Origin of the sequence: Enterococcus sp. DIV1094, assembly GCF_017316305.2 — a bacterium.
GTDB classification, from domain to species: domain Bacteria; phylum Bacillota; class Bacilli; order Lactobacillales; family Enterococcaceae; genus Enterococcus_B; species Enterococcus_B mangumiae.
This window is the reverse complement of sequence record NZ_CP147250.1, coordinates 2,506,374-2,564,044: the sequence shown is the minus strand read 5'-3', so window position 1 is coordinate 2,564,044 and position 57,671 is coordinate 2,506,374. Positions and strand designations below refer to the sequence as shown.

General features: G+C 40.2%; 50 protein-coding genes and 1 riboswitch (1 of these 51 only partly in view). Of the genes, 5 read left to right on the top strand and 45 right to left on the bottom strand.

Annotation, left to right across the window (positions count from 1 at the left end; genetic code table 11):
• The first annotated feature begins 395 nt into the window (after positions 1–395).
• The 4 genes from DOK79_RS12210 to rpsT all read left to right on the top strand — a co-directional run bounded on the left by DOK79_RS12210 (position 396) and on the right by rpsT (position 2,170).
• Entirely contained in the window at positions 396–851 is a 456-nt protein-coding gene (locus DOK79_RS12210) for a DUF441 domain-containing protein (RefSeq protein WP_010735644.1), read from the top strand.
• Positions 852–922: 71 nt separating this feature from the next.
• Entirely contained in the window at positions 923–1,048 is a 126-nt protein-coding gene (locus DOK79_RS12205; RefSeq protein ID WP_010735645.1) for a hypothetical protein, read from the top strand.
• A gap of 196 nt (positions 1,049–1,244) precedes the next feature.
• On the top strand, positions 1,245–1,514 hold the full coding sequence (locus DOK79_RS12200; protein ID WP_206857831.1) for a hypothetical protein: 270 nt from the start codon (positions 1,245–1,247) through the stop codon (positions 1,512–1,514).
• A 401-nt stretch (positions 1,515–1,915) separates the two neighbouring features.
• Entirely contained in the window at positions 1,916–2,170 is a 255-nt protein-coding gene (gene rpsT / locus DOK79_RS12195) for a 30S ribosomal protein S20 (RefSeq protein WP_206857832.1), read from the top strand.
• Between the two features lie 116 nt (positions 2,171–2,286).
• On the opposite strand, the gene holA is transcribed toward rpsT, so the two are convergent.
• From holA to purC, 36 genes are all read right to left on the bottom strand, one after another.
• Positions 2,287–3,333: a DNA polymerase III subunit delta gene (holA, locus tag DOK79_RS12190; RefSeq protein ID WP_206857833.1), complete on the bottom strand. Its 1,047-nt coding sequence runs from the start codon at positions 3,331–3,333 to the stop codon at positions 2,287–2,289.
• Positions 3,334–3,369: 36 nt separating this feature from the next.
• Positions 3,370–5,643: a DNA internalization-related competence protein ComEC/Rec2 gene (locus DOK79_RS12185; RefSeq protein ID WP_206857835.1), complete on the bottom strand. Its 2,274-nt coding sequence runs from the start codon at positions 5,641–5,643 to the stop codon at positions 3,370–3,372.
• Positions 5,636–6,118, bottom strand: a complete 483-nt coding sequence (locus DOK79_RS12180) for a ComE operon protein 2 (protein ID WP_206857836.1) — start codon at positions 6,116–6,118, stop codon at positions 5,636–5,638. Before DOK79_RS12180 ends, DOK79_RS12185 begins: the two co-directional genes overlap by 8 nt.
• A 19-nt stretch (positions 6,119–6,137) precedes the next feature.
• The gene (locus tag DOK79_RS12175; RefSeq protein ID WP_339092192.1) at positions 6,138–6,629 is read right to left on the bottom strand and encodes a helix-hairpin-helix domain-containing protein; all 492 of its coding nucleotides are present in this window, start codon (positions 6,627–6,629) and stop codon (positions 6,138–6,140) included.
• A 266-nt stretch (positions 6,630–6,895) separates the two neighbouring features.
• Positions 6,896–8,152, bottom strand: coding sequence for a hypothetical protein (locus DOK79_RS12170; protein WP_206857846.1), 1,257 nt, complete (start codon positions 8,150–8,152; stop codon positions 6,896–6,898).
• A 189-nt stretch (positions 8,153–8,341) separates the two neighbouring features.
• Positions 8,342–9,385: a SepM family pheromone-processing serine protease gene (locus DOK79_RS12165; protein ID WP_206857848.1), complete on the bottom strand. Its 1,044-nt coding sequence runs from the start codon at positions 9,383–9,385 to the stop codon at positions 8,342–8,344.
• Positions 9,375–9,866, bottom strand: coding sequence for a pantetheine-phosphate adenylyltransferase (gene coaD, locus DOK79_RS12160; protein ID WP_206857856.1), 492 nt, complete (start codon positions 9,864–9,866; stop codon positions 9,375–9,377). Before coaD ends, DOK79_RS12165 begins: the two co-directional genes overlap by 11 nt.
• On the bottom strand, positions 9,867–10,424 hold the full coding sequence (rsmD, locus tag DOK79_RS12155; RefSeq protein ID WP_206857863.1) for a 16S rRNA (guanine(966)-N(2))-methyltransferase RsmD: 558 nt from the start codon (positions 10,422–10,424) through the stop codon (positions 9,867–9,869).
• A gap of 183 nt (positions 10,425–10,607) precedes the next feature.
• Complete coding sequence (locus tag DOK79_RS12150) at positions 10,608–10,949, bottom strand: YlbG family protein (protein ID WP_206857871.1); 342 nt, start codon at positions 10,947–10,949, stop codon at positions 10,608–10,610.
• Complete coding sequence (locus DOK79_RS12145; protein ID WP_206858015.1) at positions 10,933–11,364, bottom strand: YlbF family regulator; 432 nt, start codon at positions 11,362–11,364, stop codon at positions 10,933–10,935. Before DOK79_RS12145 ends, DOK79_RS12150 begins: the two co-directional genes overlap by 17 nt.
• Positions 11,351–12,481 (bottom strand): CAP-associated domain-containing protein, encoded by a 1,131-nt coding sequence (locus DOK79_RS12140; protein WP_206857873.1) that lies wholly within the window; start codon positions 12,479–12,481, stop codon positions 11,351–11,353. The genes DOK79_RS12145 and DOK79_RS12140 overlap by 14 nt, the downstream gene beginning before the upstream one ends.
• A 17-nt stretch (positions 12,482–12,498) precedes the next feature.
• A complete protein-coding gene (locus DOK79_RS12135) occupies positions 12,499–15,927 on the bottom strand; it encodes a pyruvate carboxylase (RefSeq protein WP_206857882.1) in 3,429 nt (1,142 codons plus the stop codon).
• A 20-nt stretch (positions 15,928–15,947) separates the two neighbouring features.
• On the bottom strand, positions 15,948–17,114 hold the full coding sequence (locus tag DOK79_RS12130; RefSeq protein ID WP_206857885.1) for an FtsW/RodA/SpoVE family cell cycle protein: 1,167 nt from the start codon (positions 17,112–17,114) through the stop codon (positions 15,948–15,950).
• Between the two features lie 2 nt (positions 17,115–17,116).
• On the bottom strand, positions 17,117–17,419 hold the full coding sequence (locus tag DOK79_RS12125) for a YlaN family protein (protein WP_206857886.1): 303 nt from the start codon (positions 17,417–17,419) through the stop codon (positions 17,117–17,119).
• A gap of 88 nt (positions 17,420–17,507) precedes the next feature.
• The gene (recQ, locus tag DOK79_RS12120; protein WP_206857888.1) at positions 17,508–19,295 is read right to left on the bottom strand and encodes a DNA helicase RecQ; all 1,788 of its coding nucleotides are present in this window, start codon (positions 19,293–19,295) and stop codon (positions 17,508–17,510) included.
• A gap of 451 nt (positions 19,296–19,746) precedes the next feature.
• Positions 19,747–24,891, bottom strand: coding sequence for an LPXTG cell wall anchor domain-containing protein (locus tag DOK79_RS12115; RefSeq protein WP_206857895.1), 5,145 nt, complete (start codon positions 24,889–24,891; stop codon positions 19,747–19,749).
• Positions 24,892–25,276: 385 nt separating this feature from the next.
• On the bottom strand, positions 25,277–27,106 hold the full coding sequence (typA, locus tag DOK79_RS12110) for a translational GTPase TypA (protein ID WP_206857903.1): 1,830 nt from the start codon (positions 27,104–27,106) through the stop codon (positions 25,277–25,279).
• 322 nt (positions 27,107–27,428) lie between these two features.
• Entirely contained in the window at positions 27,429–28,196 is a 768-nt protein-coding gene (locus DOK79_RS12105; RefSeq protein ID WP_206857906.1) for an inositol monophosphatase family protein, read from the bottom strand.
• A 4-nt stretch (positions 28,197–28,200) separates the two neighbouring features.
• Entirely contained in the window at positions 28,201–28,476 is a 276-nt protein-coding gene (locus tag DOK79_RS12100; protein WP_206857908.1) for a UPF0223 family protein, read from the bottom strand.
• 163 nt (positions 28,477–28,639) lie between these two features.
• Positions 28,640–30,046: a dihydrolipoyl dehydrogenase gene (gene lpdA / locus DOK79_RS12095; protein WP_206857913.1), complete on the bottom strand. Its 1,407-nt coding sequence runs from the start codon at positions 30,044–30,046 to the stop codon at positions 28,640–28,642.
• Between the two features lie 7 nt (positions 30,047–30,053).
• Complete coding sequence (locus tag DOK79_RS12090; RefSeq protein ID WP_206857914.1) at positions 30,054–31,661, bottom strand: dihydrolipoyllysine-residue acetyltransferase; 1,608 nt, start codon at positions 31,659–31,661, stop codon at positions 30,054–30,056.
• Between the two features lie 23 nt (positions 31,662–31,684).
• On the bottom strand, positions 31,685–32,662 hold the full coding sequence (locus tag DOK79_RS12085) for an alpha-ketoacid dehydrogenase subunit beta (RefSeq protein WP_206857917.1): 978 nt from the start codon (positions 32,660–32,662) through the stop codon (positions 31,685–31,687).
• A 2-nt stretch (positions 32,663–32,664) separates the two neighbouring features.
• On the bottom strand, positions 32,665–33,774 hold the full coding sequence (pdhA, locus tag DOK79_RS12080; protein WP_010735671.1) for a pyruvate dehydrogenase (acetyl-transferring) E1 component subunit alpha: 1,110 nt from the start codon (positions 33,772–33,774) through the stop codon (positions 32,665–32,667).
• A 530-nt stretch (positions 33,775–34,304) separates the two neighbouring features.
• On the bottom strand, positions 34,305–35,738 hold the full coding sequence (locus tag DOK79_RS12075; protein WP_206857919.1) for a PLP-dependent aminotransferase family protein: 1,434 nt from the start codon (positions 35,736–35,738) through the stop codon (positions 34,305–34,307).
• A gap of 110 nt (positions 35,739–35,848) precedes the next feature.
• Positions 35,849–36,826 carry a GMP reductase gene (gene guaC / locus DOK79_RS12070; RefSeq protein ID WP_206857920.1) on the bottom strand — a complete coding sequence of 326 codons (978 nt, stop codon included), beginning with the start codon at positions 36,824–36,826 and terminating at the stop codon, positions 35,849–35,851.
• Positions 36,827–37,063: 237 nt separating this feature from the next.
• Positions 37,064–38,218, bottom strand: coding sequence for a hypothetical protein (locus DOK79_RS12065; RefSeq protein ID WP_206857922.1), 1,155 nt, complete (start codon positions 38,216–38,218; stop codon positions 37,064–37,066).
• A 105-nt stretch (positions 38,219–38,323) separates the two neighbouring features.
• Positions 38,324–39,238 (bottom strand): aldo/keto reductase, encoded by a 915-nt coding sequence (locus DOK79_RS12060; RefSeq protein ID WP_206857923.1) that lies wholly within the window; start codon positions 39,236–39,238, stop codon positions 38,324–38,326.
• A 118-nt stretch (positions 39,239–39,356) separates the two neighbouring features.
• Positions 39,357–40,622, bottom strand: a complete 1,266-nt coding sequence (purD, locus tag DOK79_RS12055; protein WP_206857924.1) for a phosphoribosylamine--glycine ligase — start codon at positions 40,620–40,622, stop codon at positions 39,357–39,359.
• A 15-nt stretch (positions 40,623–40,637) separates the two neighbouring features.
• Positions 40,638–42,170 (bottom strand): bifunctional phosphoribosylaminoimidazolecarboxamide formyltransferase/IMP cyclohydrolase, encoded by a 1,533-nt coding sequence (purH, locus tag DOK79_RS12050; protein WP_206857925.1) that lies wholly within the window; start codon positions 42,168–42,170, stop codon positions 40,638–40,640.
• A complete protein-coding gene (purN, locus tag DOK79_RS12045) occupies positions 42,170–42,745 on the bottom strand; it encodes a phosphoribosylglycinamide formyltransferase (protein ID WP_206857927.1) in 576 nt (191 codons plus the stop codon). Before purN ends, purH begins: the two co-directional genes overlap by 1 nt.
• Positions 42,742–43,785, bottom strand: coding sequence for a phosphoribosylformylglycinamidine cyclo-ligase (gene purM / locus DOK79_RS12040; RefSeq protein WP_206858017.1), 1,044 nt, complete (start codon positions 43,783–43,785; stop codon positions 42,742–42,744). The genes purN and purM overlap by 4 nt, the downstream gene beginning before the upstream one ends.
• 30 nt (positions 43,786–43,815) lie before the next feature.
• On the bottom strand, positions 43,816–45,255 hold the full coding sequence (purF, locus tag DOK79_RS12035; RefSeq protein WP_206857929.1) for an amidophosphoribosyltransferase: 1,440 nt from the start codon (positions 45,253–45,255) through the stop codon (positions 43,816–43,818).
• The gene (gene purL / locus DOK79_RS12030; RefSeq protein ID WP_206857931.1) at positions 45,240–47,462 is read right to left on the bottom strand and encodes a phosphoribosylformylglycinamidine synthase subunit PurL; all 2,223 of its coding nucleotides are present in this window, start codon (positions 47,460–47,462) and stop codon (positions 45,240–45,242) included. Before purL ends, purF begins: the two co-directional genes overlap by 16 nt.
• Positions 47,463–48,137, bottom strand: a complete 675-nt coding sequence (purQ, locus tag DOK79_RS12025) for a phosphoribosylformylglycinamidine synthase subunit PurQ (protein ID WP_206857933.1) — start codon at positions 48,135–48,137, stop codon at positions 47,463–47,465.
• A 1-nt stretch (position 48,138) separates the two neighbouring features.
• Positions 48,139–48,393, bottom strand: coding sequence for a phosphoribosylformylglycinamidine synthase subunit PurS (purS, locus tag DOK79_RS12020; RefSeq protein WP_206857942.1), 255 nt, complete (start codon positions 48,391–48,393; stop codon positions 48,139–48,141).
• A 3-nt stretch (positions 48,394–48,396) separates the two neighbouring features.
• Positions 48,397–49,128, bottom strand: coding sequence for a phosphoribosylaminoimidazolesuccinocarboxamide synthase (gene purC, locus DOK79_RS12015; protein WP_206857944.1), 732 nt, complete (start codon positions 49,126–49,128; stop codon positions 48,397–48,399).
• Positions 49,129–49,385: 257 nt separating this feature from the next.
• Between purC and DOK79_RS12010 the strand changes: the two genes are divergently transcribed.
• Positions 49,386–49,763 (top strand): hypothetical protein, encoded by a 378-nt coding sequence (locus DOK79_RS12010; RefSeq protein WP_206857946.1) that lies wholly within the window; start codon positions 49,386–49,388, stop codon positions 49,761–49,763.
• A gap of 128 nt (positions 49,764–49,891) precedes the next feature.
• On the opposite strand, the gene purB is transcribed toward DOK79_RS12010, so the two are convergent.
• From purB to DOK79_RS11965, 9 genes are all read right to left on the bottom strand, one after another.
• On the bottom strand, positions 49,892–51,187 hold the full coding sequence (gene purB, locus DOK79_RS12005; RefSeq protein ID WP_206857947.1) for an adenylosuccinate lyase: 1,296 nt from the start codon (positions 51,185–51,187) through the stop codon (positions 49,892–49,894).
• A 13-nt stretch (positions 51,188–51,200) separates the two neighbouring features.
• On the bottom strand, positions 51,201–52,325 hold the full coding sequence (gene purK, locus DOK79_RS12000; RefSeq protein WP_206857949.1) for a 5-(carboxyamino)imidazole ribonucleotide synthase: 1,125 nt from the start codon (positions 52,323–52,325) through the stop codon (positions 51,201–51,203).
• A complete protein-coding gene (gene purE / locus DOK79_RS11995) occupies positions 52,318–52,806 on the bottom strand; it encodes a 5-(carboxyamino)imidazole ribonucleotide mutase (RefSeq protein ID WP_206857958.1) in 489 nt (162 codons plus the stop codon). The genes purK and purE overlap by 8 nt, the downstream gene beginning before the upstream one ends.
• Before the next feature lie 319 nt (positions 52,807–53,125).
• On the bottom strand, positions 53,126–54,433 hold the full coding sequence (locus DOK79_RS11990; RefSeq protein ID WP_206857960.1) for a solute carrier family 23 protein: 1,308 nt from the start codon (positions 54,431–54,433) through the stop codon (positions 53,126–53,128).
• 2 nt (positions 54,434–54,435) lie between these two features.
• Positions 54,436–55,017 carry a xanthine phosphoribosyltransferase gene (locus tag DOK79_RS11985; protein ID WP_206857962.1) on the bottom strand — a complete coding sequence of 194 codons (582 nt, stop codon included), beginning with the start codon at positions 55,015–55,017 and terminating at the stop codon, positions 54,436–54,438.
• Between the two features lie 86 nt (positions 55,018–55,103).
• Positions 55,104–55,201, bottom strand: a riboswitch (purine riboswitch).
• A 290-nt stretch (positions 55,202–55,491) separates the two neighbouring features.
• Complete coding sequence (locus tag DOK79_RS11980) at positions 55,492–56,169, bottom strand: hydrolase (RefSeq protein WP_206857964.1); 678 nt, start codon at positions 56,167–56,169, stop codon at positions 55,492–55,494.
• 23 nt (positions 56,170–56,192) lie between these two features.
• Complete coding sequence (locus DOK79_RS11975) at positions 56,193–56,807, bottom strand: glycoside hydrolase family 73 protein (protein ID WP_206857966.1); 615 nt, start codon at positions 56,805–56,807, stop codon at positions 56,193–56,195.
• A gap of 9 nt (positions 56,808–56,816) precedes the next feature.
• The gene (locus DOK79_RS11970) at positions 56,817–57,614 is read right to left on the bottom strand and encodes a D-alanyl-D-alanine carboxypeptidase family protein (protein ID WP_206857968.1); all 798 of its coding nucleotides are present in this window, start codon (positions 57,612–57,614) and stop codon (positions 56,817–56,819) included.
• Positions 57,615–57,627: 13 nt separating this feature from the next.
• Positions 57,628–57,671 carry the 3' end of a hypothetical protein gene (locus tag DOK79_RS11965; protein ID WP_206857970.1) on the bottom strand. It continues 493 nt past the right edge of the window, so only the last 44 of its 537 coding nucleotides appear in the window; the start codon falls outside the window, past its right edge — the gene reads right to left on this strand; it ends in the stop codon at positions 57,628–57,630.

Genomic DNA, 57,671 nt, shown 5'->3' with positions numbered 1-57,671 from the left:
CAGCAGTACATCACAGTTTTTATGTATTTTTTTTATTGATCAACCTATGTATAGCATGACATGTCACATAATCTTATTCTCTTTGTTTTATCTCCTCTTATTTAATTACGCTATTTCGATTGACTCACACAAAAATCTAACTTTTTCCTTTTATGTATCGTTTATTTGTTACTTTTTTCACATCAAGTATACACGACAATCCAATCATTCTTTCCTTAACTTCATAAAAACATGTTTTGACATCATCAACGTAGCTATTTATCTCATTTTTGTATTCTGAATTAATTTTCACTACATTCTATTCTTTCCATGATCTATCAAACATTTTACTAATGACTCTTTTGCAACGTCATAAAAAAATGGTATGATGGTTAATTAGAAAGTGAGGTTTTCTTATGGAAAGTTGGTTATTTCTTGGGTTGATCATGCTAGTTGCCGTCCTTGCTAAAAATCAGAGTTTGATGTTAGCGACTGGTTTTATTTTACTTGTTAAGTTTATTCCTGCATCTAAAGATTTTTTGACATGGCTTCAAGGCAAAGGGATCAATATTGGTGTGACGATCATTACTGCCGCCATCTTAGTGCCTATTGCTACTGGTGATATTGGTTTAAAAGATTTACTTGATGCCTTTAAATCACCCATGGGTTGGGTAGCGATCTTTTGTGGTGGATTAGTGGCTGTACTTTCGTCTAAGGGCGTTGGCTTGATTGCTACAGATCCACAGATCACCGTGGCTTTAGTCTTCGGTACGATCTTAGGTGTCGTTTTCTTAAAAGGGATTGCAGCTGGTCCTGTCATTGCCTCAGGGATTGCTTATTGCATTCTACAGTTATTTTCTTTTAATAAATAATCAAGCATTGAGTGGCTGAAGAAAGGATATTTTTGGCGTTCATGGTATACTGATTTTGAGGTGATCACAACATGCAAAAACTAAAATATTTCTTTGGAACTGTTGGTTGGTTTTTATTGGCTGTTCTATTGATTATTGGATTGACCTACTTGCTATTTCCTGATCTGATCCAAAATGTCTTTGATGCCAATTTCTAATAGACGTAACTGTTTTTTCAAATAGTTAGAAAAAAGAGTCGGAAAACTTGAATGCTTATGATATCATTCAAGTTCTTTCGGCTTTTTTTTGGCTTGATGCTTCTTTTTTGTTATACTAGGTGTGAGTACACCTCTTTTATGTTAGAAATTTTAAAAGAAGTGCGCAATGTTTGAATCAGAAGAAAGGAAGACGCTCATGGAAACTTTTGAAGGTCTTTTGATTGATACCTATGTTTTACAAGAACAACCAATGATGTTGACTGGTTTGAATCTCCAACTTGAAGATCGCATGATCAATTGCCTACTTAAAGATCGCTATTTGGCAAAATATGTTTTACGTTTACCATTAAACAAGTATGTATTGGAAGTTAGTGGAAAATGGAATCGCCGAAACCAATTAGTCATCAAGCGAATGATGATCAAGAACATCGATGAATACATCAAAATCATCGGAACACCTGAATAGTTTGTTTTCTTTTATTTTTTCAGTTATAAAATAACTATTCAATGTTAACGTTATGATTCATTGGTTTAAAGCAATCGTATCCCTTTTCAAAAAAAACTTTGCAAACGGTTGACTTTGTTATATACTAGTCCAGTACCAAACATCCCATTCAATTATTTATTTACCAAGATAAATTAAACCACGTTTGGTTAAGCGCTTGTTGTCTCCCACAACAGCGCTTTTTCTCTTTTATTCTTTCATCTTCTCTGCGCCTAAATCCACTGTCCCTGACAATTTCCTACGTGTTAAGGAAAAAAACTTGTCATGTTGATATTGCAATGCGCGCTCGCATTAGGTATAATAATGAATGTTGAATTATGCGGTAACACGCGTAAGAACTTTACTTATCGGAGGTGAAACAAATGCCAAACATTGAATCTGCAATCAAACGTGTTCGCACAAGCGAAAACGCGAATGTAAAAAATTCATCTCAAACTAGTGCTATGCGTACTGCAATCAAAAAATTTGAGGATGCTGTAGCTTCAGGTGCTGACAACGTAGATGCGTTATACAAAGACGCTACTAAAGCGATCGATATGGCTGAAACTAAAGGTCTTATCCACAAAAACAAAGCAAACCGCGACAAATCTCGTTTAAGCAAAAAAATCGCTAAATAAGGAAATCGGCTACGGCCGGTTTTTTTATTTATTTTCTTATAAATAAACACACACCACTTTCGCTGATTCTTTCAATCATCGACGAAAATCGTGTGTGTTTTTGTTTGCTATTAAAACTATCTATTTTTAAGTCTTTCAGCCGCTTGGAACACAAATAGTTGAAAGCTCAATTTTTTTTCGATCTGCCCGGTTTTCACCTGATAATCCATTTCAACGAGTTGGTCGAACAATTGGACTAATGTTTGTTCATCGAACTTCCTGACTTCTTGCATCGCTAGTTTGACGCGATATGGATGAATCTTCAAGGTTTCAGCGATATTCGCTTGTTGATAGCCGATTTTCACTAGTAATTTTGTTTGGAGATATAAGCGCAGTTGAGAAAGCAAAATCGCGTTGATCTTGATGATCTCTTCCCCTTGCGTCACTAAATCTTCGAATAATCGTAACGTATGCTCTGTATTACCAGAAAGCATGTATTGTGTCATGTCAAAAATATTGTGTTCCAATGTCTTGGGTACTAATTGCTCGATCTCCCGTGCAGTGATTTCTGATTGATTTTGACCATATAAGAGCAATTTATCTAATTCTGCCATCATTTTTGATAAATCCAAGTCTGTCAATCGCAAAAAGAGATCGATTGCCTTACGATCTAAAGTGATTGGCGTATTTTCTAAGGTATTCAATAAATACTGTCGCACTTCTTTTTCATTCAACTGTTGTACGTTGATCGTTATAGCTGTTTTCTTTAATTGCTTGGTGACTTTCTTGCGTTCATCCAATTTTTCGTACGATGCAAAAAATACGAGTACTGTTGATTCAAGTGGTTCTTTTAGATAATCTACTAAAAGATCCGTATTTTGTTCAACACTATTATTGCTTTTTTCACCCGTCAAAAAATAGGGATTTTCAACAAAGACCACTCGTTGATCACCAAAAAACGGTAACGTTTCTGCTTCTGCGATCACGTCGTCGATCGTTGCTTGATTCATATCAAATCGTAGAAAATTAAGGTCATCTTCTCCAGATATTTGTATTTTCTTGAGGATTTCTGTGCGCACTTGATCTTGTAAAAATTTCTCTGTTCCTAAAACGAGATAACAAGGTGCGAGTTTTTCTTTACGGATTTTTTGTAGTTCAGCTTGTATACTCACATCTCTCACCACTTTCCAATTTATCCTATCATGAGAAAACAAAAATTACTAGTCTATCATTTTCAATAGACGTCCATTTTGCGCCCAAAGAGGATGCCAATAAAAAGTGATTGCTCCATTTTGATCTGTCCGGTAAACTGCTATCTCTAAACTTTCTAACGTATCCATAACTTCTGGATGCGGATGACCATAGCGATTATTCAATCCATTCAACATGATACCAATACTTGGCTGTAACGCCTCCAGAAATCTCGGATGACTTGAACTGCGGCTCCCATGATGCCCTAGTTTGACTACATCGGCTTTTAGTGTTGGATAAGTCGCCAATAGTTCGAGTTCTCCTTCTTGGTCCAAATCACCTAAGAATAAAAACCGCTGATTCTTATACATAAACCAAAGAACGATTGAATCTTCATTTTTCCCCTGCCCTTTTTTGTTAGGCATCAAAACAGACAATTCAAAGTATGCGGATAGCCGTTCGCCTTGCTTGACCTCTATGATCTTCGTACCTTCCTTACTGAGTTTTAGTAGACGCACGCGAAACTTTTGATCTTGAAGCGCGCCCCAACCAATATAGATTTGTTCAATGGTAAAATGTGACGCGAGTGTTTCCAATTCGCCGATATGGTCGGTGTCATTATGCGTGAGAAATAATTTAGAGATTCTTGTGATACCTTGCCCTTTTAAATAAGGTACAATATTATTTTCTGCATGAGGACGAGTGACTCGTTGTTGCCAAGGCTCATTTTTAAAGGCTAATCTTCCCCCTGTATCAATCAATATCACTTCTTGTTTCCTTGGGCTTTTTAATAGAATACTATCCCCTTGTCCGACATCAATAAACGTAATCGTTGTCGTGCTATCAAACATTGGTAGAAAGAAAAAGCTGGTGATGATCGGTAATGTATACGTGATTTTTTTCCTTAAAGAAAGCGTGGTTCTTTCAAAAATCAGTAAGAGGATTATGATACTTAATAAAACAAATAAGAAGGCTGGCTGACCGAAAGTCAATGTGGAAAAATCAAAGCAAGCGAGGAATGTTTCAAAGTGAAATAAAAAAGATTCGCTGAGGTCGACTACTGTTTGCGGAAGGATACTCCCTATTAAAAACAGTAAAAATACACCTGGAAGAACGATCGATTGGAAGAAAGGAATCGCGATCATGGTAAATAAACCACCTAAAAATGACCATTCGTAGAAATACCATGTACTTAATGGTAACAAGATGATCGTCAATTGAAATACGTTAAACAAACGGTCTTGCCACCCTTTTGATGCGTGAGGGAGCATCATGAAAAGAAAACTCAGCCACAAGCTTAGTTGTCCACCTGTTTGAAGTAGAATCAATGGATCGTACAATAGTAGCACCCATAGACTGATTGAATAGCAATCAAGTGCGGATAATTTGATGGAACATAGTTTTAGTAGAAGTTTTAATACAAATAAGCTCCCTGCTCTGACAACAGAAAACGAACCCCCGGCAAGTAAAACATACGTCCCTGTAAGTAGGATCAGAGGGAAAATACTGATTTGTAAAAGACAGCCGCTTCTTCGAAAAAAGTAATACAACCAACCTAAATAATAATGGACGTGCATGCCAGATACACTAAATAAATGAAGTAACCCTGTTTCTTTAAAAATCGTCTCTGATTCACGGAAGGAATGATCGCGAAAACCGAATAGTAAAACATTGATGTATATTCCTATTTTTTGAGGAAATCTTTCCTTAACATAGCGGATCGCTTTTCCCCGAAGTTCGCCAACTACATGCCTCCAGTCGCTTGTAGCAGAAACGAGTTGAAAATCAGTCGCATGGAAACGACCACTGATACGTCTGCCTCTTAGATAGCTGTTTGTATCAAAAGCATAGCGATTGCGTAACGGTTCTATCATCTGGTAACTTCCATTGACCTGAAGCTGGATCGTTTCACCTCGAAAGTCCTCCCATCGCTCTGCTTCCTCTTTTGTTTTCGCTTGGTAACTTAGTTGGATTCTATGTTCTGTTGGTAGTCTCCGTGCTTCTACAGTCAACCAGTCGCCATTGCGTTGGAGCGTATCAGTTGCTAGTAACAACTGCTCAGTGGTTTTAGTCTGATCGATCGTAGGGATCTCTGCTCGCAGACAAGCGAACCAGACGGTCACGGTACAAAAACAACAAAGAAAGATTACTGTACGGTTTTGTTTCAATAAAATGAGAAGAAAAAGACCAGCAATCACACGAGGCAGATCATGCTCGCTATAATAGACGGAACATAAAATGATCGAAGAGATTGCTGGTAATATCAAGTGGTTACGAACTTGTTCGCCAAATCGTTTAATCAAGTTCTCCTGTTGATTCATGTTGCAGTTTTGCAAAATATTTCATATCTAAGCTTACCTGATGGACGGATGCGCCCAATTGAGTAATCAATGACTGTGCATAGGGGTCATTACGATAATCATGTAAATAATGGATCTTTCTGATCCCTGCTTGAAGCAACGCTTTTGTACATGCCAAACATGGGAAATGGGTGACATAGATTTCGGCACCTTCTGTAGGCACACCTAATTTTGCACATTGCAATAACGCATTCATTTCTGCATGGATCGTTCGCAAGCAATGGCCATTTACGACGTAACAGCCTTCGTCGATACAATGAACATCCCCGCTCACTGCGCCATTATAACCGCCCGCAATGATCCGTTTGTCCCTCACGAGGGTCGCACCTACTTCTAAACGTGTACAAGTACTTCTTAATGATAATAATACAGCCTGTGCCATAAAATACTGATCCCAAGGAATCCGTTCATTGCTCATAATTTGTCACCTCAATGGTTTAGTCTATTGTAATTGTAACGAAGTTTTTGAGTTTTTCAACCGTCTTTTCGCCAAATCCTGAAATTTCTTTTAAACTTTCGATCGTTTGAAAAGAGCCATTGGTTTCGCGATAGTTGATGATCTCTTGTGCTTTCATTACGCCGATACCTGGAAGCTCTTGTAATTCAGTTAAAGAGGCGGTATTGAGGTTTACTTTTTTATCCTCTAGTTCTTCTTCCTCTGTTACGGCGGTAAATTCGGGCAATACTTCCCCAACTTCTGGGATATATAGAACTTGTTGGTCCGAGACTTTTGCTGCGAAATTGATTTGTTTTTCATCCGCTTTAGGCGTCAATCCACCTGCTTTTTGGATAATGTCAAAAACCCGTTCTTCGTCTGTGAAAGCATACATCCCCGGTTGTTGGACGTTTCCTTTCACGTCTACATACATGACTCGTTCGCTTGTTGTTTCGCTGATTGCAGACTCTTGTGTACTTGATGAGTATGTCATGAAAGGTTCTTCCGCAAATTCATTTAAAGGATTAGAGTCATTCGATCGATAGATAAACACTACTGAAACGCTAAGAAGCAATAAACTGACTATGATGAACCCCATTATACGTTTTGGCGAATCCAAGTATTCTTGAACAATTTTCTTCATTGGTTTGGCGATTGCTTTTCCTTTCTAAAAAATAGTGAAAGAACACTTTGTTGTAATGCTCCTTCACTATTAGATACGCCTAAAACGTTTATTTCATTTTATGTATGAAGCACGACTTATGCCCTTTGTTGTGAATTATATTTTGGTTTCAAGCTTCGAGACGGTACTTCAGGCGGTCGGTTATTGCCAGATTTTCGTACCGCTTCTTGCATGGTAAGATTCAAAGGGCGTTTTGAAGTTCCATGATCCTGGTGGGTAAACGTTCCTTTAGGCGCTCCAGAACCATTCTCTATCTCCCATACTCGTTGCATCACCGAACGCTTACTATTACTAGTTTGCTCATTCGCCATGGATGTTGATGTACTTGCTGCTTGTTGCGGTGCGGAGCGTAATTCCTGAAGTATCGAATTGCGCCTTTCAAAGGCTTTTTTCAACGAACCGTTTCCTGCACTGATTTGTGAGACCGCTGAATCATGCGAAACTTCTGATATAGTCGATAAACGTCTAGGCATGATCGGGTTATCATGGTGTCCAGTAAACGGCACCTCTCCATGGACAGAAGGGTTTCTCCTGTGTTTTTTTGGAGGTAATTTTGGTGGATTTTCTTGTTGCTCAATGACAAGTTCTTTCCGTTCATGTATTTGTTGATTATTTTCTCGTGAAACTTTTATATTTACCTCAACTGTATCCTTATTTGATTCTGAAAATGCTTGAGCTACTGTATGTTGAATCACTGCATAAGGAATCTCGTCAGATGTACTTTTCACAGTAACAGTGAACGTGGGATCCCCTTGTGCCAAGTCGAGGTCGGCGTATATCAATTGATGTTCTGAATCCTTTTTTTTCCAGGTACTTATTGGATTTTTTGGCGGTTGTTGATTTCGTTGAACTGGTTCTCTTTCCTGTTGTATATGCTTCATCGGTTTCCTATGTGTCGCTGTCTCCTGAAGACGGCTGATTTCACTAACGACTTTTGCCTCATCGATTGCTACTGGTCGATCGATCGATACTCCTTTATTAATGATTACTTGAAGGTATTCTCGATCAAAATATTTGCTATTCAGTTCTTTCAATGTATTTTCGTATTTTTTTGGCTCTTTCACTTGGTCTCGTCTAAGGACAAAGTTGAAAAATCGATCAGACCTACTTTGTTTTTTCTGTTTAAAATCAGTTAGGATTTGTCTGATCCATAACGCACCGTTGCGATGCTTTGGCAACTGATCTTGTGTTTCTTCCATTTGTTTGTGACACTCGATCAATACTCTTTTGAAATCTGCTGTTTTGTTCAAATGTCCAAAGTGTTTCTTATACCTTTTGATTGAGTAATATTGCCCAAAGTCAAATGATGATTGACGATTACTTGATTGTTCCATATGTTGATTGCTCCTTTCCAACTCTTTTGTTATATGGTAGCAAACTTAGTTAAAATAACCTACAAAATAACAAAACGTTTTTTTGCTATTTTTGAAATAAACGAAAAAGTAGAAGTCCTGAATAAAATCAGACTTCTACTTTTTCGTATTTTTAAAATAAAGTTTCAGATCATTCAAGTCAACAACTATTTATTCCATATTCTCAAGATATTCCAAAGCATCCTGTACTGTTTTGACAGGAACGATCTTCATGGATGTATTGAGTTTTTTAGCTGCAGCTTTAGCTTCTTCATAATTCGTTTTGATGTCTGGATTTTCTTTTTTCACATCATCAGATATCGTATCGTCTGGTGCAAAAAAGATTTCCATCCCTGCTTCATCTGCACTTGCTACTTTTTTATCGATGCCGCCGATCCGTCCAACTTCTCCAGCGCTATTGATCGTACCTGTACCAGCGATCTTTTTCCCTTTACGAATGTTTTGATTCGTCAACTGTTCGTAAATCTCCAAAGTAAACATCAAGCCAGCGGAAGGACCACCGATCGAGCCAGAATTGATAGCAACTTCTGTGTCTGTGGCGATTTCTGTATGATCTGTCAAAGTGATGCCGATTCCTGGCTTTTTATCCGTGGATAACTCGATCAGTTTACCAGAAGCTTCTTCTTCTTTTCCATTATGAGTATAGGTGATCGTGACCACCTGTCCGACTTCTTGCCCTTTAACATACTCCATAAATTCTTCGGCACTCTTAAAGCTTCGACCATCCACTTGTGTGACCGTATCACCAACGGATAATTTTCCATAAAAGCTCGAATTTTTTTCGACGCTCATGACATAAACACCTTTGAATTCCATCGTATAAGGAATGTTCGCCAGTTTCAAGGCTTGCTCGATTGCCGCATTTTGGGAAGATTCCATATAGTATCTTTGCATTTGATTGTACTCTTCGTTGGTTGCTCCGCCGGTCAATTGTTCTTCACTCAGGACGTCTTGAAAATCTGAGAGAAGTGCTGAGACGACCCCAAAGCCTGTCGCTCTGCGAATGCCGACAGAAGTTAGAGAGAACGATCCTGATTCCTTATCCTCTTGATCATCGACGGTGATCATATCTTTTAGATCGATTGTCGCTCCTGGAGCTTCCACATAATACGGCAAAGGCACAATAACGAAGGCTGCTAATAACCCGCCTAAAAGGATCACGGATAATGTTTTCCACCATTTCTTATTTCCCATCTTCATCACGCTTTCTAGCTAGTGCTTCATTGATCACTGTCGGTAAATAGGTACTTACGTCGCCGCCAAAATAAAGAACTTCTTTAAGCATACTTGAACTGATATGACTATATTCTGGTTTTGCCATAAAAAGCACCGTTTCTAATTCTTGACTCAAATGATGATTCATCTGGGCAATATCTCGCTCATATTCAAAATCTTTGATGTTACGAACCCCACGGACTAATGCTTGAACACCTAGTTCCTTTGCTGTGGTCACCGTCAATTGTGTCTCTTGATGGATCACTCGAACATTTTCTATATGTGCAACTGCTTGTGTGATCAAATCCAAGCGTTCTTCTGCCGTGAATAGTGCTTTTTTTGATGTATTGATAAAGATTCCGACGATCACTTCATCAAATAACTTCGCAGCTCGTTCGATCGTATCTAAATGGCCCATGGTCAATGGGTCGAAACTTCCTGGAAATAAGGCCTTTCTCATTTATTGTTCCTCTTTTCTATAAATGGTGACCGCTGATATACCATAGGTCTGCTGCTTGATTTGTTTGAAATCTCCAATCGTATCAGGAAGCGCAACTGCCTTATCTGTCTCACAGACGATCAACGCAGCATCTTGAAAAAGTTCAAGTTCTGCCATACGCTCAATTTGATCGACGATTTTTTGTTTTGCATAAGGTGGGTCTAAAAATAGAATGTCAATCATTTGCTTTTCTGTAGCCAATGACTCGATTGCTTTATCGGCATCTAATTTCATCGTATTGAATTTATGCGGCTCTTTTGTGATCTCGATATTTTCTATGATCACTTTTAATGCTTGATAATTCTTTTCCACGCAAATCGCGTAGCTACATCCTCTAGAAACAGCTTCAATCGCTAACCCACCGCTCCCTGAGTAAAGATCCAATACGACTTCACCATCAAAATAAGGACCGATCATGTTGAAGATCGATTCTTTGACCTTATCAGATGTTGGTCGAGTATTGGGTCCTGCTAAACTTTTTAAACGGCGACCGCCGTAATCTCCTGAAATTACTCGCATCTACTCACTCCTTGAAACATACTGTTATTAGTATACCAAAAAAATAGACTTGATTCCGATTAAAATCGCTAAATCTCAAGTCTATTTTTTCTTAACTTAACTTTTTATAAAAAATCAAAATCATTTGTTCACATTTTCTTCATTTTCGTTGGTATAAGCTACTAAGATATGAGTTTCTTTCATTTAAAAAACATGATCCGCCAAGCGAATCTTGGTATTTAATTCTTCGATCTCAAAACCTTCTTCTTTGACATCCACTTTTTTGCCGATTTTTTCAGCAAAATTCATCTCGATGTCTGGGCGGTAAGAACGTTCGACATTACGCACAAAATGTAGTTTTTTGATTCTTTCTTCCGTTTGTTCATAGTTGTCCTCGTTCAGATACATGATCACGTACTTCATTTTACGAGAGACATAATGGACCAAACCAAATTTACGAAGATTTTTCAGTTGTTTCAGACTGTATACCCACACGACCAACCCTCGTCGTTGTGTTCGTTCAAATTCTTTATTTTCTATGTCCATGGCAGTTTCCTCCGCACCCTTCACTTTTTTCAAAAAATGGACTACCTGCACTGATTTTGATTTCAGTAGAAATCGTATGTGCAAGTTGTTTTCCTATGGAATCAAGTATTTTCTGTAATTCATTTTCACTTATTCGAAAAGCAGCGACTTCTTCATTGAGATCCAATTGCCGTTTGGCTTGTCGTACGGCTCGCTGTTTTTCACGAAACTCTGGTACATACTTCCCATAAGGCTCAATCTTCTCAAATACTTGTCTGCTTGAAATAAACTCATTTTTTAATTGAGCGACTTTGATAGAACGATCCATCTCTTTTTTATTCTTTAGATATTGTTCCATCAAATGACTTGTCAAAATCGTTTGAACAAGCTGATTGCACTGATCCTCCAGTTGAAACAACTCATCATTGATTATCACTACTTTCACTAGTCTCCTCTTTTTCCTGCATTAAGACTAACATGTTTTCTTTTGAAAACGCAACGCCTAACTGCATTGGCTCCTTATCCAAAAATCGATCATGATAATAAGGATCAGTATACAACAATAAAAATGAAAAAGTCGGATCAATGATTGGATGCATGAATATCCCTGTTGTCTGGTCTAATTGCCGCTTTTCTACCAAACGATTGATTTCATCATTTGAAAGCGTAAATCTAACAGTTGTTTGGGCAGTCTGTGATGCCATTTCCCATTCAGCCAAACGATTATCTGCCAGCCATTCTTCTGGTTGATTGAGAAAATCGGTTAACAATACATCCGTTTGGATCATAAACTCAGGAGAATGGTAATAATCAGGCAGTTCAGCTTCATGGCGCAACCGTGTCAATAACCTGGTGACGACACGCTCTCTTGACTGATTGATACTTTCCCAGTCAGCTGACTCATCTACTTGGTATTGTGGCAAGCCTTCACCAAAGACCTGATAGGGGATTAGTTTCAACAAGCTTTTCTTATTTAAATATACCGTTGAGAATAATCCGCCTGTATCCTGATCAAAGAAAAGCATCGCAAATGTGCCGTTATCAAAAGCAATCAAGGGACGATAATTCATGTCTTCTTCTGTTAATTCGATCCCAACTTCCGTGTCTTCATATTCGAATGTGAAGTTCGGAAAAATCGTTGTAATTTCTGTTAGGTCCTGCATAGTCATGCCAACGGAAAAAGGTGCTAAACTCGTCGCGTTCGCATTTAAAACTTTAATAGCCTCAACTTGGTCATTTTGTATATTTGCTTCGAGTACGATTTGATTGATGGGATCTTGATAATATCTGATCTCAAAACCGAATCCGCTCGTCAAGCGGTCTTTAGGTGAGCCGATCGCTGATTCTAATTTGGTGACTGGCTGACCAATATATGTAGAAAAACCAGTCGCACTTAGCTCCTGGTATTTCCAAGACGTTACCTGATTTTGATTTCCCATCAGTTGTTGGTCTTGTGTAGATGTTTCAAGCTTAGGAGGGAACACCACTGGCTCCAAATATAAAGCTGTTGTGACCAATAGTAATGTCGCTATGAATAAACCTAATCGCTTCAAATATTCCCTCCCCTTTCTTATTTTTCTGTGACTTCGATCAATAGATCACCGGAAGAAATTGGCTCTCCAGCAGTAACATACAGATGTGCGACCTCACCATCGAATGGTGATTCGATCGCTGTTTCCATTTTCATTGCCTCAGTGATCATCAACGTATCACCTTTTTTGACCGTATCGCCTTTTTTCACTAAGACATCTAAAACTGAACCAGACATCGTTGCACCGATTTGTTCTCGATTTGTTGGTTCTGCTTTACGTCTTGTTTTTACCGCACTGACGATCGACGTATCTTTGATAGTGATTTCTCTTCGTTGACCGTTCAAATTAAAGAATAACACGCGGTTTCCTTCAATGTCTGGTTCACCGATCTCATCCAAACGAATGATCAAGATCTTGCCTTTCTCGATTTGGACATTGACCGTTTCACCTAAGCGGATTCCTTGGAAGAAAGTAGGTGTATCAAGCAATGTGACATCTCCAAATTGATTATACGCTGTTTGGTAATCCAAGAATACTTGTGGATACATCAAGTAACTTAGTACTTCTTCTTGTTTCGGTTCATAGCCGATCTTAGCAGCCAATTCTGCTTTGACCTGTTCGAAGTCCACAGTTTCAGCAAATAATCCAGGGCGTTCAGTGATTGCCGGACGTCCCTTCAAGATGATTTTTTGGAGTTTTTCTGGGAAGCCGCCAACAGGTTGCCCTAGTTCTCCTTGGAAGAACGTAACGACTGATTCTGGGAAACTCAATGTTTCACCTTTTTCGTAAATATCTTCTTCACTCAACTCATTTTGGACCATGAACAATGCCATATCGCCTACGACTTTGGAAGATGGGGTAACTTTGACAATATCACCAAACATCAAGTTCACTGTATGATACATTTTTTTGATATCATCCCAACGATGACCTAAGCCAACTGCTTTAGCTTGTTGTTGTAAGTTCGAGTATTGGCCCCCTGGCATCTCGTGCATATAGACTTCCGTTTCAGGCGCATTCAAGCCATTTTCAAATGGTTTGTAATACATGCGGACATCTTCCCAATAGTGATTCAGTTGTTGCGCATTTTGAACATTGATCTCCGGTACACGTGGGCCATTGACTAAAGCGTAATACAGACTGCTCATACTTGGCTGACTAGTGTTACCACTCATCGCACTCATCGCTACATCGACGATATCGACGCCAGCTTTAGTTGCAGCAGAGTAAGTAATGATCCCATTGCCACTCGTATCATGTGTGTGTAAATGAATCGGTAGATCAGTCGTCGCCTTCAATTCACTGATCAATCGATAAGCAGCTTGTGGTTTCAACAATCCTGCCATATCTTTGATCGCGATCATATGAGCACCTAATTGCTCCAACTCTTTAGCCATGTCCTTATAGTATTGTACGTTGTATTTTGCACGACTTGGATCATTGATATCTCCTGTGTAGCAGATCGTCGCTTCTGCGATTTTACCTGTGTCACGAACCGCTTGGATACTCTTTTCCATTTGCGGCACCCAGTTCAAGCTATCAAAAATTCGGAAAACATCGATTCCTTGCGCAGCTGCCTCTTTGATAAATTCAGCGATCACATTATCTGGATAGTTCGAATAACCGACAGCATTCGAACCTCTAAAGAGCATTTGCAATAACGTATTCGGCATCAACGAGCGAATCTTGCGCAGACGTTTCCATGGGTCTTCATTCAAGAAACGATAGGCAACATCAAAGGTTGCGCCACCCCACATTTCACTTGAAAACAGCTCAGGAAGTCCTTCGCCAGTCAAACGGGCGATTTCTTTGAAGTCTTTTGTACGTACACGTGTTGCCAACAAACTTTGATGCGCATCTCTGAACGTTGTATCCGTCAATAACACATTTTCTTGTTGCTTGACCCAATCCACTAAAGCAGAGGCACCATCTTGGTCTAAGACGTTTTTAGCTGTGACGTAATCTGGACGAGTAATCAATTCTTTAGGCATCCGTGGCGCATCGTAGTAAGGCTTTTCACCACGTTCGATTCCAGGAAAACCATTCACAGTGATTTCTCCGATATACTTCATTGTTTTATTTCCGCGATCACGTAAGCGCGGGAAAACAAATAATTCATTCGTACTGTCAATAAATGTCGTTTTTGCTTGCCCGGATTGGAATTCTGGATGCAAGATCACATTCAACATGAACGGGATATTTGTTTTTACTCCACGGATACGAAATTCTCTTAAGCAGCGTTCCATTTTTTGGATCGCTGTCGCAAAATCGGCTGCATGTGTACAAACTTTTACTAGAAGAGAATCGAAGTAAGGCGTAACGATATAACCTGCATAAGCATTTCCTACATCTAAACGCACGCCCATCCCACCTGGAGAACGATAGGTATCGATCTTACCTGTATCTGGTAGGAAATTACTCAAAGGATCTTCAGTCGTGATCCGACATTGGATCGCTGAGCCTTTGATTTTGATCTCACTTTGCTGTGGCAAGCCGATTTCTTGGTGTAAGTCTTTTCCTTGTGCAATCAATAATTGAGTCGTCACGATATCGACATCAGTGATCATCTCGGTGATCGTATGTTCCACTTGGACACGTGGATTGACTTCGATAAAATAAAATTCGTCTTTTTCAACTAAAAATTCAACGGTTCCTGCATTGACGTAACCGACATGCTTCATCAATTGGACAGCCGCATCACAAATGCGTTGACGTTGGCTTTCATCCATTGAGACGCAAGGGGCTACTTCGACGACTTTTTGGTGACGTCGTTGAACGGAGCAATCACGTTCAAATAAATGGATGATATTCCCATGAGTATCTCCTAAGATCTGGACCTCGATATGTTTCGGATCAGAGATATATTTTTCAACATAGACCTCATCGCTCCCAAAAGCAGCTTTAGCTTCACTTTTTGCACGTTCGTATCCTTCACGTGCGCCTTTTTCGTCATAGGCCACACGCATCCCACGACCACCGCCACCTAATGCTGCTTTGATCATCACTGGATAACCGTAACGATCAGCAAAAGACAACACTTCTTCAACGGATGCTACTGGTCCGTCTGTTCCAGGGATCGATGCGATACCTGCTTCGATCGCCGCTGTTTTTGCTTTGATCTTGTCGCCAAAAATATCAAGATGATGAAGTTCTGGCCCAACAAAAGTGATTCCTTCTTCTTTGCATCGTGTTGCAAAGTGTAAGTTTTCAGATAATAGTCCGTAACCTGGATGGATCGCGTCTGCACCACTTGCTTTCGCGATCTCAAGAATCCCTTCAATATCAAGATACGCATCTATCGGTCTTTTTCCTTTACCAACTAGATATGCCTCATCCGCTTTAAAGCGATGCACGGAATATTCATCTTCTTCTGCATAGACACCTACAGTTTGGATCCCTAATTCTGTACAGGCACGAAATACCCGTACAGCAATCTCTCCTCTGTTAGCTACCAAAACTTTTCTCATCGAATCACTCCTACGTCATTTTAGTAAATACCTAAACTCTTACGTTTCTCATCTGCGCTGATATTCAGGACAAAACCTACACAGATCGAAAGCATCAGTAAACTCGAACCACCTTGACTTAAAAATGGGAATGTGATCCCTGTTAATGGGATGATCCCTGTGATCCCGCCAAGGTTGACAAATACTTGGATCAAAAACATCGAACCGATCCCGATACATAGTAAAGAATTGAACGGATCTTTTGAGCGGATACCCACCAAAATGATACGAGCAATCATGAACATCAATAAGGCTAAAATCAGAATCCCCATGATCACTCCTAGTTCTTCTACTACAATGGCATAAATAAAGTCGGTTTGGGCCTCTTGTAGAAACCCTTTTTTCTGGATACTATTTCCTAATCCGCGACCGAATAGTCCACCATTGAACATCGCATAATAGCCGTTGACCATTTGGTGTCCACTATTCAACTCGTCAGAAAAAGGATTTTGGAAAATCTCAAAGCGATGATAAATATATTGTAGTCGCCCTGGGAAAAATCGCCCTTGGGTCACATTGATCAACCAAATCGCTATGACACTAAAAATGACTCCTCCGACACCAACGATCAAGGTATACAGATAGTTGACACCACTAGCTAATAGTAACACGATGATGATCAAAAAAATAACCGTTGCATTCCCGAAGTCGGGTAAACTTGCAACTAATGCTGTCAGGGCAAGGACTAAGAGCAAGGGACGTTTGACGGTCCCGATAAAGTTTTTTTGCACACTCATTTGTCGTTGCGACAATGTGAAGGAGAGATACCAAATAGCAATGATTTTCAAATACTCTGCGGGTTGGAGAGAAAAACCGGCAATCTCAAGCCAACCTTTGGCACCATTTCGTTCTTCCCCAAAAAACAAGACGATCAATAATAAAATCGTCAAGACTGCGATAGCCGCCATGATCAATCGCTGATTTTTCAATACACCGATCTTCATTTTGTATAATAGTGCGATGACGATCAAACTTAGCACCCAAAAAATACTTTGATTGATGACGGATGATGCTGGATTATTGCCATTGGCTAATAGCAAGTAGGACGTAGAGCTATAAACCATGATCAATCCGATGATACATAAAATCAAATATGGGATCAAAATACTAAAATCCAATAGATGCCTTTTTTTTACCTTGTTAGGCAAGCCTATTCCCCCTTGCCACTTTCTTTTTTGTCATAATTTTCTCGATAGACTTCATTGTATAAATGATTCAATTGACGTTCTAACTCGCTGAGCATCAATTGCCCCTCTTGTTTGTCAATGATACCTACTCGTATCGCAAAATTCACTTGCTGAGAAAATCCATACATTTGCGTATCGACCACCTCTTCAAATGCTTTACATTGCGAGATACAAAGACTGTTTGTTTGATTTTGGATCAAACGCTTGATACGATCCGCCTCATCGATCAACACATTGAGTGCCGTCTCTTTTGAAAGAGAATCCATTTGTCTTTCCCTCCATTTCTAAGTTCATTCATTATAGCATATTTTCATTCATATCTGAGCGTAAACCTAGATTTATCTAGGCTTTTTTTTATGTTTTTTTACCATCACTTTGCGTAGCGCTTTCTTGGAAATCTTGGATCGTTTGTAAAAACACCTCGCCATACTTATCCAGCTTACTCTGACCTACCCCTTTGATTTGCAAAAGAGCTAAACGATCGCTTGGACGATTACGACTCATGTCTTTTAGCGTCGCATCTGAAAAAACGACATAAGGTGGCACACCAGCTTCACTAGCCAAGTCGGTCCTCAACTGGCGCAATACTTCAAATAACCCGTCTGCTTCATCATCAGACAGCTGTTGTACTTTTTTAGGTTCTTTTTTATGGACTGTTACTTTCCCCATAAGGACTTGTACTCCTAATTCACTGACTTTCAACACAGGATACTCTCCACTAGCTGCTAGTAAATAACCACTTGAGATCAAATATTCGATCAGCTGTAAAATATTTTTTTGTGATTGTTTTTTTAATAGCCCATACGTAGACAATCGATCAAACTGAAACTGCTTGATCTTCTGATCTTTTGATCCTGCAAGGACTTTCATCAATAGTTGTTTGCCGTAGTTCTCACCCATTCGTTTCAAACAAGATAAAACCATCTGCGCTTCTGTCGTGACATCGATCAGTTCACGATCATCTAAACAATTCCCACAACGCTGACAAGGTTCACTTACTTCCCCAAAATAATCGAGGATATATTCTTGAAGGCAAGACTCGATGTGCACATATTCTGTCATGGCTTTGATCTTGTCGTATTCTTTATGTTTTTGCTCTTCTTCTCGTTGGGATTGTTGAACAAAAAACTTTTGGACCTGCACGTCTTGTGGCGCAAATAGCAAAATGGCTTCACTAGGCAAACCATCTCTGCCCGCACGTCCAGCTTCTTGGTAATAAGCTTCCAATGAGCCAGGTATTTGATAATGGATCACAAAACGAATGTTACTTTTATTGATCCCCATACCAAAAGCATTCGTTGCAACGAGTAGCTGAATACGATCATAGAGAAAGGCTTCTTGCATTTCCGTCCGTTCTCTTTCTGAGATCCCACCATGATAACGTCCAACGGAAAAGCCAAATTTTGTCAGTAATTGGTACAACCGATCCACTTCTTTTCGGGTGGCTGCATAGATGATCCCTGACTGATTTTGATTGACTTTTAAATATTCGACCAAATATTGTTCTTTTTTCTGATCTTTGATCACTTGCAACCGCAGATTTTCTCGCGCAAAGCCAGTTTGGATATGATTCTTTTCAGGGATTTTTAAAAGTCTTTTGATATCATTTGCTACGGGAACAGTCGCTGTCGCCGTTAAAGCAACGATTGTCGGTCGCTGAGAAAGATTTTCCAAGGTATTCGCCATTTGCAAATAACTCGGTCTAAAATCATGTCCCCATTGTGAAATACAATGTGCCTCATCGATTGCGATCAAACGAACCGACCACCGATTCATCGCTTGGATAAAATCAGGCATGATAAATCGTTCCGGCGCAACATACAGCAACTGATACTGATCCGTATCTAATAAACGAAACCGTTGTGCCACTTCATAACCATCTAAGGAGCTATTGATAAATGTCGCCGCGATCCCTAGTTGATTCGCTGCATCCACTTGATCTTTCATCAACGAAATCAAAGGAGAAACGACGATCGTCAGCCCCTCTAAGGCTAGCGCGGGCAGCTGATAGCAAATCGATTTTCCACTTCCTGTGGGCATGATGCCTAAGACATCTTCTTGATTCATGATTTTCTCAATGATTTCTTTTTGACCTGGGCGGAAAAGCTCATAGCCGAAATATTTTTTTAATAACTGCTCCATATGCGCCCTCCTCTTTTTCTATTTATTTTTATCCATTCAACCATTTATCGTTCGATCCATCCATTAATTACGCATTTCTGCGAATCTCTTGTCAAACATGCACTATCTATTTTACTTCTCTCTGCTTATAAGAGCAAGTTTTACTCTGTGAAACAAAATGCCTATTGTGAAACTAAAAACCACACTTTTCGAGTCTTTTAAAAGTTCTTTTAAAAATTCTTCTTGGTATTCTTGCTTTCATTTTTTGTTTCTTTTAGTTCTCCACAGCTAACGATTCAACAGCGTGTTGTTGATTTTGCTTTTTTCCTTTTAAGATTCGTTTATTTCGTTTTAGAATTTAGTCTTCATGACTCAAATTAAAAAAACAGTCGAAAGAATGCTAAAGTATCGGTTACTTTCGCTCTTTCGACTGTTTGCTTGTCATTTTTATTGTTGCTGACTCTCTATGAAACTAATTCTTGTTAGCTGTTTTTCTCTTCCACAATACAAGTCCAACCATGGCTAAAAGACAGATACCAATATATGGTAGGAAGCGATTGATCGTTTGATTTGTTTGTGGCAATTTACTCTCATCCCCTGCTGCTCCTGCGGCTTCACCTAAGCCCTTACCGGATGCATCACCTAAAGTACCAGAATCATTTGTAGAATCGCCGGTACCTTGTCCGTCAGCACCTTCCTCTGCATTCGGATCATCTTCTTGTGGCGTTGTTTCTTGACCAGGTTCGACGATTTCATATGTGGACTCTGTTCGAGTAGATAAGCTGCCATAGCTGCGATCCACTTTGACATCTATAGAAACAAAGCGACTGCCCATCGTCTCTGTATCGATTTCTGATGTTGGATCTAAAGAAACCGTGTAGAAGTTCTTAGGAACTGCACGCCCATTGACTTTGACCTCTTTTACGAGCGATTTCAGATCAACTCTTTCAGCTCCTTGTGCGATCGAAACTTGAGCAGATTCTACTGTTAATTCACCTGTGGGTTCAAAGCCATAATCTGTGACTTTATAGTACGCGAAATTACTGCCATACGTATAATTACGTTCGGTTTCTTCTGCCATCAATAGATTGTTGCTCGTGTCTACGTGGTACACTTTCACAATATCACCGACAGTCACTGCTAATGGGCTTCCTGTATTAAAACGTGCGATTGCTTGTTCGATTGTTTGCGTACCACGTACCTCGTATTGATATTTGCTTTGCTTACGTTCATTGAGAAGCTCGATTCCATAATAAACTTCAGTATCATCGTATTCAGTCACACGATTTTTCAGCACTGTCCGATCTGTTCCTTGAACTGATTGGATCTCGATTTTTTTATCTTTCTTAACCAAACCGAATGAGCCTACCGTTTCTCCTTTGCGATTTTTCAAATGGATCGTACTGCCCCATTTCACTTCGTAAGGCACTTCGATGTCCGTTGAAGAAACACCATCCGCAGTTGATACTTTGACACTGACAGTTTTTTCTCCTGTCGTGCGCGTATCAAATGATTCGATTTGCTCCACTTTATACAGTTCAGTATTCAAGCTTTGCCCATTGAAGGCAACATTCTCAACCAAAGCAGTAACGTCTACTTCACTTGCATCCTCACCTAAAACGAGTTCTTGGCTTGACACATCTGCATGAATCATTGTGATCGGTTCAAATTCGCCATTCTTGACTTCGTAATACGCATAGTTCAAACCGGCTGTATAATTTTTGACGATATCATCCCACATCAATAAGTTTTGGTTTTCTGTTTCTGCATGATACACTCGGAAAATATCGCCTTCTTCTACAGCTAAAGGTTGCCCATTATTGAACCCTTGGATTGCTTGACGAACCGTTTGATTTCCAGCAACTTCGTACGTATATTTGATATTGTCAGGGAAAAGTGGATTCGTCTTATTTTTTGGATCTGCCAAAATATCGATGCGATAATAAGCATTACGGCCAAAAGCGGTATTCACAGGTGCATTCAACTCAGTCTTTTCCTGTCCTTTAGTTGCATAAATAGCCAACTCATCATTTTGATTTAAAAGAGTAAAGGAACCAACGATCCCTCTTGCGCCATCTTTTTCTTCCCCTTTTAGGACAAATGTACTTCCCCATTTGACCTGATAAGGAACATCCAGTTGAACGCTTGATAAGCCATCGTTCATTCGCACGCGCATGCTTACAGTTTTCTCTCCGACTGTCGTTGTATCGATTTCTGAACGTCGCTCGATCGTATATTCTTCTGGATCAACCGTCTTACCGTTGATTGTCACTCGATCAAGTAAATCAGCATCTAACGCATCAGTTACATCTTCGGCTAAGTAAAAAGCTTTATTTGCGCCATGCACTTCCATGACCGGTAGTGCTTCAAAGCCATACGTGGTTACTCTGTAATAAGCATAGTCTGAACCATATGTAAAATCTTCTTCTAGTTCATCGACCATCAATACAGAGCTTCCAGTAGATTTTTGCGGATGATAGATTTTGATGATATCATCGATCTGAACATTGACCGCTTGCGTGCCATTCCCAAAATTATCGATGACTTCTTGTAAAGTGACACGTCCTGGGACTTCTTGGCTATATTGGACTCTTTCTCCTCGGACAACTTCAATCGAATAGTAAAGCTCTGGATCAGTGCTTAATCGCTCATCTAATGGTGAGTCAAAACCCTGATGGATTCTTAACTGTCTGGTCGTATTGTTCGTTTGCAGTGAGAAGACACCTGCGGAACCACCAGAACTAGATTTCATCACAATCGTCCGACCCCATTTCACTTCATACGGAACCGTGATAACTTTCGATATTACCCCGTCTTTCGTGTCAAATTGGATTTCCAGTTCCTTTTGTCCGACTGTCGTTGTATCGAAGTTCCCCAATTGCTTCACCGTGTACAAATCAGGCGTAAGCTCGGTGCCATTGATCGTCACTTGATTGATCAGCTGTGCCCCATCGATTCCTGTTGCATCATCACCTAAAGTAAATTCTTGTGATTTAGTATCCGTTGAAATCGCGATGATCGGTTCTAAGCCATGCGCAGTTACTTCATAGTAGGCATCATTTGACCCCATCGTATAATCTTTTGCTAACTCGTCTTTCATCAATAAATTATTACCAGCTGGTTCTGCGTGATAAACCTTGATGACATCTCCTTCTTTGACTCGTAATGGTTGCCCTTGGTTGAAACCATTGATTGCTTCTTCAATCGACTGGTTGCCTAAAACTTTATATTGGAATTTTGTCGTAATATTTTCGATAACTTCAATACCATAGTATGTATCTCGACCGAAGTGATTGTTGACCGGTTGACTCAAGTCCGTACCACTCACACCTTGACTGGCATGCAAGGCCCACTGATCATTTTCTTTTAGCAGACTAAATGCACCGACTGTTGCATCATTCAGACCTTTTAAGACGAATGTACTGCCCCATTTCACTTGATAATCGACTTCAAATTCTTCGGCAGAAAGGCCATCATTCATTGTCACCTTTAACTTCATCTTTCTCGTTCCAATAGAGCTTGTATCAAAATCGATCAATGATTCTACTTCGTACAAACTACTATCGATCACCCGACCATTGATTTTCACATTTTTTAGTAAAGAAGCAGGATCAATCGTTTTCGTATTTTCTCCTAAAACAAAGCTTTTTTGTGAAGCTTCTGCTTCGAGCACTGGGAATGGATCAAATCCATAAGGTGTGATTTTATAATAAGCGTACGGAGTATCATAGGTATAATCCTGTTCTTTTTCATCGATCATCAAGACTGAACTATTCGGTTTCCGTTCCGGGTGATAGATTTTGATGACATCATCATAACGTATATCGATGGTTGATGAAGTATTTCCGAATTGGTCCATAATTTGTTGTAATGTGGCACGATTGGAGACTTCCTGTTTATAGACAACTGTTTCCCCTCGCAAAACTTCAAATGAGTAATACAATGAAAATGGCGAGGATAGCGGTCCGACTGCGACATTCAGTGCTGAAGGAATTCCTGTACCAAAAACGATTTTGGCTGTAGGATTTCCTGAATTATCAGTTTTCAAAGAAAATGATCCCGCTGATGCTCCGGTTGCCGATCGCATAAAAATCGTATGTCCCCAAAGAACATTGATAGACGTTTCTCCTGTTCCTTTGATCATCACACCACTATTGGGATGGCGTGTTTGAACCGTCAACTTAACTGGTTGCGTGCCAGCATACGTGAAGTTAGGTTCACTTGATTCTGCCGCAACAAACTCCAAATCATCGATTGCAACTGGTACCCCATGCATGGATACAGAATCTATATAATCCTTATAATTTGATTCAAAAGATGGATATTCGTTCCCCATTACACGATCTTCAATGGGTTTCAATTGGACCATCAGCCCCTCATGCGGTTTGACGTTGATTGGCACAGAAGCTTCAGCAGTTCGCCCGTCTTGCGCAGTAGCTTTTGCTTGCCAACTTTGGACTCCTGGAACATTGGTATTCACATTACTTAACCATTCAACGGTATAGGTTCCGTTTGCATTTGGCACATCAAAATAGTCTTTAGCATCTGGTAAGCGATCATATTGATAGATTTCAAAATTTCCTGATTTAGCTGTCATTCGTAATGGACCAGGTTTGACATTGAATGGTACATCAACAATTGTTTCTCTGGAAGTGACTGAATCAGTGACTTTGATTTTCCCTTTTTGCTCACCCACTTTTGATGTATCTGGTTTTTCTGCCCAACTAGCAGAAACGGTTCCTTTGGCATTCGTCACATCAATATAACTAAGCAAGTCAAGATTAGTAACATCTTGTCCTTCCTCTAAATTATGAGGTCCATTCTTAACTGTAACTTTAATATCGCCGATTGCTTGATTTGCTGAGAGGAAAGATACATTTCCATTCATCTTGAACAGTCTATAACCTCCTCCCAATGAATAAAGATAATCTAATCTAATATTCTCAAGAATTTCATTTCCCTCTACTGGATTATTTGCTAGCCTAGTTAATGTGATATCTGCAGTGTCATCGTAAAAATCAAAATGATTGTTACGTAACTCAAAACGAACGTGCCAATTTCCACTTTTAGTTTTACCTTCAGTAAATTCTACATTATTAAATCTATCAAAATTTATTAAACTTATTATATTATCAAATAAAGTATCGGCAGGAATCCCTAATCCTGGTTCTTCAGTTTGAAAAAACCAACGTCTATAAGGACCTTCTACCTTAATGACTTCACCAACTTTAAAATTATGATTAAAGTTTTTCATTGCTTCCGAATAAAGATAACCAAATCGATCTTTTACTCCTTGTTCAATAATATCTTTATAATCATCCGCATTTTTGGCTGTTTTATTATTACTTTCTTTTTTTGTTGTATCTGTAGTCTTTTGGATATTTTTTTCCGTTTGTTCTATGCCTTCACTTAGATTTTGTTTACTATTTTTGTTTTCTTTTATATTCTTTAAGTCTGACTCTTTTTCTATCTTATTTGACTCAGTTTTCTTTTTTATTGTTTGGTCGTTACTTCTTGTACTTATAGCTGAAACACCTTGAACAATCGCCCCATTCAAATTCCCTAACAACATGCCACCAACTAAAACACTATGTACTATCTTTTTCCTTATACTCATCTTACGTTCCTCCTTCGATCTTACCCGTCAGGAGGAGCGTTGCTACTTATCTGGCATCTATTTCTCTCATCTAAAGACATCGCTCCTCCTTCTCAAATGTTTACAGTTACTATTTTATCTTTCAATCAGAAGCGTGGTTTTGTCTTTTTTTCGTTTAGTCTCACCTTCCATCCATGTCTATAAATATAGGTAAACTTTACTTTGTTAAGTTTAAAACGAAAAACTTTTTTTGATAACGCCATTTTTTCTATATCAACTTGTAAAAATTGAAAGAACAGCGTTATTTATCTCTATTTATCAAGGAAAAGGTCTAATCTTCATTTAGTTTTAAAGATACAAAAAAAACGAACCTCAGAGATTGTTTTCTGAGGTTCGATCATCACGATTATTTTTTCTTTTTAGATGCTTTTTCACGCGCATTTTTTTCTAAGATTTGTTTTCTTAGACGGATGTTTTCTGGTGTTACTTCACAGTATTCATCGTCATTCAAGAATTCTAATGATTCTTCAAGTGTCAATTGTTTAGGTTTCTTGATCACTGACGTTTGGTCTTTGTTTGCAGAACGGACGTTAGTCATTTGTTTTGCTTTTGTGATGTTGACAGTCAAGTCATTGTCACGGCTGTTTTCGCCGATGATCATGCCTTCATAGACTTCTGTACCTGGTTCAACGAATACCGTACCACGTTCTTCAATACTCATGATTGAATACGTTGTAGCTTTTCCTGTATCGATAGACACTAATGCACCTTGGTGACGTCCGCCGATTTGGCCAGGAAGCATTGGAAGATATTGGTCAAATGTGTGGTTCATGATTCCGTAACCGCGAGTCATTGAAAGAAACTCTGTTGAGTAACCGATCAATCCACGTGCAGGTGTCAAGAATGTCAAACGGATTTGACCATTTCCTGTATGAACCATGTCTTGCATTTCACCTTTACGTTGGCTCAATGATTCGATGACACTTCCCATATATTCTTCTGGTGTATCGATTTGAACACGTTCAAATGGTTCACATTTCACGCCATCGATTTCTCTTTCGATGACTTCTGGACGTGACACTTGTAATTCATAGCCTTCACGACGCATGTTTTCGATCAAGATCGATAAATGAAGTTCCCCACGACCTGAAACTGTCCAAGCATCTGGTGAGTTTGTTGGTTCTACGCGTAAAGATACGTCTGTTTGCAATTCAGCCATCAAACGTTCTTCGATTTTACGTGATGTTACATATTTACCTTCACGACCAGCAAATGGTGAGTTATTGACTAAGAAAGTCATTTGTAGTGTTGGTTCATCGATATGCAAGACTGGTAACGCATCTTGGTGGTCGACAGGTGTGACTGTTTCCCCAACGAAGATATCTTCCATCCCTGATACGGCAATCAAGTCACCGGCTTTTGCTTCTTGGATCTCTAGACGTTGTAAGCCAAAGAAACCAAATAGTTTTGTGACACGGAATTTTTTCACGGTGCCATCAAGTTTGATCAAGGCTACTTGATCACCCACTTTGATTTTTCCTCTGAAAACACGGCCGATACCGATACGTCCAACGTAATCATTGTAGTCTAGTAATGATACTTGGAACTGTAAAGGTTCTTCGCTGTTGTCGATCGGTGCTGGGATCGCATCGATGATCGTATCAAAAATCGGTGCCATTGTTGGTTCTTGATCAGCTGGATCATCAGACAAGCTTGATGTTCCGTTTAAAGCAGATGCGTAGATCACTGGGAAATCCAATTGATCATCGTCTGCGCCTAATTCGATAAATAATTCTAATACTTCATCTACGACAAACTCTGGACGTGCAGATGGTTTGTCGATCTTGTTCACAACAACGATTGGTGTGATATGTTGTTCTAAGGCTTTTTTCAATACGAAACGTGTTTGTGGCATCGTACCTTCATAGGCATCAACGACCAATACAACACCATCAACCATTTTCATGATACGCTCTACTTCACCACCGAAGTCCGCGTGTCCAGGTGTGTCCATGATGTTTACACGAATTCCTTTATAATCAACCGCTGTATTTTTGGCTAAGATCGTGATTCCACGTTCTTGTTCAAGTGCGTTTGAGTCCATCGCACGTTCTTGTAATTGAGTATGGGCATCTAATGTGTCAGATTGTTTTAATAGTTCATCAACCAATGTAGTTTTTCCGTGGTCAACGTGGGCGATGATCGCTACGTTACGGATGTCATTTCTTTTATTCAATTTAAGTAACTCCTTTTTTATCGATTCTTTATCACAGGGCAATTTTACTCGACTGTTTATTATACCAAACTTTTTTCATGAAATATAGTGAAATGTTTTCATTTTTTCGAGAAAATTAATAATTTACCCATTTTTATAATCAAAACAGCTCGAAAAATCCGAATTTATGAAAAATAAACAGCGTTTCACTTAAAAAATATCGATTGTTTACTCGATTAAATTATAAGTAATCAACAAAAATAAGCTAAAAACCATCCTAAAGCAAAAAATCCAATGGTTCTCAGCTTATTGACATTAAAGTAAACAAGGCAATATCTCTAAACTATTCAAATTCAAGCATCTCAAGAATCGTTTCATAAGCTGTCGGTGTTGCGGCTAAGTAATATTCTCTTCCATGGAAAGTTAACGGATCACCAGAAAAGCCGCTGTATTTCATACCAAATACATCGAGTAACACATTGCCTGCTGCGTAGTCCCAAGGGCTTAAATTAGAAATATAGCCAATATGGTTTCCTTTTAGCATCGCAATCAATTCCAACCCTGCACAGCCACACATCCGAACGCCGATGCTTTGCTCACCGATTGCGTGGATATTGAAACGATCATGACCAAAAAGATAACTATTGATCGCTACTAACCCTTTTTCAAGGGGAAGATCTTTTGGTTGAGGTAATTTTATATCATTTTTGTAAACACCAATTTTCTTACCGCCCCAATACAACTCATCCCGCATAACATCATAGATAAAACCTAATTGACCAATACCATCTTCATAGTAAGCAAGCATGATACAGAAGTTTTCGCCTTGCACAACAAAATTCAACGTACCATCGATGGGATCAATGATAAAGACTTGTCCGCTTAAATCAGGTAAGTCACTATATCCTTCTTCTTCTGCCAATATCTTTGCCTGAGGGTAGGCTGAATGGATCTTCTCGATCAGAAAAGCTTGGATTTCGCGATCCATGTTTGTAACTAAATCTTTACGATTGCTTTTTTCATCGATCATTAGTTGCTCATTTTGCGCTAAGATGATCTTTTCTTTCGCTGCGATCAACCAGCTGATTATCTCTTCAATCATTTTTCCCATCGTCTCACCCATTCATTTTTAACATTTTGTTCGTATTTTTCTTTGCTGCTTGGACTGTACGGTAAAGTGAATAACCTGATGCTTTCTCAAATTCACGCCCTAAACGTTTTTCTTCTCCGATCGATTTGATCACCGTTTTGAATTCTTGATACGTTTTTAGAAACTCTTGGTTATTGATCCCCTGTTCATTTGCTTTTTCGAGGCTTTCCCACATGTTCATCACGATAACCATTTCTTCGGTCGTCCAATCTAGATCTAAAGGATATTGATATTCATTCATTTACGATTTCTCCTATTCATTTCATCTTCTTCAGTTTATCATAGGAAGAAGTCTTCTTCCAAATGGTTTCTCTTTCTAATATAGTTTACATAATATTTTTATAATAAATAAAAGGGCAATAAAAAAACAGCTTCCTCATCTAAGAGAAAGCTGTTTTGTTTGTTTAAATGTGGATTGGTAAACCTAAAGCTAATTCAGCTGCGTCCATTGTGATCTCACCTAATGATGGATGTGGATGGATCGTCAACGCGATATCTTCAGCGTTCATACCTGACTCAATTGCCAAGGCAAGTTCAGAAACCATATCACTCGCACCGACTCCGCCGATTTGTGCACCGATGATAACATTGTCTTCATTCGTTGTCACTAAGCGGATAAAGCCTTCTGTTTTACCTAATGATAACGCACGACCGTTCCCTGAGAATGGGAATTTGTAGGCAGTTGCTTCTAGTCCAGCTTCTTTTGCTTCTTTGATCGTCATCCCTACTGATGCTAATTCAGGATCAGTAAAGGCAACAGCTGGCATTGCTTTGTAGTCAACAGCAACTTTTTTACCAGAGATTGCTTCTGCTGCGATTTTCGCTTCATAGCTTGCTTTGTGAGCCAAAGCTGCACCAGGAACGATATCGCCGATTGCAAAGATATTTGATACATTCGTACGTCCTTGGTTGTCCACTGGGATCAACCCACGTTCACCGATTTCAACACCGGCTTGTTCTAAGCCCATATCTTCAGTGTTCGGACGACGACCAACTGTGACCATCACGTAGTCAGCAGTAACTGATTCTTCTTTGCCATCTACTGCATATTTGACAGTAACGCTGTCGCCATTGTCAACAGATTCTTTAGCCATTGCATTTGTCACGACTGTTACGCCTTTTTTCTTGAAGTCGTCTTCGACTAATTTTACTAAGTCTTTTTCATACGTTGGTAAAATTTGTGGTGAACCTTCAAGGATCGTTACTTCAGAACCTAAGTTTGCGTAAGCTGCGCCAAGTTCTGCACCGATTACTCCTCCGCCAATGATGACGAATTTTTTAGGAACTTCTGTCAGACCTAGAGCACCAGTAGAATCTAACACGCGGCCGCCAAATTTAAATCCTGGGATTTCGATTGGGCGTGAACCTGTTGCTACGATTGCATGGTTGAATGAGTAAGTTTGAGCAGAATCCGGATGGATCACACGTAATGTATGATCATCTACGAAGAATGCTTCCCCTTCAATCGTTTCAACTTTGTGTTTTTTCAACAAGTAGCCGACACCTGAAGTCAATGTTTTTACTACTTTGTTGTCTTTCCACTCTTGTGTTTTTGTAAAATCAAGAGTGACGTTTTCACTTGTCACACCAAACATTGATGAATCAAGTGATTCTTGATAATGATGACCCGCAGCAATCAATGCTTTAGAAGGGATACATCCAACGTTCAAACAAACGCCGCCAATGTATTCTCTTTCGATGATCGCTACTTTTTGGCCCATTTCAGCAGCGCGGATGGCAGCTACATAGCCACCAGGTCCCGCACCGATTACAACTGTATCTAATTCAACAGCAAAATCTCCAACTACCATTTGTTTCTCATCCTTCCATCATTAATAGCTCTGGATCAGCTAATAAACGTTTGATGTTATTCATTGCTTGTTGTGCTGTCGCACCATCGACGATTCGGTGATCGAAACTCAATGATAATTTCATTACACGACCAACAACGATTTCACCTTCAGCATTGACGATTGGTTGTTGAGCAATTGTTCCTACCCCTAAGATTGCTACTTCTGGGTAGTTGATTACTGGTGTGAACCAGCCGCCACCAACTGAACCAATGTTACTGATCGTGATCGTACCGTTACGCATATCATCAGCAGCTAGCTTACCATCATGTGCAAGTTTCGCTTTCTCGTTGATTTCGTCTGCGATCGCAAACATGCCTTTACGGTCAGCGTCTTTCACATTCGGTACATACAAACCGTGGTCTGTATCTGTTGCAATACCGATGTTGTAATAGTTTTTATAAACGATTTCTTGTTTTGCATCATCAACTGAAGCATTCAAGATTGGGAATTTCTTCACTGTAGCAGTCAATGCTTTGACAACATAAGGCAAGAACGTTAATTTCGTGCCATTAGCAGCTGCAACTTCTTTGAATTTCTTACGGTTATCCCAAAGATTCGTTACTTCTACTTCATCATGTAATGTCACATGAGGAGCTGTTTGTTTGCTGTTGACCATTGCTTTGGCGATTGCTTTACGTGTCGGAGTCAATGCTACACGTTCTTCTAAGTCGCCTAAGTTAGATTTGAATGCTTTCGCTGGAGCTGCTTTTGTTTCTGCTGGTTTTTCAGCAGGTGCTGAAGCGCCTCCGCCTGATAAGAAGTTTTCGATATCTTCTTTTGTCACACGTCCGCCTTTTCCAGTTGCTGCAACTTGAGTGATATCTACGTCTTTTTCGCGAGCAAATTGACGAACAGATGGCATAGCTAGAACACGTTTGTTTGGATCAGCTGCTTCTGCTACGCTTGAAGAACCTGAAGTTTCAACTTTTGTTTCTGATGTTGCAGATTCAGCAGGTTTACTTGCAGGTGCACTGTTGTGTCCAGGTGCATCGATTTCAACAAGGACGTCACCAACATTCGCAACTGTACCTTCTGAAACAACGATGTTTTTGACTGTTCCTGTCACTGGTGATGGAATTTCTTCCACTGATTTATCATTTTGTACTTCTAATAACGTATCGTCTTCATTGATCGTGTCGCCGGCTTTCACAAACCACTTAACGATTTCACCTTCTGCGATACCTTCGCCGATATCAGGTAATTTGAATTGGAATACGCCGCCTTCAGAAGCTCCTGCTGATGCAGATGAACTTTCTGTTGTTGGTTCAGCAGCTGGTTTTTCAGGTGTTTGCTCAGTTGCTGCAACGCCTTCGCTACCTTCATTGTCTTCATGTCCTGGTGCATCGATTTCTACTAATACATCGCCAACATTGGCAACTGTACCTTCTGGAACAACGATGCTTTTAACTGTTCCTGTTACTGGAGATGGAATTTCTTCCACTGATTTGTCATTTTGAACTTCTAATAATGTATCGTCTTCATTGATCGTATCGCCTGGTTGAACAAACCATTTAACGATCTCACCTTCTGCGATACCTTCACCGATATCAGGTAATTTAAATTGGTAAGCCATGGGGTTTAACGTCCTTTCTTTCCTTAAAATTCTGCGATTTCTTTAACTTTTGCTTCGATGTCAGAAGCATTTGGTAACCAAATGTTTTCTGCTTGACCGAATGGGAAAACAGTATCTGGCGCAGAAACGCGTCCGATTGGAGCTTCTAATGAAAGAATCGCACGCTCAGAGATTTCAGAAATCACTTGAGTGCTTACACCTGCTTGACGTTGTGCTTCTTGAACGACAACGACACGGCCTGTTTTTTCAACAGAGTTGATGATAGTTTCCACATCTAAAGGAGCAACTGTTCTTAGGTCAACGATTTCAACAGAAATTCCTTCTTTTTCAAGATTGTCTGCGGCTTTGATTGCTTCACGAACCATTGCACCGTAAGTGATGATCGATACATCTGTTCCTTCGCGAGTCACTGCTGCTTTGTCTAATGGCACTTCATATGCTTCATCTGGCACTTCCTCACGGAATGAACGATAAAGTTTCATATGCTCCAAGAAGACAACAGGGTCATTACTTCTAATAGAAGCAATCAATAATCCTTTTGCATCATATGGGTTTGATGGAATTACTACACGGATACCAGGTGATTGAGCAATCAATCCTTCCAAGTTATCTGAGTGCAATTCTGGTGTATGGACACCACCACCAAATGGTGAACGGATCGTTACTGGAATATTTCTTGTACCACCCATACGGTATCTTGTACGAGCCATTTGTGCGACAACTTCATCCATCGCTTCAAAGATAAATCCAAAGAATTGGATTTCAGGAACGGGACGGAATCCTTCAAGTGCTAAACCGAAACCTAATCCGGCAATACCTGATTCTGCTAAAGGAGTGTCAAATACGCGATCTTCGCCGAATTTTTCTTGCAATCCTTCTGTTGCACGGAATACGCCTCCGTTTTTGCCGACATCTTCACCAAAAACGAGTACGTTTTCGTCGTTTTCAAGTTCAAGTGCTAAGGCATCTGTGATTGCTTGAATCATTGTTTTTTGTGCCATGGTTATTTCGACTCCTTCGCTTCATAGATTGCAATTTGTTCTTTGATTGTTTGTGGTGTTTCTTCGAACATATTTTTCAAGAAATCTGAAACTTTTTGTTTTGGAACTTTATCAGCTTCTGCAATCGCTGCTTTGATTTCTTCTTTTGTTTGTTCGATTACTGCTTCTTCTTTTTCTTCGCTCCATAATCCTTTTTCAGTTAGGTATTTACGGAAACGGATCAATGGATCTTTCAATTGCCATTCATCGTCAACATCTTTTTCACGGTAACGAGTTGGGTCATCACCTGATAATGTATGTGGACCATAACGGTAAGTCAATGTTTCGATCAATACTGGACCGTTACCAGATACTGCCCAGTCACGTGCCATTTTTGAAACAGTGTACACAGCTAATGGGTCCATACCATCCACTTGGATACCAGGGATTCCAGCTGCTACTGCTTTTTGCGCTAATGTTTTAGCTGCTGTTTGTTTTTCACGAGGTGTTGAGATCGCAAATCCGTTGTTTTGGATGTAGAAGACTGCATTCGCATGGTAAGCACCAGCAAAGTTGATTGCTTCATAGAAATCACCTTGAGAAGAACCGCCATCACCTGTATAAGTGAAGACAACATTTTTCTTGTTACGTTTTTTAAGTCCTAATGCAACACCTGCTGCTTGGACGTATTGAGCACCGATAATGATTTGTGGTGGTAGAGCTTTCAATTCTTCTGGATAGAAGTTCCCAGCTGCATGTCCACGAGACCATAAAAATGCTTGAGATAAAGGTAAGCCGTGTTTGATCAATTGTGGAACATCACGGTAACCTGGTAATAGTACATCTTCTTTATCAAATGCGAAGGCACTAGCTAATTGACTTGCTTCTTGACCGGCTGTTGGCGCAAAGAATCCTAAGCGTCCTTGACGGTTCAATGCTGTAGAACGTTGATCCAATACACGAGACCAAACCATGCTAGTCATCAATTCTACTAACTCTTCATCTGTTAAATCTGGAACAAGATCAGGGTTAACTACTTTCCCATCTTGATCAAGTGCTTGGTATACCGGAAAATCTGAATTGACTTCTTCAAGCAACGCTTGGAAGTCGATAGGTGTTTTCTTGTTTGCCATTTATCACACATTCCTCTCTCATCTATAAGAAACTCTCTTCATTCCGCGTTGAAACAGTGACGATATCTGTATCACTATTTCTCCGGCTTCACTAATAAATTATCATGTATTCCTCCGAAATACAAGCTTTAAGCACAAATTTTCACCATTTAAAAAAATTATAACAATCGCTATCTCTGTTGAAATAGTGAAGGCAATCACAATGTAGTAAGCGGTTTACATTTTTCCTAAAAGAACAAAGAGATGATCTTCCACTATTATAACAACCGTTTCATTTCTGCATCCTAGTTGTTACAACCTTTTAACAACCACTGTATTAATTTTTTACATAATAGTGAGTGATTACACAAATCACCTACTTTAATTTTATCCTTATTAAGGGCTTTTTTACAAACAATAAGCCTGTACAACAGCACATTTCTTTTGATTTATAAGCAATTCGTCCATTTTTAGAGAAATTTTTTCACAAAACAAAAACGAAAAGAAAAAATAACTAAAGTTACCTCTTCTTTTCGTTCTGTCGGCGTATTCTAATGTCCTTCTTCCTCCAACCAGCGACGGAGTTTATCCATTTGTGCAATGAACAACGGAAGATGTTGCCTTTCTAAACGACTATAGTTGATCCTTAACCCCTTTTCTTCACCAAAAAGATAACCTGGAGCTACACCTACCCCCTCACGCAACAATCTTTCTGCTAATGCCTTAGTCATTTTTCCACCGTTCCAAGTCAACCATGCGTAGTAACCTCCCGAAAGAGGCGCTAATTGAAAGAAATCTTGGGAATCGATCCATTCCCGTATAAGTTGGCTGTTCGTTTCTAATCTTTGACGAAGACTTGTCATATTCTGTTCAAACGAAGAATCAAAAACCGCAGTGGCGGCCATTTGTGTAAAGATACTCAAAGAAACGTCCATCATTTTCTGCGCTTCAGATAATCGTTGGATAAGAATAGCTGGACCGACGATCCAGCCGATTTTTGTTGTTTCCCCTAGAAGCCGAGATAGCGAACCTACATATAAAACATTCTCTGGATCAATAGCATGGATCGGAGAGATAGCCGCTTGTGTTTCAGGAGAAAATGCTAAATCAAAAAACACGTCATCTTCAATGATCGGTAGTTTATATTTGCGGCAAAGCGCGACCAAATGTTGGCGCCTTTCAGCAGACATCACTGTACCTGTTGGATTTTGAAAGTTAGGGTTAACCAAGACCGCTTTGATTTTATGTTTGAGAATGGCTTCTTCTAAACGATCTAAATCAATCCCATGCTCATCCATCGGAATACCAAATAACCTTGTACCTAAGGCTTTGAACAAAGGTAAACCGTAAAAAAAGGTGGGTGATTCGACAGCAATTGCATCTCCTACTGACAAAATCGTCTGTAAAATAAGAAAAATCGCTTGTTGCCCTCCGCCAGTGACTAGCAGTTGACTTTTTTTAAACGAAAATCCGTTAGTTTTCACCAATCGTTCTCTGATTTGCGCCATCAATGGTTGATAGCCAAACACCGAAACGGCTTGTTCTTCTTTTATGATACCTTCTAATGTATAATTGGGCATTTCGACATTTGGAAGTACATCAACTGGCATCTCGCTTGAGTAGAGATCTAAAAAATCAGATTTTCGACTTGCCTCTTTGACCTTTTCTCCATAAGTATCGACTATTTTTCCATACCGAGCTGAAATCAGCTGTCGCCAATCGATCCTTGGTTCTGAAAAATCGCCCCACGTCAAAGAACTAATAAACCGCCCACTCCCTCGGCGACTTTCCAAGATACCTAATCCCTTCAACTCATCTAACGCATGAACGACTGTCGTACGATTCACGCCAAAAAAATCAGCAAATAATCGTTCAGAAGGCAACTTATCCCCTGGCTGCAATTGACCACTTTCGATTTTCTTTACGATCTGGTCCATGACCTGTTGGTAGGCAGACCCTTTATTTTTGTTTACTTTCGTCCACATATTTATTCTCCAATAATTTACTTTCTACTATTGTAGCTTAGTTTCAAAAGAAATAAAAATATCAAAAAAAAGATTGGTAAGATTTCTCCTACCAATCCTTTTCTTTTGAATTAAATCGTATCTCCATTAAAAATCGAGTTTTTAACGATCACGTAATCAACTTTTCGAATCGATTCTAAATCGCGTCCACCAGCATATGAAATGGAAGATTGTAAATCTTGTTGCATTTCGACTAACGTATCTTTCAATGATCCTTTATGTTGGATCCAGATTTTCTTACCTTCGACGTTTTTCTTCTCGCCTTTTTGGAATTCAGAAGCAGAGCCGAAGTATTCTTTATAGACAACTCCGTTTTCTACTTTTGTTTCTCCCGGTGATTCTTCATGTCCAGCAAATAATGAGCCGATCATCACCATCGTTGCACCAAAACGAACAGATTTCGCCACGTCTCCAGGTGTGCGGATCCCGCCATCTGCAATGATTGGTTTACGTGCTGCTTTTGCACACCATCTTAACGCTGCTAGTTGCCAGCCACCAGTACCAAAACCAGTTTTGATTTTTGTGATACACACTTTTCCTGGGCCAATCCCCACTTTAGTTGCATCTGCGCCGGCATTTTCTAGTTCGCGAACCGCTTCTGGTGTCCCTACATTCCCAGCAATCACAAATGTATCCGGTAAATGCTTTTTGATATGTTGGATCATCGCAATCACAGCATTCGAGTGTCCATGAGCAATATCGATTGTTATATAATCAGGCACAAGAGATTTTGCTGCTAATTCTTCTACAAAGGCATACTCGTCTTTCTTCACACCAACACTGATAGAAGAGATCAAGTTTTTTTCTTTCATTTTTTCGATAAACGGGATTCGTGTTTCTTCTTCAAAACGATGCATGATATAGAAATAACCATTTTCAGCTAAAAATTCCGCAATCGTTTCATCAATGATCGTTTGCATATTAGCTGGTACAACAGGCATCTTAAATGTATGTGAACCTAATTTCACTGTAGTATCACATTCTGAACGGCTGTTTACGATACATTTATTAGGAATTAGTTGAATATCTTCGTAATCAAATACTTTCATCATATCTTCCTCTCGGGATTATATTCGTCAAAACACGAACATTACCTTCTTTTTTCGTGCTTATTTTTAGCACCTCATGTAATTTAACGTAAATCAAATAAAAAATCAAGCTTTTTATAATAAAAAAACTGTATTTTATCATTAATTAACTTTTCGTTAAAAAAAGCAAACATTTTTAAAAATGTTCGCTTTTTCGTATTAATCTTTGCTTGTTCGTTTGATTCGTCACAATCCCTATCAACGATCACTTTTTTGTTTACTATCATTTGGCTTACGAGTTTTATCTTGATTAATAATTCCCAACCGTCTGTTTTGCATCGTTTTTGCTTGGTCTTTCGCAGCATTAGTCCGATCTGCAAAAGAACCACCAGTTTGCAAGTCTCGCCGAATTTGAATATTATTTTTAGTATCTAATCGTCTATGTACATTGACCGCTCGCTCAACTTCTGCTCCTTGACTCCTTATATAATCAATGGCTCCTAACACTTTAGGCGTATAGTGGTTTCTATGCACTTTTGTTAGAGTTGCAAGCGCATCTCCACGCTTATAATTCAACTCTTTTAAGGTCTTACTACCCTCAACATACTCCTTACTGCTATTGATTTTTTCTCTAGTTTCAAAGAGCTGTTCGTCTTTTTTATGTAAATGAATCAACGCAGCACCGTAACTCAACATACTTGAATGTAATGATTCGACCGAATCGAGCACTGGTCTAGTAATATTATCGATTGAATGATGAGATTCCAACCCTGTTATGAAGTCCGTTCGAAAATCGGGATTTTGTATATCTTTCTGACTCTTTAACACTTGTTTCGTTAATCCTTCTAATTCATTTTTCCATTCATGCACTTCTTTATGTAGCACTTTCAGTTCAGCTGTCAAACGATCTTTACGAACTTGGAGCGTCTTTTTGCTTAAATCCAAGTCAACCTTTTCTGGAATTTTCGCTTCTCCATGAGTGAAAGTGAAACCCGGGCTATGGAAAGAACTGACTTTTTCAATCAATCCATGGAATACCTTCGGATAGAAAGTCTCATTCCGTTTCTCAAGCAGATTGATTGCTGAATTTTCTTGATACCCCATTTTTTTAAACGCCTTACTCGGTTGCTGTATACCTGCATGTAATTTTAAGCGAATACCTTTGATATGCTTCTCTATTTTCTCCATTTTCATGGCATTAACAACCCATTTATCTACCTTAGCATCATAGGAATTGATTGCATCAACGAGTGCTCTTGCTTGTCTTTCATTTTTAGGATATCTATTTAATAAATTATTTTGTTCTTTGATGATCTCTTTATAAAGCTTTTGTTGTGTTTTATGTATTGCACTAAAATCGCTATATAAGTGTTTTCTCTCATTTTGCAATAAATTTCTTAGGTTTTTGTCCATTGATTCTCCTCTTTTCTTCGATGCGACTCATCGTTTTTTTCTTTTTATAAAACCGACTCTCTTGCTCATCCAAAAACAGAGAGTCGGTCAATGATATCTTTTGTTTTATGGCAAAATGTTGCCAGCTGCGCGGTATAGTGCATACCAATCTTCTCTAGTCATATCGATCGTTGATGCTTTAGCGATTTCTTCAATTCGCTTAAGATTCATCGTTCCAGCAATGACTTGCATATTAGCTGGATGACGTAAGATCCAAGCAGAAGCTAAACCAGTTGGTGTTGTCTGATATTTTTCTGCCAGTTCTTCTAACGACTGATTTAATTCAGGGAATTTCTCGTTGCCGATAAACACTCCCTCAAAGAAACCATATTGATATGGCGACCACGCTTGGATCGTCATGTCATGTAAACGTGAGTAATCTAAGATACTGCCATCATGGTCCACACTTGCTTCATCAGTCATATTCACATGGATTCCTTGATCGATCATTTCTGAGTGTTTAAGACCAAACTGCAATTGATTCGCCAACAACGGTTGACGGACATATTTTTTCAACAATTCGATTTGCATCGGTTTTTGATTGCTCACACCGAAGAAACGAACTTTCCCAGATTGCTCCAGTTCATCAAAAGCCGCAGCCACTTCTTCTGGTTCAACCAATGTATCTGGACGGTGAAGTAATAATGCGTCGACATACTCCATGTTCAATCGACGAAGACTATCTTCCACGGATTGAATGATATGTTTTTTTGAAAAATCAAACATCACTCCTGGGACGATCCCGCACTTTGTTTGGATAAATAATTCATCACGTTTTAGCGAAGTTTTTGCTAACGCTTGAGCAAAAATCGTTTCACAGTCCCCACCACCGTAAATATCCGCATGGTCAAAAAAGTTGATGCCATTTTCAAAAGCTGTTTCAATCACTTTCTCAGGTTGTTCAGAACCATTCAAACGCATACAGCCTAAAATGACGGAGGATACGAGCTGGTCAGAAGCCCCTAAACGAATCTTTTTCATCAAATCTCATCCTTTCTTACCACCTCGATTTTACCATAACCACCATGAAAAGGCTTCAAAAAAAATAAAACTATTTTTCCTTTTCAGCAAAAAATAGTTTTATCTTTTTACACAGCTTTTACTTTGGCATCAAGGATTTAGAGCCGATGTCCGTCCGATAGAAAGTATGGTCAGTATTCTTGACTTTTAAAACAGAGTATATTTTTTCTTGCGCTTCTTCGATGGTTTGACCACTTGCTTCTACCAGATAGATACGCCCTCCTGAGCTTACCAGATCTCCTGATTCTTCCTCGACCCCAGCATAATAGACTGAAACTTCTGTGTCAGATGAAAAATCTGGGAGTAACGTACCTTTTTGATAAGTTCCTGGATAACCTTCTGCCGCCACCACCACACCTAGGCGACATCCTTCAGTTTCCCAGGTCAACTCGATCGGTTTGTCTGATAACAGACGATCAATAATTTCTGCTAAATCACTTTTCAGGCGAGGCAAGACAACTTGCGTTTCCGGATCACCAAAACGAGCATTGAACTCGATCACTTTCGGACCATCAGTCGTAGCAATCAAACCAGCATATAAAATACCTGTAAATGAGCGTCCTAACTCTTTCATGCCTTGTGCTGCTGGTTTCAACACTTCTTCGATCGCCTGATCGACCACTGATTGAGGAATTTGCGGTACAGGTGTATACGCGCCCATTCCACCAGTATTTGGCCCTTTATCTTCATTATAAGCTCGTTTATGATCTTGCGAGATCACCATTGGATAAACCTCTGTGTCGCGAACAAAAGCAAGTAAAGAAAATTCTTCGCCAGACAAAAATTCTTCTACGACGATTCGCTGCCCACTCGCACCAAATCGATCATTTTCTAACATCTCTGAAGCGGCGTTGACTGCGTCTTCAAGTGTTTCTGCCACAACGACCCCTTTACCAGCAGCTAATCCATCTGCTTTGATGACGATTGGCGCACCTTTTGCTTCAATGTAGGTTCTCGCTTCACTAAAACTTGTAAAAGTTTGTGAATCTGCGGTGGGAATTCCTTGACGTGCCATCAGTTCTTTAGCAAAACTCTTTGAACCTTCGATCAATGCCGCTGATTTCGTTGGACCAAAAATAGCTAGTCCAGCTGCTTGGAAATCATCAACGATCCCATTAAGTAAGGGAACCTCTGGACCTACGAACGTCCATGCGATGCCTTCAGTTTGAGCGAATCCAATCAGTTTTTCATGATCTGTTTCCGCAAGATCCACTAGTCTGATCCCGTCTTTTTTCATCCCCGGATTTCCAGGGGCACAATATACCGCTTCGACCAACGGGCTAGCTGCAAGTTTCTTACTGACTGCATGTTCCCGTCCGCCGGAGCCAATAACTAAACATTTCATTTTATTCGCTCCCTCTTAGTGTCTAAAATGGCGTACGCCAGTAAATACCATCGCAATGCCATGTTTATTTGCCATGTCGATCGACGCTTGATCTTTGATACTTCCACCAGGTTGGATGATCGCTTTGATACCATGCTTCGCAGCGTATTCGACAGAGTCATCCATTGGGAAATACGCATCACTTGCTAAAGCTGCGGTTTCTGCTTTTTCCCCTGCCTGTTCGATCGCAAGCTTGACTGAACCGACACGATTCATTTGACCTGCGCCAATACCAAGAGTTTGCTGCTGATTGGCTACAACGATAGCATTAGATTTAACGTGTTTTACCGCTTTCCATGCAAAAGCCATCGCAGCTTCTTCCTCTTTCGTAGGTTGGCGATCAGTTACGACAGTCCAACTTTCTGGTTCTTCCATTGCAACATCATCTTGTTGGATCAATAAACCACCAAGGACTGATACCATTTCATTGGCACTTTCCGCCACATTTGCGAAATCAACTTGTAACAAGCGGAGATTTTTCTTGGTTTTCAAAACAGCAAGTGCTTCTTCACTAAAACTAGGAGCGATGATGATTTCCAAAAACAATTGAGTCATTGCTTGGGCAGTAGCCAAATCGACTTCACGATTCAACACGATGATCCCGCCAAAGATCGATACTGGATCAGCAGCATAAGCAGCTTCCCAAGCTGAGAAGATCGTCTCCCCGCTTCCGATGCCACATGGATTCATGTGTTTCAATGCAACGACTGTCGGTTCTGTAAATTCTCTCATGATACGTAAAGCAGCATCTGCATCGCGAATATTATTGAAAGAAAGTTCTTTCCCGTGCAATTGTTCTGCACGTGCAATTGAGTATTCCACTGGTAAAGCAGACTGATAAAACGCAGCTTCTTGATGACTATTTTCGCCATAGCGTAGATCTTGTTTGCGCGTATAAGTAAGTGTTAGGTTTTCAGGCTCTTTTTCGCCCACAGCATCAGTCAAATATTGACCGATCAACGCATCATAAGCAGCTGTATGTCGGAAAACTTTAGCCGCTAATTTTCTGCGTGTTTCAAGGGTCGTTTGACCGTCTTTTTTGATTTCTGCCAAAACAACCTCATAATCGAATGGGTCAACGACGGCTGTCACAAAGGCATGGTTCTTGGCTGCACTGCGCAGCATACTTGGACCACCGATATCAATATTTTCAATCGCGTCCGCTTCAGTCGTTTCCGGTTTTAGGATCGTATCTTTGAATGGATAGAGATTGACGCAGACAACATCGATTGGTTGGATCGCTTCTTCTTCCATCGCTGCCATATGACTCTCGATGTCTCGTCGCCCTAACAATCCTCCGTGGATCTTAGGATGTAACGTTTTTACTCGGCCATCCATCATCTCAGGAAAGCCAGTCACTTCATCGATGGAGATCGTATCGATCCCTGCTTCATCTAATACTGTTTTCGTCCCACCTGTAGAGATGATCTCGATACCCGCAGCACGTAATCCTTTCGCAAACTCAACGATCCCAGTTTTATCTGAAACACTTATTAACGCTCTTGTCATTATTTTACATCTCCCATATTTACTAAATTTGCGATCACTTCTGGAAAGATTCGATGTTCGATCTGATGGATTTTTTCTTCTAATGTGGCTAATGTATCCTCTTTTTCGATCGTCACTTTTTCTTGACGGATGATTGGGCCTGTATCGACACCACGATCGATATAATGAACGGTTACACCTGTTTCATCTACTCCTGCCTCAAAAGCATCCCTAATCCCATGCAAACCAGGAAAATCCGGTAATAACGAGGGATGGATATTGATCATTTTATTTTCATAAACCGCGAGCAAGTCTTCACCAACGATGCGCATGTAGCCAGCCAACACGATCAAATCGATTCCTCGATTGTCCAACTCTTCAAGGATCGCTTGTTCATACTCCGACTTTGATGCAAACTCTTTTGGTGAAAAACTAGTAAAAGCAGTCCCGGTTTTTTTAGCACGTTGCAAGACATACGCCTCTGGCTGATCACAGAATAACCAGTCGATCGTCGCAGAAAGTTGATTCTTTTTGAAATAATCGACTAATGCTTGGAAGTTACTGCCATTTCCAGAAGCAAATACGGCAATCTTCATTTTTTTCCCTCTTCGATCACTACTTTTTGGTCAACAAACGGTACCACTTGACCGATTTGGTACACTTTTTCGCCAGACTCACGGATCTTCTCGATGATCCCAGCCGCATCTTCTGGCGCCACAGCAATGACCATGCCGATCCCCATGTTAAAGATTTCATACATTTCATGGGCAGGGATCTCACCATATTTCTGTAGCGCATCAAAAATCGGTAAAACCGGCCACGTGCCTTGTTTGATGCTTGCAGCCATATTTTCTGGTAACATCCGAGGAATATTTTCGATAAACCCGCCACCTGTAATATGCGCAGTCCCTTTGATCTTTTCTTCTTTGACTAATGGCAATAAGGTTGAAACATAGATTTTCGTCGGTTCGAGCAATACATCTGCTAACGGAGCATCCAACCCTTCGATTGTTTCCTCCAACGAAAATCCTTGTTGTTCTAAAAAGATTTTGCGAACTAAAGAGTAGCCATTTGAATGAATACCGCTTGAAGGCAACCCTAATAAGATATCTCCTGCGGCGATCGTTTCACCAGTGATCAATTGCTTTTTCTCTGCGATTCCTACCGCAAAACCAGCTAAATCATAATCGTCTCCTTGATACATGCCAGGCATTTCTGCTGTTTCTCCACCGATCAATGCCATATTGGCTGATACACAACCAGTTGCCACACCAGCGACGACTTTTTCTAACCGTTCCGGATCATTTTTTCCTGTTGCTAGATAATCTAAAAAGTATAAAGGTTCTGCTCCTTGCGCCAAAATATCATTGACGCACATCGCTACACAATCGATACCGATCGTTTCATGACGATCTGCGGCGATAGCTACCGCTAACTTAGTACCTACACCATCTGTCCCAGAAACTAAGACCGGTTCTTTTAACTTGTACGTGCTAAGGTCAAAACAGCCACCGAATCCGCCCAGCGAACCCATCACACCGATTCTTTCTGTTTTCTTCACATGTTTTTTGATGCGATCCACGACTTCGTAGCCCGCTTCTACGTCCACGCCTGCTTTTGCATACGCATTGCCCATTTGATTACTTGCTCCCTTCATTTGCTCCACCTAAAAAAATGATACTTTTTCTTTTAAAGATTCTTGGTATTTCTCTTCATAGTCATACAGCGGTGTTGGATAATCGCCGTTGAAATAAGCCATACATAGCCCTGAATAGGGTGCATCTTTTTGCAACCCGATGGCGTCGATCAATCCTTCTTCACTTAAGAAATCCAACGAATCAGCGCCGATACATTCTCTGATCTCTTCGATCGAATGATTCGCTGCAATCAGTTCTTTTCTCGTTTGGATATCAATGCCATAAAAGCAAGGATACTTTAATGGCGGAGAAGCAATACGTACATGGACTTCTTTTGCGCCAGCTTCTTTTAATAAATTCACGATTCTTCGACTCGTCGTGCCACGAACGATCGAATCATCGACCATAATGATTTTTTTGCCTTCAACAACACCACGAACCGCAGAAAGCTTCATTCGAACACCTTGCTCTCTTAATTCTGGCGTTGGTTGGATGAACGTACGAGCCACGTATTGATTTTTCACCAATCCGATTTCATAAGGAATCCCGCTTGCTTCAGCATAGCCACTTGCCGCAGACAAAGAAGAATTTGGCACACCAACCACCATGTCTGCATCGATTGGTGCTTCGGCTGCTAAACGTCTCCCCATATTTTTACGTGCCGTATGAACATTGATCCCCGCAATATCAGAGTCAGGACGGGCAAAATAAATATATTCCATTGAACAGATCGCCAATTGCGTTTCAGTTGTGTATTGTTCGATCGTATACCCTTCATCATTGATGATCACGATTTCTCCAGGTAAGACATCACGTACGAAACGCGCGCCGATTCCTTCTAACGCACACGTTTCAGAAGTAATGACATACGCCCCATTTTTCATCTGACCAATGGCTAATGGGCGGAAACCATTTGGATCCAAGGCCGCAACCATTGAGTCCTCTGTTAATAAAAGGTAGGCAAATCCTCCTTTTACCTCAGCCAACGCTTCTTTCAGTCGGTCTAAAAATGTCTCTTCGTTACTGCGACGGATCAAATGCATCAGAATCTCTGTGTCTGAGTTTGAATGAAAGATAGCGCCATCTTTTTCTAAAGACGTGCGCAACGAGCGCGCATTCGTCAGATTCCCATTATGAGCCAATCCGATCGATTGATCATAAAACTTGAACAAGAAAGGTTGGATATTATCCACGCTGCCATTGCCAGCGGTGGCATAACGAACGTGACCGATCGCTGCCTGTCCCGATAATGCAGCTAGTTTTCGTGGATCTTTGAAAACTTCTGAAAGCAATCCAAGATCACGGTGACCATATAACTTCCCTTCATCATTCGATACGATACCAGCGCCTTCTTGTCCCCGATGTTGCAAACTATGCAAACCAAAATAAGTGACGTTGGCAGCTTGGGGATGTCCCCAAACGCCAAACACTCCACATTCTTCATTGATACTTCTTACTTCATAAGACATTCGATTGCTTCCTCCCAAGACTGTTTCGCAGAAGCGACTGGCAAGTCAATGCTTCCATCACTCGCTTGTACCACTAATTGTTCCTGTTCAGTCACGTGACCAAGGAGCGTCACACGATTACCAGCTAACTTTTCAAATGCTTGTTGATTTTCTTTTGTCACGGATACGACAAAACGTGATTGTGTTTCAGAAAACAGGTGAGCGACTGGCAAATCAACTGTTGTCGATACACCCAATCCATTGGTGAATGCTGATTCAGCGATAGCCACCGCTAAGCCGCCTTCTGCACAGTCATGCGCACTTTGGATCAATCCCGCTTTGATTGCTTCCAATACTAAGTTTTGATTTTCTTTTTCGTTCGTTAGATCAAAATGTTCGACCATTCCTTCGATTCGACCAAGTTGCATCTTTTGCAATTCGCTCCCATTAAAGTCCGCAAACGTCTGACCGATCACGTAGATCAAATCGCCCGCTTGTTTGAATCCTTGGGTCGTGATATGTTCATGCGCTTCGATCAATCCGACCATCCCGATCATCGGTGTAGGATAGATCGCTTGTCCGTCTGTTTCGTTATATAAAGAAACATTCCCTGAGATCACAGGTGTTTCCAACATGTCACATGCTTTGGCGATCCCGTCAGCTGAATAAGCTAACTCCCAGAAGACTTCTGGTTTGTCCGGTGAGCCATAATTCAAACAGTCAGTGATCGCTAATGGTTGACCACCACTAGCTACGATATTGCGTGCTGCTTCTGCAACTGCGATCTGGCCACCAACTTCTGGATCAAGGTAAATATAGCGAGCATTACAATCTGTCGTCATCGCTAACGCTTTTTTCGTGCCACGAATCCGCAAGACTGCCGCATCACTACCAGGAGCCACGACTGTATTCGTCTGCACACGAGAATCATAGGTTTCATAAATCGAACGCTTAGACGCAATCGTTGGTTGTTTCAGCAAAGCTGTCAACGTTTCGTTCGGATCAGAAATCACTGGTTGGTATTGGCCTAATTCACGGAATTTCGCCATCCGTTCAGGTTCAACCATTTCTTTATGATACACAGGCGCATCTTCTGCCAAGGCATCGACAGGAAGATTTGCTACTTCTTTTCCATGATGATACAAACGGTATTGACCGTCATCCGTCACTTTTCCGATCGTTACTGCATCTAAGTCGTATTTTTGGAATAGTTCTTGGACACGCGCTTCTGCACCTGCCTTCACACAGATCAACATCCGTTCTTGTGATTCAGACAACATCATTTCATAAGGTGTCATGTGCGATTCACGTTGCGGCACATCATCTAAGGTCAAGATCAAGCCAGATCCAGCTTTTGAAGCCATTTCTGAACTAGAGGAAACAAGACCTGCCGCTCCCATATCTTGGATACCTACTAGAATGTCTGAGTGCTCCAAAATCAATTCCAAACAAGCTTCTAACAATAATTTCTCCATAAACGGATCGCCTACTTGGACTGCTGAACGTTGTTGTTCTTCTTCTTGGCTAAACTCTTCAGAGGCAAACGTCGCACCGTGGATACCGTCACGACCTGTTTTAGCGCCCACATACATAATCGAGTTGCCCACACCTGATGCTTGACCTTTTTGGATATCTTTATGGTCGATCAAACCAACACACATCGCATTCACTAATGGGTTGCCTTCATAACAAGGATCGAAGGCGATCTCGCCGCCAACCGTCGGTACACCGATACAATTGCCGTAGCCACCGATACCCGCAACGACTTCTTCTAAAAGATATTTGGTGCGAGGATTATCTAATTCACCAAAACGCAAAGAATCAAGTAAAGCGATCGGACGTGCGCCCATGCTGAAAATATCGCGAATAATGCCACCAACACCAGTCGCAGCCCCTTCATAGGGTTCAACTGCTGAAGGATGATTATGACTTTCTGCTTTAAAAACTACTGCTTGACCATCGCCAATATCGACGATCCCCGCACCTTCACCTGGGCCTTGCAACACCTTTGGCCCACTCGTAGGGAATTTCTTTAGGATCGGTTTTGAATTTTTGTAAGAACAATGTTCACTCCACATCACTGAGAACAAACCAGTCTCCGTATAGTTAGGCATTCTACCTAAAATATCTTCTTCGATCATACGGTATTCCTCATCCGTCAATCCCCATTGCGTATAAATCTTTTGTTCTTTGATTTCTAATGCAGTTGGTTCGATCATTGTTTTCATTTATGCAGTCACCTTTCCGAAATTCTTCAATAGGGAAACAAAGAAACGTTTGCCATCTTCTGAGCCTAGCAATGCTTCCACCGCTCGTTCTGGATGAGGCATCATCCCTAGCACATTTCCCGCTTTATTTGTGATTCCCGCAATGTTCGCTACACTGCCGTTAATATTTTCTCCCTCGTATGTAAACACGATTTGGTTGTTGTCGATCAGTTCTTGAAGTGTCTCTTCATCACAAAAATAATTGCCTTCTCCATGTGCTACTGGCAACTCAATGACTTCATTTTCGTCATATTCTGAAGTGAACATGGATTGGTTGTTGACTTTCAGTGCCGCTGATTTACAAATGAAGCGCAGTGAGTCGTTTCTTCTTAGGACGCCTGGTAATAATCCTGCTTCCGTCAATACTTGAAAGCCATTACATGTACCGAAAACAGGTTTACCTTCTTCCGCAAAACGGATCACTTCATCCATGATTGCAGAAAAACGAGCAATCGCCCCACTACGTAAGTAATCGCCGTAAGAAAAGCCACCAGGGATCAACACCCCATCATAGCCCTCAAGAGAAGTTTCATCATAACGAACATAGTCCGCCTCTGCGCCCATCACATCACGGATCGCCCAAAGTAAATCAGCATCACAATTTGATCCAGGAAAAACAATCACGGCAAATTTCATGCTAAACTTCCTCCATTTTGCTGATTTCATAACGATAAGTTTCCATATTGACATTTGCTAATAAGCGATCACAGATTGCTTCGATCGTTGCCTCAACTTCCTCTTCACTCGCTGATACTTGGATCTCAAAATATTTTCCGATACGAATCTCTTCGATCGCATCGTAACCTAAACGATGAACCGCGTTTTTAACTGCTTCTCCTTGAGGGTCTAATACTGAGTCCTTATATGTTACGTACACTTTTACAAAATACATGATTTATTCTCCTTTATTTTCGATTGATAATTGATTTAAACGATTCAGTACTTCTTGATAGACAGGAATGATATCACCGATCTTCCGTCGATATACATCTTTATCCATATGTTCATGGGTCACAAGATCCCATAAACGACAAGTATCCGGGGAGATCTCGTCTGCCAGTTCGATTTCACCTGACGCAGTTCGTCCAAATTCCACTTTGAAATCGACCAATTGTAAATCGATTTTTTTGAACAGTTCACTTAAATGTTCATTGATTTGCAATGCTTGTTTTTTTAGCTCTGCAATCTCTACTGGCGTTGCCAACTCCAGAAAAGTAACATGGGCATCATTGATGAATGGATCATTTAATTCATCTTTTTTATAATAAAATTCAACGATCGGTGTTGGTAACACTTGTCCTTCTTCTACTCCTAAACGCTTTGAAAAACTTCCAGCTGAAATGTTTCTCACGACCACTTCCAAGGGAATGATCGACCGTTTTTTAATTAATTGTTCGGTTTTTGATAATTTCTCAATAAAATGATTTTTGATTCCTTGTGTCGCTAAGTATTCAAAAATAGCACTTGTGATTTGATTGTTTAATTCAGCTTTCCCTTGCATCTGATCTTTCATCCCACCATTGAGGGCTGTTACTTGATCTAAATACTCCACCCATAAGACAGATTCATCATTCGTGCGAAACATTCTTTTTGCTTTTCCTTCATAGAGCAAATCTCGTTTTTCCATGTCAACGACTCCTTGTTTTATTAACATTGCTTGGACAACGCGTAATATTTGTTCGTCTTTTCACTTTAAATTTTACCAAGGCTCTGAATTCAAAGCAATATAAAAGTGTACATTTTATTAATTAAAAACGTTTAATGTTCGGTTTTAACATCATTCTTAAGATTCATGCTTCTTCGTTAAGAAGCGTTTACACATTTCTTGATTGGTGATATAGTAGATTTAAATAAAACAGTTAGATGTTTCAAGGAGGTTACTGAATGGAAGATCCAAGTACGTCTGCCCAAAGTTTTTTACTCGATTTATCTGTAGAAGAAAAATCACGCTTATATAATGATCTGCTTGCCATCAAAGATGTTGATGCCTGTATGAAGGATCGAAGCTTTTATACATTTAGAAAACTTCGTCGTGCAGCAAAACGACAAACAGAATGTCGAAAGCGAACATTTCATTATCAGACACAAAACAACCATGAATTAGTGATCAAACAAATCCATGAGCAGAAGCTCTTCAAGCATCATTATCGATTGCGCGTGACGTTCGATCAACAAGAGTTAGGCTACACTTTTGTCGAGACCTTATTGAGCCTTCTTCATTCACAACATTTTGATTTTGGTCATCAAATCGCTTACGCCTAAACAAAAAGAACACCCTTCAGTAGTTGATCTGAAGGATGTTCTTTTTTTCTTCAATTTGAAATAATCGTTTTAGTCATCTATTGTTCGTGTTTTATACATAAAGCAGCTTTTTGTTCTACCCGATCGATTCAGGCTAAACCAACACGTTCAAAAATGACATCAACATTTTTCATGTGATGGTTATAGTCAAAGGCTTCATCGATTTCTTCTGATGTCAAAACAGAAGTGATCGCTTCGTCTTCTTCTAATAACGGACGGAAAGCCACTTGATTGTCCCATGAATAAGCAGTCTTAGGTTGAACAAGATCGTAAGCTTCTTCTCTTGTCATGCCTTTGTCGATCAATTTCAACATAACACGTTGACTGTAGATCAAGCCGAAAGTAGCTTCCATGTTACGCTTCATGTTTTCTGGGAATACTGTAAGGTTTTTAACGATATTGCCGAAACGGTTCAACATGTAGTCAAGCAAGATCGTTGTATCAGGTAAAATGATTCGTTCCGCAGAAGAATGTGAAATATCTCTTTCGTGCCAAAGCGAAACATTCTCGTAAGCGGTGATCATATGTCCACGGATCACACGTGCTAAACCTGCCATATTCTCTGACCCGATCGGATTCCGTTTATGAGGCATTGCTGATGAACCTTTTTGTCCTTTCGCAAAAAACTCTTCCACTTCACGTGTCTCAGATTTTTGAAGTCCGCGGATCTCAGTCGCAAAACGCTCAATACTTGTCGCAATCAATGACATCGTTGCAAAATACTCTGCATGCAGATCACGTGGTAAAACTTGGGTCGATACTTCTTGCGCACGTATTCCTAATTTTTCGCAGACATACTCTTCGATAAACGGTGGGATATTCGCAAACGTACCAACAGCGCCAGAAATTTTCCCTGCTTCTACGCCTTTTGCTGCATGTTCAAAACGTTCGATGTTTCGTTTCATCTCAGAATACCAAGTAGCCAATTTCAGTCCAAAAGTCGTTGGTTCAGCATGCACACCATGCGTACGTCCCATCATCACGGTATACTTATGCTCTTTTGCTTTTTCGCCTATGATCGCTGTGAAACGTTTCAAATCTTCTCGCAAAATGTCATTGGCTTGTTTGATTTGATAACCGTAAGCCGTATCGACAACATCTGTACTCGTCAAGCCATAATGGACCCATTTTCTTTCTTCGCCAAGTGTTTCAGACACAGCTCGAGTAAAGGCAACGACATCATGGCGAGTCGATTGTTCGATCTCTAAGATACGATCAATATCAAAAGACGCATGTTCACGAATTTTTGCGACATCTTCCTTAGGTATTTCTCCTAACTCTGCCCAAGCTTCATCAGCAAGGATCTCCACTTCTAGCCATGCTTGGTATTTGTTTTGCTCTGTCCAAATATTGCCCATTTCAGGTCGTGTATAACGTTCTAACATCAAGTATTCTCCTTTAGTCCCAAATATTCGTTTTTTCGATTTCTTTCAATGTCGCCTCGATATCTTCTGTCAAAATCGTGATATGTCCCATCTTACGACCTTTTTTTGCTTGTTTCTTGCCATAAAAATGGAATTTCCAATCTTGTTTTTTGGCAATCAAATTGTAACTTTCTAATAGTTGCTCGCCTAAAACGTTGACCATGACTGCTTTGCTCAATAGTGGCACTTTTTCAGCTAACGGCCAGCCACAGATTCCGCGAATATGCGCATCAAACTGTGTCATCCCACAAGCTTCCAAGGTGTAGTGTCCTGAATTATGTGGACGTGGTGCTAATTCATTGACGTATAATCCACCAGTCTTCGTCAAAAACATTTCGACGCCAAGTACACCGGACAAACTAACTGCTTCGGCGATCACTTTCGCGATCCTTTCTGCTTCTTCGATCACATCAGTTGGAACCGTTGCTGGAGTGATCGTTTCATGAAGAATGTTGTTGCGGTGGATATTTTCAACAACTGGGAATGTCATATATTGTCCTTGTCCATTTCCAGCGACCATGATCGATAGTTCTTTCTCAAATGGGATCCATGCTTCTAATACGCAAGTCCCTTCTCTTAAAAGATCCATCGCAGGAGCTAAGTCCGCTCGACTCTTCAGAACATATTGCCCTTTCCCATCATATCCGCCTCGAGTTGTTTTCAACACACAAGGATAGCCGATACCATCGATTGCATCTTGGATATCTGTTGGACTAACGATCGTCGCATGTGGTGCGATCACAATATTATTTGTTTCTAAAAAAGATTTTTCTAAAAGACGATCTTGCGTGATCGCCAACAAATCTGTCCCTTGAGGAATAAATGACATGGGCAAAATCGCATTCAGCGCTTCAACGCTGACATTTTCAAATTCGTAGGTGATAACCTCAGTTCTTCTTGCAAGTTCCTCCAAGGCAAAAGTATCATCATATGAACTTTCGATATGCCAATCTGCTACTTGAGCAGCCGGGCAATCATTCATTGGATCAAGTACACCGACTTTGAATCCCATTTCTTTTGCACTGATCGCCATCATGCGACCTAACTGTCCACCACCGACGATCCCGATCGTCGATCCTGGTAATAATGGTTTAACCAAGTTGATCACTACTTTCTATTACAGATTCAACCGACATTGCGCGTCGTTTCGCTAATGCAGCCTCCAATTCTAAATCATACATTGAAAGCATCTGTATCGCAAGTAGACCGGCATTAATTGCTCCAGCTTTTCCAATTGCGGTTGTCGCTACAGGGACGCCGCCTGGCATTTGGACGATGGACAACAAAGAATCTAATCCGTTCAATGTTCGGCTTTGGACAGGAACACCGATTACCGGTAGGGTCGTTTTTGCGGCAACCATCCCTGGTAGATGCGCAGCACCGCCCGCCCCAGCTATGATGACTTTTATTCCTTTTTCTCGAGCTTCCTCAGCGTATGAGAACATCAAATCAGGTGTCCGATGCGCAGATACCACTTTCTTTTCATATGGAACACCAAATTCTTCGATGATTTCACACGCATGTTTCATTGTATCCCAATCCGAAATACTTCCCATGATCACAGAAATTTTTGCAGTCATTCGTTTCTCCTCTCGATTTGTATTCACTCATATTTTATCAATCGCTATCTTCAAAATCAAGTGAAATTCGAATGAAATCAACTTAATATGTATTATTGTTCGTTTTTTGGAATCGATCAAAAAACTTCAAAACAAGTTTTTCCATGATCGAAATAATTCGTTTTTTAACAAATCGTTAAAACTGTTCTTCCTGTTTTTCAAACACATCAAAAAAGCCTGTTGCCTATCCTTCAACTAAAAAAGCAGAGAACCCGAAAATATCAACCATTTTCAGATTCTCTGCATTTTTTGTTCACTATTATTTGTGAAGGGACTTAGATCAATCCTTCAGTGCTTCTTTAATGATTTTCTCGTCTTGTTTTAGTCCGTTGAAGACTAAGTTCAAAACAATGGCTGTGATACTGCTCATGACGATACCATTTCCAGTAAACATTTGGACTGTTTCTGGTAATTGACTGAATAGTTCAGGCATCAAATTGAATCCTAAGCCAAAACCGATCGATACCGCAGCAATCAACAAATTTTTATCATTTGTAAAATCGACTTCTAGCAACATACGGATTCCTTGGATCGCAACCATACCAAACATCACAAGCATTCCGCCACCAAGAACTGGTTCAGGAATGATTTGAGCAACCGCACCGATTTTAGGGAATAAACCTAAAATGATCAAAAAGAAAGCAGAAAAATAAATCGGTTTTCTTGTTTTGATTCCAGAAAGTTGAACTAATCCAACATTTTGCGAAAAGCCGGTATACGGAAATGTATTAAAAATACCACCTAAGACCACAGCTAAACCTTCTGCTCGATAGCCTTTTTTCAGTTGTTCTTCGCCAATTTTTTTGCCAGTGATATCCCCCAAGGCAAAGTATACGCCTGTTGACTCGACCATACTCACCATCGAAATGATGATCATCAATAAAATCGACCAAATTTCAAATGTCGGCTTGCCAAAATAAAAGGGTTGCGGTACGTGGAAAATCGGTGCCTGACCAATCGCACCTAAGTCGATCTTACCTAAGAAGCCCGCTAAGATACTTCCTCCGATCAAACCAATCAATACTGCAATCGAACGGATGAATCCTTTTCCTAATAATTGCACGCCTACGATCAAGAGGATCGTCACAAACGCTAATAATAAATTAGTCAAATCACCAAATCCAGGAGCAGCTGCACTACCGCCACCCATTTTTTCGATCGCTACAGGAATCAATGTCAGCCCAATCACTGTGATCACTGTTCCAGTTACGATTGGTGGAAAGAGCTTTTTGATCTTAGAAAAGAAGCCCGCTACTAAAACGACGAAAATCCCCGATGCGATGATCGAACCGTAGATTGCCCCTACACCTTCTGTACTACCGATCAAAATCAACGGTGCCACTGCTTGGATCGCACAACCTAAAACAACTGGTAAGCCGATGCCGAAAAAGCGATTGACAGTCAATTGCAAAAGTGTGGCTAACCCACACATAAAAATATCGATTGAGATAAGATACGTCATCTGTTCTTGATTAAACCCTAACCCCGTACCGATCAGTAACGGTACAGCAACAGCGCCTGCATACATCGCCAATAAATGCTGTAGTCCTAAGACAGCAGCTTTACCATTTTGTGTTTCTTTTTCCACGCTTATGCATCCTCCTCAAGAAATTCTACTTGACCATTTGAAAGTGAGGCAACGCGTGCAAGCGATACGACTTTCAAACCCATTTCTTCAAGAAGTTGGCGACCGTCTTGGAATGATTTTTCAATGACGATCCCAATTCCTTCAACGCTCGCTCCTGCTTGCTGGCATAATTCGATCAAGCCTTTTGCCGCTTGACCGTTGGCTAAAAAGTCATCGATGATCAATACTTTATCGTCAGAAGATAAAAATTTCCGAGAAATCGAGATCGTGCTCGTTACTTGTTTCGTAAATGAATAGACAGAGGCAGTTAGTAATTCTTCGTCCATTGTTAAACTTTTGGCTTTTCTAGCAAAAATCATTGGTACGCCCAACTCTTTAGCTGCAAATAAAGCTGGTGCGATGCCAGAAGCTTCAATCGTTACGACTTTAGTGATTCCTTGCTCTTTAAAAACTTCTGCAAAACGTTGGCCCATTTGTTCCATCAAAACTGGATCAACCTGATGAGTAACAAAACTGTCTACTTTTAACACGCCTTCACCCAAGACTTGCCCATCTTTATTGATACGTCCTACTAATTCTTTCACTTTATTTACTCCTTTTCTTGCTAAATTCATTTTACTCACAATAGAAAAAACATCTCTTCTGCTCGAATATATAAGCAAAAAAGATGTCTCACTACTTTTTCACTTATAGTCCAACATTTACGGTGCTGGCTAGAAACTGTCATCCTTATCATGACGATATATAAGTTGTTCGATTATTCGATTGATAAACGCATTGTTTTTAAACGATGAAAACAGTCTAACACTTGTTTCTGAAACTTACAACCATCTTTCTCGTATTTCTCATAAAGGATTTATCTTAGGTTTAGGTGATGACCACACGCATTGATCCAACACAGAAAGTAGACGAATCTTTTAGATAAAAAAAGCAACCCGTCCAAAAAGAGAAAGGTTGCTAAAGTCAAGATTGTACGAGACTGGAACAAAAGTAAAACCCATTATTTTTTATTGCTTGGAGCTAGACAGTTGTCACAACAACTAGTTTTTGTTTAAGATTCAGTTCGTCTTCTCGATTTTTCGGTATTTGTCCATTTTACGACTGAACAATTCCCCACTGCTTGGTGGCGTATAGGTGATCGCATTAGCACCAGCTTCAATCGTTTCTTTGATGCTCTCATCTGTTGGTCCACCAGTCGCAATGATCGGTAACTCTGGATATTTCTCTCGGAAAAAACGTACAGTCTCTGCTGTGTCTTTTCCTGCACTGATATTGATGATCGTGATACCTGCCGCTAATTTCTCTTCGATTTCCGAGTATTTGGATGTCACCGTACTGATTACTGGGATATCGACAACCTGACAGACATCATGAACTGTTTCTACAGGTGTCGGTCCATTCAATACCACACCTAGTGAACCTTGCGCTTCAGCGAAAAGACTCATGTATGCAGAACGCATCCCTTGCGTCAATCCACCACCAACTCCAGAAAAAACTGGAATATCCGCTGCTTCAATAATGCTTTTCGTAATCGCCGGGTGCGGCGTAAACGGATAAACTGCGATCACTGCATTTGCATTTGTGTTTCTGATGATCGCAATATCTGTTGTAAAGATAATCGAACGTATCAACTTTCCAAAAATTTTAATCCCACTTGCTTCCATAATGACCTCTGGAACTCTCACGATATCTTTACGTAATTCTGTCATTATTTCCGGAACAAATAAATCTGCCATCCGTCCACTTCCGTTCTATCTGATTATTGATCGTATTGATTTAACTGATAAGTTTCAATCACATGTATGATTTTATCAGCATATGTCGGATCTGTCGCATATCCTGCTGTTTGTAACGCGTGGGCTGCCTCGATGTAATTCGTCGCAGCGATCACATTCGCATACAGAGCAGGGTTCCAATCAACACCATTGATAAATAATGCAGTGTGATCATCCATCGACTCTTCCCATGAAGAATAGACTCGGAAGTCTCCTTGGATGGTGATCCATTCTTCATTGATATATTCTTTTGTTTCCAGATTGACTTTTTCTTCGTTCCCAAATGCCTTGATGCCAAATAGGTTCTTATATTTACTTGCAAGGGTACTATTGCCCCAATCAGATTCAAGTATAGCTTGACCGATGATGATGCTCGGCAAAACGCCATATCCTTGCTGCAGCTCTTTTGCGTGAGGAACTAATGCATTGATGAATTCTTGATGGGTCAACTCTTCTTGTTGCTGTGCTTCTGTGGAATATGGGGATGACAAACTTCTCATAGAAAAAACAAAAGCCATCATCATCAACATACTTCCTACAATTACAGCAAACCAGCGATTATTTTTGCGCCTTTGTTTTTTCCATTTCTTTTTTGCCATTTCTTATTCCTACTTTTCTTTTAGTTGGTCTAAGTACTCCTCCATCGTTAAATCATTTGCTGCGATATATTCCGCACTTTCTTTGCCCACATATCGTAAATGCCAAGGTTCATAAGTGATCTTGGTAATATCCTGACGACCTTTTGGATAACGGATGATAAACCCATATTTAGGGGCATTTTCCGCAAGCCACTTAGCGCCTGGTTCCTCACCATACTTTTCATCCAGAACTGTGCTTGGATAGTTGTTATACCATGTTTCATCGACCACATCCACAGCTAAACCAGTATGATGTTCACTATAACCAGGTTCTGTCATCGTTTTTTTCGTGATATTGGTCGCTTCTTCTTCAGTGACACCTTGACTGCTCATCACTTGTTGTACATTTTGAGAAAAAACTTGTTGTTGCGTAGCCACAGACCGGTATGCAGATACCATTACCAGCGGAAAGCCCGCTGTCTCTGCTGCTTTAGCCAGTGCTTCATAGTCCGTTTTGATGCGCTTATCGACCAAATAGCCATTGTCTAACGCAACCAATTGATTCGCTTCATCAATTTCTGTCTCAAGCTTATGATCAGGTCCCACCAAAACAAGTGACCAATCGTCCACTTTGACATCTGGCAACTCACTAGCTGTTTCATTTTTTGTCTGGTTTTCTGAACTTTCTTTTGTTGTACTCGTAGTTGTTTGCTCAGTCTTTGAATTATCCGCTCGGACCTTCGTATCAGAATCTTTTTCACTGATGACTACATAGCCCATCGCAACGATCATGATCACAACTGCAGCAAAACCTAAAATTTTATTCACTTAAAAAATCCTTTCATTCCCCTTCTGGCTCCACTTTCTCACTGATATAAGTTTCTT

Bases quoted from the DNA above. Each gene is read 5' to 3' on its own strand.
- guaC (WP_206857920.1), bottom strand. From the start codon at position 36,826: ATGAAAGTATTTGATTACGAAGATATTCAACTAATTCCTAATAAATGT.
- coaD (WP_206857856.1), bottom strand. From the start codon at position 9,866: ATGAGAAAGGCCTTATTTCCAGGAAGTTTCGACCCATTGACCATGGGC.
- purL (WP_206857931.1), bottom strand. From the start codon at position 47,462: ATGAAAACAATGATCGAACCAACTGCATTAGAAATCAAAGAACAAAAG.
- DOK79_RS12105 (WP_206857906.1), bottom strand. From the start codon at position 28,196: ATGGGAAAAATGATTGAAGAGATAATCAGCTGGTTGATCGCAGCGAAA.
- rpsT (WP_206857832.1), top strand. From the start codon at position 1,916: ATGCCAAACATTGAATCTGCAATCAAACGTGTTCGCACAAGCGAAAAC.
- DOK79_RS12170 (WP_206857846.1), bottom strand. From the start codon at position 8,152: ATGGAACAATCAAGTAATCGTCAATCATCATTTGACTTTGGGCAATAT.
- purE (WP_206857958.1), bottom strand. From the start codon at position 52,806: ATGACTGCAAAAATTTCTGTGATCATGGGAAGTATTTCGGATTGGGAT.
- DOK79_RS12090 (WP_206857914.1), bottom strand. From the start codon at position 31,661: ATGGCTTACCAATTTAAATTACCTGATATCGGTGAAGGTATCGCAGAA.
- DOK79_RS12075 (WP_206857919.1), bottom strand. From the start codon at position 35,738: ATGTGGACGAAAGTAAACAAAAATAAAGGGTCTGCCTACCAACAGGTC.
- rsmD (WP_206857863.1), bottom strand. From the start codon at position 10,424: ATGCGAGTAATTTCAGGAGATTACGGCGGTCGCCGTTTAAAAAGTTTA.
- purB (WP_206857947.1), bottom strand. From the start codon at position 51,187: ATGTTAGAACGTTATACACGACCTGAAATGGGCAATATTTGGACAGAG.
- DOK79_RS12165 (WP_206857848.1), bottom strand. From the start codon at position 9,385: ATGGGAAATAAGAAATGGTGGAAAACATTATCCGTGATCCTTTTAGGC.
- DOK79_RS12085 (WP_206857917.1), bottom strand. From the start codon at position 32,662: ATGGCACAAAAAACAATGATTCAAGCAATCACAGATGCCTTAGCACTT.
- purM (WP_206858017.1), bottom strand. From the start codon at position 43,785: ATGGGCAATGCGTATGCAAAAGCAGGCGTGGACGTAGAAGCGGGCTAC.
- DOK79_RS12135 (WP_206857882.1), bottom strand. From the start codon at position 15,927: ATGAGAAAAGTTTTGGTAGCTAACAGAGGAGAGATTGCTGTACGGGTA.
- DOK79_RS12200 (WP_206857831.1), top strand. From the start codon at position 1,245: ATGGAAACTTTTGAAGGTCTTTTGATTGATACCTATGTTTTACAAGAA.
- pdhA (WP_010735671.1), bottom strand. From the start codon at position 33,774: ATGGCAAACAAGAAAACACCTATCGACTTCCAAGCGTTGCTTGAAGAA.
- recQ (WP_206857888.1), bottom strand. From the start codon at position 19,295: ATGGAGCAGTTATTAAAAAAATATTTCGGCTATGAGCTTTTCCGCCCA.
- purF (WP_206857929.1), bottom strand. From the start codon at position 45,255: ATGTCTTATGAAGTAAGAAGTATCAATGAAGAATGTGGAGTGTTTGGC.
- DOK79_RS12065 (WP_206857922.1), bottom strand. From the start codon at position 38,218: ATGGACAAAAACCTAAGAAATTTATTGCAAAATGAGAGAAAACACTTA.
- DOK79_RS12180 (WP_206857836.1), bottom strand. From the start codon at position 6,118: ATGAGCAATGAACGGATTCCTTGGGATCAGTATTTTATGGCACAGGCT.
- purN (WP_206857927.1), bottom strand. From the start codon at position 42,745: ATGAAGATTGCCGTATTTGCTTCTGGAAATGGCAGTAACTTCCAAGCA.
- DOK79_RS12150 (WP_206857871.1), bottom strand. From the start codon at position 10,949: ATGGACATAGAAAATAAAGAATTTGAACGAACACAACGACGAGGGTTG.
- DOK79_RS11980 (WP_206857964.1), bottom strand. From the start codon at position 56,169: ATGGCAGATTTATTTGTTCCGGAAATAATGACAGAATTACGTAAAGAT.
- DOK79_RS12010 (WP_206857946.1), top strand. From the start codon at position 49,386: ATGGAAGATCCAAGTACGTCTGCCCAAAGTTTTTTACTCGATTTATCT.
- DOK79_RS12175 (WP_339092192.1), bottom strand. From the start codon at position 6,629: ATGACATACTCATCAAGTACACAAGAGTCTGCAATCAGCGAAACAACA.
- DOK79_RS12125 (WP_206857886.1), bottom strand. From the start codon at position 17,419: ATGGATTCTCTTTCAAAAGAGACGGCACTCAATGTGTTGATCGATGAG.
- DOK79_RS12100 (WP_206857908.1), bottom strand. From the start codon at position 28,476: ATGAATGAATATCAATATCCTTTAGATCTAGATTGGACGACCGAAGAA.
- purQ (WP_206857933.1), bottom strand. From the start codon at position 48,137: ATGAAATTTGCCGTGATTGTTTTTCCTGGATCAAATTGTGATGCTGAT.
- DOK79_RS11975 (WP_206857966.1), bottom strand. From the start codon at position 56,807: ATGGCAAAAAAGAAATGGAAAAAACAAAGGCGCAAAAATAATCGCTGG.
- purD (WP_206857924.1), bottom strand. From the start codon at position 40,622: ATGAAATGTTTAGTTATTGGCTCCGGCGGACGGGAACATGCAGTCAGT.
- DOK79_RS12210 (WP_010735644.1), top strand. From the start codon at position 396: ATGGAAAGTTGGTTATTTCTTGGGTTGATCATGCTAGTTGCCGTCCTT.
- purH (WP_206857925.1), bottom strand. From the start codon at position 42,170: ATGACAAGAGCGTTAATAAGTGTTTCAGATAAAACTGGGATCGTTGAG.
- lpdA (WP_206857913.1), bottom strand. From the start codon at position 30,046: ATGGTAGTTGGAGATTTTGCTGTTGAATTAGATACAGTTGTAATCGGT.
- DOK79_RS12205 (WP_010735645.1), top strand. From the start codon at position 923: ATGCAAAAACTAAAATATTTCTTTGGAACTGTTGGTTGGTTTTTATTG.
- purC (WP_206857944.1), bottom strand. From the start codon at position 49,128: ATGGAAAAACGAGATTTGCTCTATGAAGGAAAAGCAAAAAGAATGTTT.
- purS (WP_206857942.1), bottom strand. From the start codon at position 48,393: ATGTATTTTGTAAAAGTGTACGTAACATATAAGGACTCAGTATTAGAC.
- DOK79_RS12060 (WP_206857923.1), bottom strand. From the start codon at position 39,238: ATGAAAAAGATTCGTTTAGGGGCTTCTGACCAGCTCGTATCCTCCGTC.
- DOK79_RS12115 (WP_206857895.1), bottom strand. From the start codon at position 24,891: ATGAGTATAAGGAAAAAGATAGTACATAGTGTTTTAGTTGGTGGCATG.